The sequence below is a fragment of the Amycolatopsis sp. WAC 04169 genome, from assembly GCF_003947535.1.
GTDB classification, from domain to species: domain Bacteria; phylum Actinomycetota; class Actinomycetes; order Mycobacteriales; family Pseudonocardiaceae; genus Amycolatopsis; species Amycolatopsis keratiniphila.
In genome coordinates, this window is the sequence record NZ_QHJI01000002.1 from 226935 (window position 1) to 283872 (window position 56938).

Here is a 56938-nt window from a genome sequence, read left to right on the forward strand (position 1 = left end):
CGGCGCGCGCGTCGCGCAGGGCGAGGCCCCACCAGGCGAGTGCGTCGAGCAAGGTGGTCACGGCCTGCACCTGCCCGTCGGAGTCGAGGGTGCCGTCGAGGAGGTTGAAGGCCACGGTGTCGCGCATGGTCACCGTGTGCAGTTCGGTGAAGATCGTGCGCAGCTGCTCCACGGCGTAGAGACCCTGGGAGCGATAGCCGTAGGAGACGAAGCCGACCGGTTTCGCGCGCCACTCGTCGTAGGCGCAGTCGATCGCCTGTTTGAGCGACGCCGGGAAACTGCGGTTGTACTCGGGGGTGACGACGACGAACGCCTCCGCCTCGTCGACCAGCCGCGCGAACCGCTTCATGTCGGGCGTCGGATGCTCCGGCAGCCCGGCGGGCAGGTCGAAGTCGACCAGGTCGAGCACGTCGGTGACGAGGTCTTCCCGATGCTCCGCCCGGCCGGTGAACCATTTGCCGACGGAGTCCCCCACCCGCCCTTCGCGGGTACTGCCGACGATCACCGCGATCCGCAGCGGACTGACGTCCATGACCGACCTCCTCTCGCCTCACCCCTCAGGCGCGAGAAAGCCGCCGGACCTTCGCTAGATCGGATCTAGCGGAGGTCCGGCGGCTTCGGTCGGTGATCTCGCTACGCGTCCAGCGCGATCGCGATCGCGCCCAGCAGGGACGCGTCCTGGTCGAATTTCGCCGACACCAGTTCCGGCGGGAACGGCACGGCCCCCGCCAGCCGCTCGCGCAACGCGGGCAGCAGGATGTCGGCCGAGCGCACCAGTCCCCCGCCGACGGCGATGCGCTGCGGATCGAGCGCGATGGCGAGGTTCGCGACGTGCATCGACAGTTCGTCGAGCGCCGCGCCGACGAGTTCCTTCGCCTGCGCGTTCTCCCTGGCGAGGCCGAACAGCTCGCCCGCGGTTACCGGGCGGCCGAGCAGCACACTCGCCCGGCCGCCCAGCCCACGCCCACCGACGGCTTCTTCCAGCGGCGCCGCTCCGCTGGCGAACCCGTCGGTGTCCTGCGGCGAGAGGAGGTTGTACCCGATCTCTCCCGCAGCGCCGTTGGCGCCGGTCAGCAGCCGGCCGCCGACCAGGACCGCCGCGGCGATCCCGGTCCCCAGCGAGAGGAACACCGCCGGATCGGTGTCCGCCAGTGCCCCCCATCGCCATTCCGCGAGCGCCGCCGCCTTGGCGTCGGTGCCCACTTCGATCGGGACGCCCTCGAACTCGGCCGCGACGAGTTCGCGTAGCCGCAGTTCCTCCCAGCCCGGCACGTTCGGCGCGAGCAGGATCCGGTCCTCCAGCACGATGCCCGGGCTGACGACGCCGATCGCGACGAGCCGGTCGGCGGCGCCTTCGTCGGCGAGCAGTTTCCGCGCCGCGGCGAGCGCCCGGCTCACCACCTGCTCCGCGCCCGCTTGCGCGTCGGTGTCGAGCCTGCGGGTGACCAGCAGGCTCCCGGCTCTGTCCGCCAGCCCGATGGCGACCTTCGTCCCGCCGAAGTCGATCCCCAGGATCAGTTCTTCCCCCGTCACTTCCCGTTCCCCTCTGTCGCCCCCGCGAACGATTCCTGAATCCCCTTGGGCCCGAACGGCCACACGCGTTCCGCCTTCGCGTAGGCGAGGAACGCGGCCACGCCCAGCGCGATCCAGCCCACCGAAAGCCCGATCGAGAGCCAGGTCGCGGAGAAGTAGATGTAGACCCAGCCGAGCAGCGCGATGATCGTCGGGATCGGGTAGAGCCATTGGCGGTACGGCCGCTCCAGCTCCGGCCGTCGCCGCCGCAGCACCACGATCGCCGCGACCTGCGCGAGCGACTGGACGAGCACCAGCACCGTCACCGCCGCGTTGATCACCGCGGTCAGGGTGAACAGCGAGCCGATCGCGGCGATGGCGCCCATCGTCAGCACACCGGCGGTCGGCAGGTTCAGCTTCGGGTGCAGCCTGGCGAAGACCGGCAGGAACACCTTGTCGCGCGCGGCCTCGAACGGGACCCGCGATCCGCCGAGCAGGCCCGCGAACACCGAACCGATCGCGGCGATCACGATGAACACGGTGATGACCTTGGCCGCGCCCGTGCCCCACGCCTGTTCGAGCACGGTGGAGGCGACCGAAGTGGCGTTCTTCAGCTCTTCCAACGGGATCGAGCCGAGGACACCGAGCTGCAGCAGGAAATACAGGCTCATGATGCCGAGGATCGACAGGATGATCGAGCGCGGCAGCGTCCGGCCCGGGTCGCGCACCTCGCCGCCGAGGTAGGCGCTGGTGTTGTAGCCGAGGTAGTCGTAGATGGCGATGATCAGGCCCGCGCCGAGCCCGGCCCAGAACGCGCCGCCGTCGAACGAGAACGCGCCCGGCGTGAAGGCGAACGCTTGCGCGCCGTCGAAATGAGTGAAGGCCGCGACGATCACCGAGAGCGCGGCGAACAGCATGATCCCGAACAGGACGGTGGTCAGCTTCCCGATCTCGCCGATCTTGCGGAACAACGCCAGCACGATCAGGGCGATGATGCCGAGACCGATCACCTTGCCGAGCGTCGTCGTCCCGCCGTCGTCGGCGACCCCGGGCACCAGGTAGCCGAGGTACTGGACCAGTCCGATGATGCCGGTGGACATGATCAGCGGGATGAACAGCACCGCACTCCAGGCGAAGAGGAACGGCATGAGCCTGCCGGTGCGGACGCCGAACGCCTCGCGCAGGTAGACGTAGGTTCCCCCGGCGCCGGGGAGGGCGGCGCCGAGTTCGGCCCAGATGAGGCCGTCGGCCAGCGCGATGACCGCGCCGATGAGCCAGCCGAACATGGCCTGCGGGCCGCCGAGGGTCACCACCATCGCGGGGATGGTGACGAACGGGCCGATCCCGCACATCTGGGTCATGTTGATGGCGGTCGCCTGGAGCGGCCCGATCTTCCGCTCGAGCCCCGGCCGCGGGGATGAACTCAAAACGCGCCTCCCTGTTAGTTAGTAAAGTTTCTTAACATAATTTCGGGCGTGTCGGAAGGCCACGCGGCGAAGTTGTCGCGCACCGGTCCACCCGGAATTGCCCGAAGGGGCGGAATCCCGGGGAATACGCCCGAACGGACCAAGCCGGGACGTATCAGGGGCCGCTCGTTCCGCGTCCTTACCCAGAAGGGCGTCTTCCCCAAGGACGGTGAGGTCCATGAAACGGCTGTTCAGCGCGGCGATGGCGATCGTCGCTCTCGGGTTCGCGGCGGCCTGCGGCGGGACGTCCACGCCCCGCGACACGGCACCGGGCGATCTGACGACCGACAGCGGGATCACCACGGAGACCGCCCCGACGGCGTCTTCCGAGGCGACCCCGACGAAGGACTCCCCTCCGCCCGGACTCGTGCCCGGGAGCCCGATCAGATACAACAGCGACCTGCTCGGCACCGACCCCGAGACCGCCAAAGGCGCGATCGAGCAGAACCTCGAGCGCCTCTGCAAGAGTTCGCGGCGGTGCGGGGTAACGGTCGAGGTCGTGGGCGAGGGTGCCTGCATCCGCAGCATCGGGCCGAATCCGGTGTACCCCGGCAAGACGATCAAGATCCGCGCCAAGGCCTGCGAAACCGGGACCACGGAGGAAAGCTCGGCGCCGCCGAAGTCGGAAAGCACGCCACCGAGCGAAACCACGGGCGGATGAGCACCCGGCGGCCACTACGCCGGGGCCTTCGCGCCCCCACTCCCCCGAAGCCCGAACCCGAAGCGGGCCCGTCGCACGCGCTCAGGCTGGCCGGAGCCGTGCTGGCCAACACGACCCTGCTCACCGCGTTGCTCTACTACTTCGGGCTCGTCTACACGCAGACGTACTTCATCTACTTCCGCGTGCACTACACCCTGCTCGGGCAGACCCCGGACGAGATCTTCGGGCGGGGCGTCGACGGAGTGCTCCCGCCCCTGACCGCCGTCGCGGGCGCCGCGCTGGCCTTCCTCGTCCTGACGCGGTTCCTGAAGATCCGCCTCGGCGAGGACTCGTGGGCCCGGCTGCTACGGATCTGCTCCCCCGTCGCGGGCGTTCTCGGCCTCGCGCTGCTCGCCCTCACGACCGCGATCGCCCTCGACCCGGAACCCTTCCGCGAACGGCCCGGCGCGCCGGGGGCCGGCTTCGCGATCGGGGTCCTCATGGTGCTCTTCTCCTGGCGTCACTGGACCTCGCGCAGAACAGGGAGCACCCGGTCGAGCGTCGCCGAACTGGTGACCGGCTACGCCCTGGTGAGCATCGGCCTCTTCTGGGCGGTCGGCGAATACTCGGCGGCCGTCGGCACGAGCCGCGCCTACGAGGCTTCCGGGGTGATCTCGACCAGACCGGCCGCGACCCTGTACAGCGCGGAAAGCCTCAACCTCACCGCGAGCGGGGTCCAGCAGGTGAAGTGCGCCGACCCCGGATCGGCCTACAAATACCGGTACACCGGGCTGAAGCTGCTGCTGCAGTCCAGCGGCCAGTACGTCTTCCTCCCGGCGAACTGGCGGGCCTCGACCGGCGTCGCGTTCGTGATCCCGAAAACCGACAAGCTGCGCCTCGAATTCGGCCCGCCCCGCTCGGCGCCGCCGCCCGGCTGCTGACGTGCGTCAACCCAGGTGGCGCACCAGCCACTCGGCGACCTGATCGTCCACCAGTTTCGCGATCGGCAGCTGCGGCGCGGGCTCGATACCCGGATCTTCGGCCAGCGGATGGGCGAGACCGGGCACCTTGGCCAGGCGGACGTCGTCGGCCACGGAGTACCGGGCACGCACCGCGCCGACGAGTTCGTCGGCGTCCGCGCGGAACGTCGGGAAATCCTCTTCTCCGCTGACGACCAGCAGCGGAACCTGCGTGTCCCTGGCCGAGATTTCACCCGATCGTGCGACGAAGTCGAGCTGATCCGCCGCTTGGTTCGCTTCGTCCGTCCACGAATAGGGCTTTTCCAGCATGGTTTCCACCACGCCGACCAGCGACCGCGCCCGGACGGCGGGGTTGACCAGCGCGGCGGCCCGCACCGGGATCTCCCGCGTGGCAAGGATCGTGAGCGCCACCGCCCCGCCGAGGGAACCGCCGACGACGGCCATCCGCGAGGTGTCGAACCCGAAGCGTTCCCGCAGCTCAGCCAGCGCGGCGGGGAATTCCAGGGCCGCCTGGCGGACGAACGGGTCGGCGTAGGCGAGCACCGAGTCCCGGACGGCCCGTTCCACCACCGCGTCCATGCTGCCGTCGACCATTCTCGCGCCGCACAACGGCATTCCGAGATACACCCGCCACGCCGGCACCCCCGCCAGCGGCAACGCGGCCGCGAACGCCGCGTCGGAGCGGGGCGCGTCGATCATGTGCCAGGCGACGACCACCGGCGCGGGTCCGCCGACCTCGGCAGATGGTGGCAAGACGGTGAACGGCACTCCCGCGGCCGTGCCCGTGACCGGTTCTCCCACCGCGATCCTTCCTCGTGTGCTGTCGATCTCCACGATATCCAGGACGCGCCGGAGGCGGACCTCGTTCCGCCACAAGCGAAACAGTATGCCCGCGACGTCACCCCGACGCGCCGCGGAGGTGGTTGCGACCCGGCGGCGGCGGCCGAATAGTGTTGCGGCCCGGCCCTTTGGAGGTGAACCGCCCGTGCCCGACGTCGACTATTACGAGGTGCTCGGCGTGGGCAAGGCCGCCTCGGTCAACGAGATCAAGACCGCGTACCGGCGGCTGGCGAAATCGCATCACCCGGACACCGGCGGGTCCGCCCTCACGTTCCAGCTGGTCCGCGAGGCCTACGACACGCTCAGCGATCCGATGCGGCGCGCGGGCTACGACGCCGGCGGGCGCTCGGTGCGCGCCCCGATCCGGCCGCGGCCGCGGCGTCGCTTCGGCGAAGAACCGGGCTACGAACCCGAGCCGGTCGTCATCGATCCGGACGACCTCGAATGGTGGGAGTTCGCCGCACAGGACGAGCGCGTGCGCCACGGCCGCCGTCGCGGCCCCGGGCACACCCCCGTGGTGGCGGCGGTCGGCGGGATGGTGCTGGTCCTGCTGCCGGTGCTGACCGGCGTCGGGTTCTCCGCCCCCACGCTGATCGTCTGGCTGCTCCTGACCGCCGGAACCGCCCTGCTGGTGCAACGGCTCGCGCGCGGCTATCTGGCCGCTTCCCGCGCCAAGAACCGGTTCGCCGCCGAATTCGGCGGAAAACGCGTGTTCGGCACCCCCGGCGTCGAGACCGACGAACTCGCCGAGCGCCTCACCGCCGACATGCTCGAGCGCTACCTGACCCGGCTGCCCGGCGCGCGGATCTTCCACGGCCTCTCGTGGCCGGACTCGGTGTTCGCCGACGTCGACCACGCGGTGCTGTGCGGGAAGCGGCTGGTGCTCATCGAATCGAAGCTGTGGCTGCCGGGTCACTACGAGACCGATGACGACGACCGTCTGCTGCGTAACGGCCGGGCCTTCCGCGGCGGTGGGAGCAGGCTGACCGAAAGCCTTGCCGAGTTCCGGCGGGTCCTTCCCGGCGTCACGCTGCGCGGGGCGATGGTCGTGTACCCGAGCCGGACCGGTGAGATCACCACGGATCTCGACGATCCCTCCCCCGCGCCTCCGATGACACCGGAGCAGTTCCTGCACGAGATCGGCGGCTGGCTGGCGGCGGAGCCGTCCACTGTGGACGCGGCGACCATGCGGGTGGTGCGGGACCGGGTGGTCGGCACCGTCTAGGGCCCCGCATTTCGTCCTCTGAATGCGTAGGCGCGTGAAGGCCCCCTTCCCTCGGCTCAGCCGAGGGAAGGGGGCCTTCACGCGCAAAGCGAGGAACTACCGGACCGAGCGCTCCTTCTTGGCCCGCGCCGACCGGGTGCAGACCTCACCGACGTCGACCGTCTGGCCGCGGTCGATGTACACGTCCGTCAGCCCGACGAGCTTGCCCTTCGGCGACGTACAGGTCAGCTGGTACGCCTCCTTCGGACCGTAGGTCGGCGGGATCGGCGACTGGAACGACACACCGCCGGTCCAATCGTCCACAGTGGACGGGTTCGCCTGCGAGTAGTTGACCAGCACGGCCCGGTATTCCCCGGCGGGCGGGTCGTACAGGATCGCGTGCTCTTCCGTGGTCGAACCGTTCGCCGACGACGACACCATGTTGCCCGCGGCGTCGAAGACGTAGAGGTCCCAGTCGGTGTCCTGGCTGGCCCACTTGACGTCGACGCTGAACTTCCCGTTGTCGACCTTGGGGAGCCCGTCCACGCGGAAGGTGAAGCTCTCCGAGGTCGGGTCCGTCGGGTAGTTCTGGTTGATCGCCGGGACCCCGGCCGGGTTCACGGCCTGAATCGCGGGCTGCGCCGGACCCTGCGGCTCGCGGCCGTAGCGGCCCGCGACGTAGGGGCGGGTCGACGGGTTGACCGACCACGCGAACCGGCCACCGGTCGACGACAGCGACGAGTTCAGTTCGTCGGTCACGTAGATCGGCGGCTTGGTCGAGCCGTCCGGCTGCACCACCGGGGAGGTCGGCGTCTGGAAGGTCTTGTGCAGCTTCAGCTGGTAGCCCTTCGGCGCCGTGCCGATCAGCGTCGAGTGCGCCGCCGGGTCGGCGGTGTTGGCCAGCATGTCGATGAACGCGGCACGGTTTCCGCCCTTGCCCGCGCCTGCCGCGGGGGCGACACCGGTGTACTCGGCGACGACGCCCTCGGCGAACGGCGGGTGGAACTCGTTCGGGCCGACCTCGAAGGTGAAGCCCCAGCCACCGGTGGCCCAGTACGACCAGTCCTCGGTCGAGCCGGTCGTGTCGTAGAGCGCCCACGACGGCTGGCTGGTGTATCCGTTGCGCGAGGCCATCTTGTCGCCGAGCGCCTTGTACGCCGGCTCGTCGAGCGGCGGGCGGACGGCGGCGACACCCGGGACACGCAGCACCAGGTTCGAGAAGGTGTGCAGCGTGATCAGGTTGGTCACCTGGCGGTTCGACACGATCGAGCGGACGTTCTGCGTCTCGGGCTCGGAGAACGGGCCCGCGCCGCGGAACGTGTCGCTGCGCCACACGGTCGACGCGCCGGCGCCGCCCCAGAAGCCCGCGTAGTTGCGGTTCGGGTCGGTGCCGCGTTCACGGCCGGCGGGGTTGGCCTTGCAGACGCCCGTCGCGAACTCCTTGGGCGAGTCGTTGACGTTGCAGTTCTTGCGCTTCATCTCGTAGTCGAAACGCGAGAAGTCGCCCCTGGGCTCGGCCTCACGGGAGATTTCGAAGCCGTCGGGGTTGACGATCGGCACGATGATGTTGCGCGTCCGGCCGACCAGGCCGCGGATCGCGGCGTTGTTGCCGGTGTAGCCCTTGACCAGTTCGTGGGCCCATTCCATGGCGTGTTCGCCCGCCGGCCACTCACGGGCGTGGTGCACGCCCATGGTGAAGTTGACGGGTTTGCCGTCGGCGATGTTCTTGACGTCGGTCGCGATCTCGAGGCCGAGGACGTCGCGGCCTTCCCAGGTCGGCTGCGGCAGCGTGAACGCAGTGACCAGGCCGGGGTTCTTGCGGGCCAGTTCCTTGACCTCGAACTGGTAGTCGTAGAGGTGCCGGTAGCTCGTGCGCCCGGACGGCAGGGTGGAGCCCGGCGTCTTCGCGGCGTACTCGCGGTCGGTCTTGGCGTTCTGGATCGACCGCGCCGAAAGGTCGCCGTCGACCACCTTCGCCTTGAAGCCGTTGTCCGCCAGCGTCTTGCGGTCGGCGTCGTTGGCGAGGACGACCTGCACACCGGTGGCGTCGGCCTTCTCCGTGACGTCCAGCCCGAGCCGGAGGAGCTTGTCCTTGTCCTGCTTGGCGGGCGTCTCGACCCGGACCAGTTCGGCGCGCTGCGGCGCGGGCGCGGCGCCGGTCGGGGTTCCCTGAGGCGTGAGCGAGAGGAAGTCGACCCCCAGTACCGCGTCGCGCGTCCGGCCGTCGTACCGGCAGGTCTGCACGACCAGTTTCTGGTCCTTCTTCACGAAGCCTTCGGCGAGCTCGTGGCTGCGCAACGCGGCGGACGCGGCGACCACGGCACCGGTGGTCTTGTCGAAGACCGCGAGGTCCCAGTCGCCCTCGGTGCCGCCGCGCGGCGCCAGGCGCGCCTGCAGCAGACCGTCTACTGTGGACGTGAACTCACGCCGATCGGTGCCGGACGTACCCGGCTTCTGCAGCGCGGCGAAACAGGAACGCGGCACGGCCTTGTCGGCTCGCACCACGTTGTCCGCGGCCCCCGCCGTCGTGGCCGACGGAAGTGCCACGAAGGCCCCGGCGAGTACCAGGGTCGCCGCGGTCCATCCCGCTCTTCGCCGGTTTGGTGAATACCCCACAGACTGACCTCCTTGGACAGTCCGGTGACCGGGTGAGGTCACCGGTAGCGAGACCCTAGACCCGCGACCCCGCCGGAGGGACCCGCCACAAGTCGCCTACACCTCTTTCGGCCCAACGATCTCACCGTCCGTGCCGGAACGATCACCGCCACGCGCGCCGTACAATCGGACTTTCCTGTCGATTCCGACAGGTCGGCCTAAGAAAACCTTCAGGATGGGCGGTTACCTTTCAACCATGACGACGCCCCAGGTCACCGCCAGGTCACCGCTGGCCCTGCTGGCCGCCGTGGTCTCCGTCGCCGGCGGAGCGCTGCTGATCCTGTTGCTGCAGGTCCTCCCCGCCACCAGCGACATCAGCCCGGTCCGCCGCACCATCAGCGAGTACGCGCTCAGCGAGAACAAGTGGATCTTCGACGTCGCGGTGCTGCTGGTCGCGTTCGGCTCGGCGATCGGCTTCGGCGCGCTGATCCGCCGCAAACACCTTCCCGCCCTGTCCGCGGCATCGGTCTTCTGCGCGCTCTGGACGGTGAGCCTGGTGGTGATCGTGGCGTTCCCCAAGAACAACTGGGCGATCGGGCCGAGCACCGGCGGCACGGTGCACCGGATCGCGAGCGTCGTCGCCTTCGTCTGCCTGCCGCTGGCCGTGTGGTTCGCGGCGAAAGCCGTGTTCCCCTCCTCCCCCGCGCGCCGCGCCGTGACCCGGGTGCTCGCGGTGGCGGCCCTGGCCTGGTTCGGCGTGATCCTCGGGGCGATCGTGGTCTCGATGAACGGCGGCGAGCCCTGGTGGCGGGCGATCCCGCTCGGGCTGGTCGAACGCGCGATGGCGCTGACCGGGCTGATCGCGCTGGCGTCACTGCTCATCCCCGCACGTGTGGTCACCGCACCGGTGACCGAGCAGGCCGAAGCCCTGGAGATCGCGTCCTGACCGCCGAACGCCTCGCCCGCGCCTGGGACGAAGCCGCCGAAGGTTACGAGGCGTACTACGTCCCCCGTTTCGCGCCTTGGGTCTCCGAAGCGGTGCGGGCCCTCCCCTCGGACCTGCCCGACGGCCCCGTCTTCGTTCCTTGTTGCGGCACCTTCCCGGAGCTCGACGTGCTCACCGGGCACCTGCCCGGCCGCGAGATCGTCGGCATCGATCTGTCCGCGGGGATGGCCGCGAGGGCCAGGAATCGAGCCTCGGGCAACGCGCTCGTCCGCGTCGTCGAGGGCGACGCCTCGGAACTCGACGCGGGCTCGGCCGCCGCGATCGTCTCGGTCTTCGGCCTCCAGCAACTGCCCGAACCCGACGCCGCGCTCCGGTCCTGGGCCGAAGCGCTACGCCCCGGCGGAGTGCTTTCGGTCGTCTACTGGCCGCACAGCACCGAAGCGGGCGGGGCCTTCACGGTGCTGTCCGACGTGCTCCGGGAGCACGTCCCGGCAGGCGACCGCTCGTGGGAAGAACGGCTCGTCCCCGCACTGGCGGGCGCCACGATCGAACGGGACGAGCCCTTGTCGTTCCCGATGGTCCACCCCGACGCGGATACGTTCTTCACCGCGCACACCCGTTCGGGGCCGATGCGGCCGCTGGCGGACGCGCGCGGTGAAGAGTTCATCGCCGTGCTGCGCGAGGAATTCCTGCGAAGGGCGCCGGAAGGGCAATGGCGGCACCGTCCGTCTGCCCGGCATATCGTGGCGCGGGCGTGAGCTCGGCGACGTCGTCGGCGTCCTTGCGCAATCTCGCGGTGCACACCGAAAGATGCACCACGTTGGCACGCTTGTGGTGACGGTAAACGTGGACGTCGGTGGCGAAGCACGCCGCGGCCAGCAGCGCCCGCCGCTGCTCGATGCGCTCGTAGCCCACCCCCGCCGGGCAGAACACGGTCACCTCGATCTCGTCGCCGCGCGGCTTGGTCCACAGGATCACCGGCAGCTTGCCGTCGAGGGTGCACACCCGGGCGCGGGCGAATCCGGTCCGCAGCCGGTGCTGCACGACGACCGAGCGCAGCCGGTCGCGGAGGAATCGCCGCGCCGATTTCCAGTAGAACAGCCAATTCGCGACGCCGAACAGCACGACCGCGCCCCAGATCGGGCCGGCCGCCTGGAAGAGCGAGAACAGCGCGTACGGGAGGACGAGAAGTACGCCGATCTCGTAGCGCCAGTGATAAAGGGCGGTGACCGGGTTGGGCCTCCTGACCACCGTGATCTCCCTGGCCAGCTCGGCGATCGCCTGGGGTTCCTGCCAACGGCTCATGACCTTCCTCCTGTCCGTCCGGCGGTTTTCTCGGCGACCGCGGCCGCCGCGGGAATGGAGCGGACGACACCGGCACCGGCGCAGTCCGGGCAAACGGCGTCCTCGTAGGGCCACCACCCCGTGCCTCCGCACGGTTCGCACGCGTGCACGGTGTCCCAGCGGGGATCGCGGTAGACGCGGCGCCTGCTGTCCGGCACCCGGGTCACCTGCCAGCCACGAGCGGCGGCTCTCGCGTCCTCGCCGGACGCGAAAAGCCATTCGTGGAAGCGTTCGAGAAGTCGATCGAACCAAGATCGGGGCGCTGCCGTGTGGTTCTCGTGGTGGGACATGAGGTTCACCCCCGATGCGGCGAAGCACTGATTCGGGTCGGCACACACGACGCCTACTCCGGCATTCGTGTGGCCCGCAGGCGACGCGAACCGAAACGGATGCACAGCGTCACTTTCAGATGGCTGACAGCATCCGCTCTCCGGTCGTGCCCTGTTCGGCCCCTGCCTCGCGGCCGGGCGGATCGCGTACCCTCGGACCAGGTAGAACAGGCCCGGACGCGGCCACCTGCTTCTCGTGACAAGACATTGACCAACGCGCCAGCGCGGTCCGATTCGCTTGCTGTACTCTCCCCGTTGTGTGCACGTTCAGTCACCGCCCTACTTTGCCTACTAGAGGTAGGTAAGCCTGTGTCTAGTGCCTACATGAAGCCTACATCGGCTGGACGGCGGCCGGTAAGCCCCGATGCGGAAACCGTTACCGCGTCGGGTGTCGGCCGTGAGCTGCGGCGGCTGCGCAAGGCCGCGGGCGAAACCCAGGCGGAAACGGCCCGGATCATCGGGGTGACCAGGGCGAACCTGACCCAGTGGGAGACCGGGAAATACCTCCCGTCGACCCACAACGCCCGCCAGCTCGACGACCACTTCCGCGCCGCGAACGCGCTGTTCACCCTGGTCGAGACGGCCCGTTCGCCGCAGGAACACACCGCCCCACCTCTCGTCGGCGACGCCGGCGTCGTCGACACTTCGCGGTCACTGCTGCAGGTGTTCCACACCGTCGGCGCCAAACTCGCCGAGCGCCTGATCCGCGACGAGCACGGGAAACCGCTGGGGTGGCGGCACAACCTGCAGAAGAGCACCGGGGCGAAGGCACTCAGCACCGCCTACGGGATCAACACCATGCTGGTGGTAGGCGATCCCTACATCGACCTACATACGCTCGCCGAAGATCTCTACCGGCTCCAGTCGGCGCACGGCTGGCGGGGCCGCGCGGGCGGCAGGCGACCGGAAACCACCGCGTCGGTGGTGGACGCGCTTTTCCGCACCAGCACCATGTCCGCCGACGACGGACTGAAACAACTCGAAGGGTCGCTCCTGATCGGGGAGGAAATCGACCCGTACAGCCGGACCCGTCCGTACCTGTTGTCCGCCGTGCTGCACACGGCGGTCCGGCTTCGGCCGGACGCCCCGCTGACCGACCGGCTGATCGACGCCCTCCTGGCGGCCCGGCTCGACTTCGACGGCTCACTCCTGTGGCCGGAGAAGAACGAGGCCGGGCTCGTCGCCCCGGAGGCGTCGGTCGTGCACACCGCGCGGTCGGTCGTCGCCCTGCGGGACGTCCTGCGCAGCCGTGAAGATCGCAACGACGTCCGTGAGGCGGCCGACGAAGCCACACAATGGCTCATCGACCGGTCGCATTCGGACGACGGCGTGGCAGAGGATCTAGAGAGGCCTCGCCCCGACGGTGAAGGAACGACCCGGATCATCATCCGGCACTTCACCTCCGCCTGGGTCGTCCAAGCGCTCGCCACCGCCCCCTTCCTGCCACTCCCCCGGCTCAACCGGGCGCTCGGAACCCTTTGGGAGCGCTACGACGCCGACCAGGGGCTCTGGGCTTGGGAGAGCGGAGATCTACCGATTTGGCAGACCTTGGACGCAGTCACCGCGCTCCGCGCGGCCGCCTTCGCCGCCGCGGCGCCCCCGCTCAGCCCACCAGGAACTCCAGGTACAACTCCATGATCGACACCCCGCCATCGACCCTCGCCGCCGTTCCGGCGGACGGTGACGCCGACCTTCCCTGGCTGCGCGCGGTCGCGCACCGGGTCCAGGACTCCCCCGGCGTCTTCCTTTCGTGGCTCGAAGAAATCCTCGGTGACGAAGAAGCCGTCCGCGCCGCGGCGAAGCGTTCCTACTGGCATCCCAACGGATTCGCCAAAATGGTGCTCCACGCCTCGCCCGATTTCCGGATCCGGCTCCACGTCTGGCCGGAATCCGAGGAACCGTCCCGCGGCGAGTCCAATCCGCACAGCCACCGGTGGGAATTCGCCTCGACCATCGTCGCGGGCGAAGGCCTGCACATGGTCGAGTTCCACGAAACGGCCGACGGTGGGAAGCCGTACGACCGGTACCGCTACGGCGCCGACCCGGCGAACCCGGCCGCGTTGCTCGCGGACGGCGAAGCCCGGCTCGAAGTGGAGAAAACCCCGCACGTCCGGCTCGGCGAGGTCTACTCGTGCGACACCGCCGTCGTGCACACCGTCCGGCCGATCGCGGCGGGATTGACCGCGACGGTGGTGATCCAGGGACCGCATCGCACCGGCACCACCGTCGTCTACTGCGAGCCCGGCGAGTCCGACGACCAGCCCAACGGCGAGCTGACCGAGACCGATTTCCGGGACCTGGTCGGCGCCGTCGCGGATGCGGTGGCCTCATGCCGCTGAGCTGGCCCGCGCCACGCCGCGGCATCCTGACCGACCGGGCCATCAGGCGCGCGCACCGCAGCGGGGAGCTCACGATCACCCCGTTCGAACCTGCCCTCGTCCGCCCCGCCGCGATCAGCCTGCGGCTCGGGCACGAGGCGTTCGCGCTGAAGTCGACCGGGACGGTGGACATCGCCGACCGGAGCACCTATCCGGAACTCGTGCCGAAGGAACTCGACGCCGAGGGCCGGCTGTGCGTCGAGCCCGGCGAAGTCGTCCTCGCGCCGACGTTGGAGAAGATCGGGCTTTCGGAGAAGCTCGCCGGGCTCGTCGACGGCACGAGCGACTACGCGCGGCTCGGCATCAGCGTCGTCCTTTGTGGACAGGTCAGCCCCGGTTTCGGCAACGAGAAAGGCGCCGTGCTGACCCTGGAGATCGTGAACCATCTGCGGCATCCGGTGCTCCTGCACCCGGGAGCGCGAATCTGCAACCTGATGCTGTTCGCCTCCACCGGAAGCGAGCAGCCCTATGGCATGCTGCCGCACAACTATTCCAGCGACCACAACGTGGCCCCGTCCCGATTGGCGGATCATGTCGGCCGTAACTGAACTCTCGCCGGTCGGCGACGACGGCCGGCTCGGCGACCTCGGCGAGCACGCGATCCTGGAGCACATCCTGCGGCCGCGTTACGGCGGTGTCCGCGGGTTCGGTGACGACTGCGCCGTCCTCGACGCCGAAGACGGGCTTCGCGGTGATCTGGTCGCCACGACCGACAGCTGTCCCACACCGCTGGTCACCATCCTGGGTGAAACGGATCCGTATCACGCCGGATGGCTGCTGGCGACGATCAATCTGTCCGATCTGGCGGCGGCCGGCGCCACGCCACTCGGCCTGGTCGTCAACTACACCCTGCCGAAGACGACCACGGCGGGTGAATTCCGGCGGCTTCTCGACGGCGTGGACGACTGCACCGGGAAGCACGGGACCAAGGTCGTCGGCGGCGATCTCCGGGACGGCCCGGTCCGGCAGCTCACCGCCACGGCCATCGGCCGCTGCGTCCCCGGCGGACGGCTCGGACGCGTCGGCGCCGAGGCCGGTGACCGGCTGTTGCTGGTCGGTTCGCCCGGTTACCTGTGGTCGTACGCGTTGCTCGTCGAAAAGCAGGCGCGGCTCTCCGATGCGCTCGTCGCCGGGATCCGCGAGCGTGCCTGCCAGCCGATGGCCCAGGTGGCCGCCGGAAGCGTGCTCGCCACGGCGGGGCTGGCACGCGCCGCGATGGATGTCTCGGACGGTCTCTTCCCGACCGTGCGGACGCTCTGCGGGGCCAACGGCCTCGGCGCGCGGATCACGACGGCCATCCAGTTGGACGAGCCGCTCGCCGACGTCTGCGCGCAGTCGGGGCTCGGCCGGTTCGAGCTCGCGCAGGCATGGGGCGACTGGACGCTCGTGGTCGCCGTGCGGCCGGAGGACGTCGACCTCGCCAAGAAGACCCTCGCCGGCGAAGGCGTGGCGGCGCAGGAGATCGGCGTGCTCGTTCCCCGCGAGGAAGGCATTTCGCTGGACGACGGCGAACCTTGGGACGGGATCGCGCAGGAACGCTTCTCGCCCAGTTCGTGGCATGGTGGCGAGCTGCCGCGACTGATCACCGAGGTGCTGGGCAAGCGGGCGAGCTGACCCGCGCCTCGTGAGTGGCGATTCGGGTTAGGGCCAAGGCTGTCTCAGTTGCCTACTGAATGTGGGTGTCAGTTGGCAGAAGGTCCGTGAAGGCCTCCTTCCCTACCCTCAAGGTAGGCAAGGAGGCCTTCACGTACTTGGAGTGAGCAAGTGCGGCGGCGTGGTGGTGGGGCGCGGACAGCCGCTGGGAGACGAACCGCGCGGAACCGAAGGGCGGCACGGGCAGGCCGGTCAGGACATGGGCTCTTCGGCTCATGTGGCACCTCCGTGTGCTTGCGGAAGTGCAGGTGGGGGCGCCAGACATCGGGACGATCAGCTCGCCGGGAGTGGCCGTTCGGGCACCCGTGATTACGATCACAGCGAGACTCCTGGCCTGACATCTCTACAAACCGACCGCTCAGTACGGCAGACTCGACGGCACTTCCACTCGACGACGAGGAGAACACCCGTGACCGAACACCCCTCCCGTGTAGCGATCGTCACCGGCGCCGGCCGCGGCATCGGGGCGGCCGTGGCCAAGCGGCTCGCTTCCGACGGATTCGCCGTCGGCCTGCTGGACCTCGACGAGGCCGGTGTCAAGCAAGGGGCGGAAGCGATCGTCGCCGAGGGCGGCAAGGCCGTCGGTGTCGCGCTGGACGTCAACGACGCCGCGCAGGTCGAAGCCGCGGTGACCCGGGTGGCCGAGGAACTCGGCGCGCCGACCGTGCTGATCAACAACGCCGGCATCACCCGCGACAACCTGCTGTTCAAGATGACCGAACAGGACTGGGACTCGGTGCTGGGCGTGCACCTCAAGGGCTCGTTCCTGATGACCCGCGAGGTGCAGAAGTACCAGACGCAGGAGAAGTGGGGCCGCATCGTCAACCTGTCCAGCACCTCGGCGCTGGGCAACCGCGGCCAGGTCAACTACTCCGCCGCCAAGGCCGGCATGCAGGGCTTCACCAAGACCCTCGCGATCGAACTGGGCAAGTTCAACGTCACCGCGAACGCCATCGCCCCCGGGTTCATCGCCACCGACATGACCGCGGCGACCGCCGAGCGGCTCGGCATGTCGTTCGAGGACTTCAAGGCGGCGGCCGCGTCGCAGATCCCGGTGCAGCGGGTCGGCACCCCCGAAGACATCGCCAACCTCGCGTCGTTCCTGGTGAGCGACGGCGCCGGGTTCATCTCCGGCCAGGTCATCTACGTCGCCGGCGGACCGAAGGACTGAGCCATGCGCGAATTCGCCTCCCTGCAGGAGTTCGAGAACGCCGTCGGCGAGCACTTCGGCTACAGCGACTGGCTGACGCTCACCCAGGACCGGGTGAACCTGTTCGCCGACGCCACTGATGACCACCAGTGGATCCACGTCGACGTCGAGAAGGCCGCCGAAGGCCCCTTCGGCGGCCCGATCGCCCATGGCTTCCTGACGCTGTCGCTCATTTCGGGCTTCGTCGGCAAGCTCTACCGGGTCAACGGGCTCAAGATGGGCATCAACTACGGCCTGAACAAGGTTCGGTTCCCCCAGCCGGTCAAGGTCGGCGCGAAGATCCGGGCGGGTGCCGAACTGGTCGAGGTCACCGACGTCGCCGGCGGCAAGCAGGCCGTGGTGCGGTGGACGATCGAGATCGACGGCGAGCCCAAACCGGCGTGCGTCGCGGAAATGGTCGTCCGGCTGATCGCCTGAGAGAGTGACCTCCGGCACCTCGCCGGACCAGCCCTACCTGACATACCGACTGGTCGGTACTGTTACCGGAAAGCGAGACGCTGGAGGCACCATGAACCAGTCCGACCTGCCGGGCCTCGACCTGGCCAGGCTCAAGGCCCACCTCGACGAGCACCGGCCGGGTCTCGTCCAGGGCGACCTGAGCGGCCAGGTCGTGGAAGGGGGCCGGTCGAACCTCACCTACATCGTGGGTGACGGCCGGTCCCGCTGGGTGGTCCGCCGCCCGCCGCTGGGCCACGTCCTGCCGACCGCGCACGACATGGGCCGCGAGTACCGGGTGATCTCCGGCCTGCACGGCACGCCCGTCCCGGTGCCGGAAACCGTGCTGCTGTGCGAAGACACCGACGTCATCGGCTCGCGGTTCTACGTGATGGAGTTCGTGGAGGGCACGCCCTTCCGTTCGGACACCGAACTGGCCGCGCTGGGACCCGCCCGCACCAAGGCGATCGCGGACGAGCTGGTGGACACCTTGGTCGCCCTGCACGCCGTGGAACCGGAAACGGTGGGGCTGGGCGATTTCGGCCGTCCCGAGGGCTTCCTCGAACGCCAGTTGCGGCGCTGGAAGAAGCAGCTCGACGGCAACCGCAGCCGCGACCTCCCGGGCGTCGACGAACTGCACGACCGCCTGGCCTCGTCGGTGCCGGAATCGGGGAAGCCGTCGATCGTCCACGGCGACTACCGGCTGGACAACGTGCTGGTGAACGCCGACGACCGGATCACCGCGGTGCTGGACTGGGAGATGTCCACTCTCGGCGACCCGCTGACCGACCTCGCGCTCCTGGTGGCCTACGCCGAACGCGACAAGGTCTCCTTGCAGTTCGTGTCCAACGCCAGTTCGGCGCCAGGCTACCCGCGCAACGACGAGGTCATCGCGCGGTACGCCGAGCGCTCCGGCCGCGATGTCTCCCGGCTCAACTGGTACGTGAGCTTCGCGTTCTTCAAGCTCGCGGTGATCCTGGAAGGCATCCACCTCCGCTACAGCAAGGGGCAGACCGTCGGCGCCGGATTCGACGGCATCGGCTCGGGCGTCGTCCCGTTGATCGCGCACGGCAATGAGACTCTCAAGGAAGAGGGATAGAGATGGACTTCGCCTTCGACGCGAAAACCGAGGAACTGCGGGGAAAGCTCCTCGAGTTCATGGATTCGCACATCTATCCGGCCGAGGCCGTCTTCGAGCGGCAGCTGGCCGAGCGTGACAGCGAGTGGTCGCAGCCGCCGATCGTCGAAGAACTCAAGGCCGAGGCCCGCAAACGCGGGCTGTGGAACTTCTTCCTCCCCGGTGACCACGGCGCGGGCCTGACGAACCTCCAGTACGCGCCGCTGGCCGAGATCACCGGCCGCAGCCTCCGGCTCGCGCCGACCGCGGTGAACTGCGCGGCACCGGACACCGGGAACATGGAAGTGCTCACCATGTTCGGCACCGACCAGCAGAAGAAACAGTGGCTGCAACCGTTGCTGGACGGCGAGATCCGGTCCGCGTTCGCGATGACCGAACCCGACGTCGCTTCTTCCGACGCGCGCAACATCGCCACCAGCATCCGGCGTGACGGCGACGAGTACGTCATCAACGGCCGCAAGTGGTACATCTCCGGCGCGATGAACCCGAACTGCAAGATCTTCATCGTGATGGGCAAGACCGATCCGGACGCGCCCGCGCACAAGCAGCAGAGCATGATCCTGGTCCCCCGCGACACCCCCGGCATGACCGTGAAACGCGGTATGCACGTGTTCGGCTACACCGACGGGGACCACGGCGGCCACGCCGAAGTCCTCTTCGAGGACGTCCGTGTGCCGGCGGAGAACCTCATCGCCGGCGAGGGCGACGGGTTCGCCATCGCGCAGGCGCGCCTCGGGCCGGGGCGGATCCACCACTGCATGCGCGCCATCGGCATGGCCGAACGCGCACTGGAACTGATGTGCCGCCGGGCGCTCTCGCGCGAGACCTTCGGCAAGCCGATCGCCGAACAGGGCGTGGTGCAGGACTGGATCGCCGAAGCACGGGTGAAGATCGAGCAGCAGCGGCTGCTGGTGCTCAAGACCGCCTGGCTGATGGACACCGTCGGCAACCAGGGCGCGCACACCGAGATCCAGGCGATCAAGATCTCCACCCCGATCACCGTCGAGTGGATCCTCGACAAGGCCGTGCAGTTGTTCGGCGCGGGCGGGGTGAGCCAGGACTTCCCGGTCGCCGAGATGTGGGCGCAGGTGCGGACGCTGCGCCTGGCCGACGGCCCGGACGAGGTGCACAAGCGCTCGCTGGCGCACCGTGAGCTGAAGAAGTACCGCACGGAGGCATCGAAGTGACCACTGTGGACGATCTCAAACGGCGCGTGGCCGAGCTGCTGGCCGCGTATCCGCCGGAAAGCACGCCGCGCCAGGACTTCCTCGACGCGCGGTTCGACGCCGGACTGGCCTGGATCCACTTCCCCGAAGGCCTGGGCGGCCTGAACGCGCCTCGCTCCCTGCAGTCCGTTGTCGACAAAGAGCTCGCCGCGGCGGGCGCGCCGGACAACGACAAGCGACGGATCGGAATCGGCCTCGGCATGGCCGCGCCGACGATCCTCGCCTTCGGCACACCCGAACAGCACCAGCGCTTCCTGCGTCCACTGTGGACCGAACGCGAGGTGTGGTGCCAGCTGTTCAGTGAGCCCGGCGCCGGATCCGACCTGGCCGCACTGGGCACCCGCGCGGTCCGCGACGGCGACGACTGGGTGGTCACCGGCCAGAAGGTCTGGACGTCGGGCGCGCACAAGTCGCAGTGGGCCATCCTGGTCACCCGCACCGACCCCGACGTGCCGAAACACCGTGGTATGACGTACTTCCTGTGCGACATGACCGCGCCGGGCGTCGAGGTCCGGCCGCTGCGGCAGATCACCGGGGAAGCCGAATTCAACGAGGTCTTCCTCAGCGAGGTCCGCATTCCCGACGCGCACCGCCTCGGCGCGGTCGGTGAGGGCTGGAAGGTCGCGCAGACCACGCTGATGAACGAACGGGTCGCGATCGGCGGGACCGAGTTCCCGCGTGACGGCGGCATGGTCGGCGTCGTCGCCGAAGTCTGGCGGGAGCGCCCGGAGCTGCGCACGTCCGAACTGCACGACAGGCTGCTGAAGTTGTGGGTGGAAGGCGAAAGCCTGCGCCTGGTGAGTTCGCGGCTGCGGCAGCAGCCGGCCGCGGGCGCGCCGGGGCCGGAGGGGTCGGCGGTCAAGGTCGCGTTCTCCGAGCTGAACCAGGCCGCGTCCGGGCTGGAGATCGAGCTGCTCGGCGAAGACGGTCTTCGCTACGACGACTGGACGATGCGCCGTCCCGACGGCGTGAACTTCCTCGGCCGCGAAGCCGGCTATCGCTATCTGCGCGCGAAGGGGAACTCCATCGAGGGCGGCACCTCGGAGGTCCTGCGCAACATCATCGCCGAACGCGTGCTGGGGCTGCCGTCCGAGCCGCGGATCGACAAGGACGTCGCCTGGAAGGACCTGCCCCGATGAGCGACCTGCTGTACTCCGAGGTCGAAGAGGACCTTCGCGCCAGCGTCCGCGACCTGTTCAGGGACCGCGCGGAACCGGCGGCCCTGATCACCAGGACCGAGACGGCGGAGCCGTACGACCTGAAGCTGTGGCGCACGCTCGCCGCCGACCTCGGCACGGCGGGTCTCGCCGTCCCGGAGGCGCTGGGCGGACACGGCGCTTCGGCGCGGGAAGTCGCCGTCGTGATGGAGGAGCTCGGGCGCAGTGTCGCCCCGGTCCCCTATCTCGGCAGCGCCGTCCTGGCGACGTCGGCCCTGCTGGCGACCGACACGTCGCAGGCGGAAGTGTCCGAACGGCTCGGGAAACTGGCCGCGGGCACGCTCATCGGCGCGCTGGCCGTACCGCTGTCGACCGCACCCGGCGCCGAGTTCCCCTCGGCGGTCACCCCGGCGGCCGACGGCACGCTCAGCGGCGAAGTCCGCAGCGTCGTCGACGCTTCGGTGGCCGAACTGCTCGTCGTCCCTGCGGCAGGGCCCGACGGTCCCGGCCTGTACACGGTCGACGCGGCGTCGGCGGGTGTGACGGTCACCGAGGCGATCTCCCTCGACCTCACCCGGCGCATCGCCGACGTGACCTTGGAGAACGTGGCCGCGAAACGCGTCGCCGACGCCTCGACGGCGGCGTCCGCGCTGGACACGGCACTCGTCACCGCGGCGGGGCTGCTCGCCTCGGAACAGCTCGGGATCGCCGAGTGGGCGCTGACCGAAACGGTGCGCTATCTCAAGGAGCGCTACCAGTTCGGCCGTCAGGTCGGCTCCTTCCAGTCGCTGAAGCACCGGCTGGCGAACCTGTACACGGATCTGGTCAACGCCAGGGCGACCGCGCGGTACGCCGCCGACTGCCTGGCCTCCGGTGACGACATCGCGATCGCGGTCGCGGTGGCGCAGGCCCGCAACTCCCCCATCGCCGTCCACGCGGCCGAAGAGGCGATCCAGCTGCACGGCGGGATCGGCATGACCTGGGAGCACCCCGCGCACCTGTACCTGAAGCGCGCGAAGAGCGACGAGATCGCCTTGGGCACTCCTGGGCGGCATCGCGCGGCTCTCGCGCCGCTGATCGACCTGCCCGCCTGAGCCACCCGGCGGGGTCCGTCCGAAAGTGCCGGACCCCGCCGAGCGGCTCTACTCGGGTCGCAGCGCGGCCAGCAGGAGATCGGCGAAGTGGTCGCCGATCTGGCGGGCCGAGAGCGCGCCGCCACGCCGGTACCACGAACCGAGGTGGTGCACCGAGCCGAAGAAGAAGTCGACGATCACGTCGGCCGGTTTGTCGCCGCGGAATTCGCCGGACTCCTGGCCTTCCTCGATCAGCGTGCGGAACCGCTCGTGGTACTTGCGGCGTTCCGCGCGGACGGCCTTCTGCTTCTCCACGCTGAGCTGATGCATGGACTGCATGAAGATCGTGTTGTCGTCGAGGTTGTCGATCGTGCTGACGATGACGTCGGAGGCGGCGGAGCGCAGGCGCTCCCGCAGCGGCGCCTCGCTCGATGCCACCTTTTCGAGCTGCTCGGTCTGCGAGCGCAGCACCCGGGCGTAGATCTCGTAAAGGAGGTCGTCCTTGGAGCCGAAGTAGTGGTACATCGCGCCCTTGGTGACCCCGGCCGCCTCGACGATCTCCTGCACGGAGGTGCGGTCGAACCCCTTCTTGGCGAAGAGCTTCGTGGCGTGCGACAGCAGACGGCGCGGGACGGCGGCCTGGTCTTCGCCGCCTGCCTCGGCCTTCCGGGTGGTCGCTCGTGTCATGACCGGCTCCTTCTCGTGCGGACACTCAGCATACCGGCCGGTTTGTCGACGCACGGGGAACGGGGACTCAATGCCGGCCAAGGCCACCGGAAACACGCACCGTCCCTCACGCACGCACAACCGCCGAAGGGGAGCCGGAAGCTCTCCGTGGCACGGTCGAGTGGGGAAGATTTGGGACGTTGAACGTCCCAAATCTTCCCCGCTCGAATCACCTGTCTGGTACGAGGTCGGCTGCTCGGCGCGCCTGGTCTCGACCAAGGGCGCGCGCCCTTCAGCTCAGCCCCTCTCCCGGAGTTCGCGGCGGAGGATCTTGCCGCTCACCGTCTTCGGCAGTTCGTCGAGCACCTCGATCACGCGCGGGTATTTGTACGCGGCCAGGCGTTCCTTGCAGTACGCGACGAGATCCTGGGGATCAGGCGAGGTGCCCGGAGCCGGGCTGATGTAGGCCTTCACCGTCTCGCCGCGGTACTCGTCCGGAACGCCGACGACGGCCGCTTCACGCACCGCCGGATGCGTGTACAGGACGTCCTCGACCTCACGCGGCCAGACCTTGAACCCGGAGGCGTTGATCATGTCCTTCTTGCGGTCGACGACGTAGACCCAGCCGCTCGGCTCCATGAAGCCGATGTCGCCGGTCAGGAGCCTGCCGCCGGGCAGCGCGGCTTCGGTCGCCTCGGGCCGGTTCCAGTAGCCGGGGATCACCATCGGACCTTCGACGGCGATCTCGCCCGCCGTCCCGAACGGCAGTTCCTCGCCGTTCTCGCCGAGGATGCGCACGATCGCCCCCGGCACCGGCAGGCCGATCGAGATCGTGCCGGACGCCTCGTCGATGGGCGCTTCGAGACTGCTCGGGACGACGATGCAACCCGCGGTCGTCTCGGTGAGCCCGTAGCCGTTGTGGATGTAGTGGCCGAACCGTTCCCGGAACGTGCCGACCACGGCGGGCGGCAGCGCGGCACCGCCGGAGTACAGCAACTCGAAGGACTCGAAATGTTCGCGGCCGACGCCGGGGTGGGCCATCAGCGCCATGTACGCCGTCGACGGGCCCACCGTGTACACGGGCTTGTGCTCCAGGAAGGCGTCGAGCACCACGCCGGGCTCGAACCGGTACGCGAGCGCGAGCGTGCCGCCGATGTCGATCGCGGAGGCGATCTCGCAGACCATGCCGGTGATGTGGAACAGCGGGGCGAGACCGAACAGCGTGGCGCCCTCGCCGAGACCGCTGAACGCGCTCAGCACGGCCGCGTTCGCGCCGAGGTTGCCGTGGGTGGTCATCGCCCCCTTCGACGTCCCGCTGGTGCCCGACGTGTAGCTGATCAGCGCGACGTCGTCGGGGCCGAGGCTGGGGTCCGGGGGCGGATCTCCCGCCGCCCGCGCCACCGTCAGCAGGTCGGCGGCGCCGGGGGTCGGCTCCCGCACGATCCCGCCGAACACCCGCGTATCGTCGCGGCCCTGCAGGTCCAGTTCGCTGGTGGTCAGCGCGATGGTCACGCCGCTGCCGGGCACGAGCGGGCCGATCCGGCGGTTCCAGCCGCTCTGCGAGCACACGACCGCGCGCACCCCCGCGTCCTCGAAGACGTGCCGGAGTTCCCGCTCGCGGTACATCGGGTTGACCGGGACGACGATCCCGCCCGCCTTCCACGCTCCGAGCAACGCCAGCACGAACTGCGGGATGTTCTGCAGGACCAGGGCGAGCCGGTCGCCCGGGGCGAAACCGGAGGCCAGCAGATGACGCGCGACGCCGTCGGAAAGCTCGTCGACCTCGCGGTAGCTCATCGTGGCGTCGAAGTAGGCGATCGCCGTGGCCTGCGGAGAGCGCTGCACCGCCCGCCGGAAGGACGCGGGGACCGTGGTCGCTTTCGGTGTCTCCGCCGCCTTCATCCGATCTTCGTAGGCGGCCAGCCACGGCTTCGCTTCGTACCGGCTCATGCAGGTTTCCTCCCTGACAAGACTCGACGATCCCGTAAGCATCCGCTTAGTATGTCGATGACGCAAGGAGGTCGACGTGACCGATCAGCTCTCACCGTCCGAAGTGGACACTGCGGACACGGTCCGGTACGCCGTGGACGGCGCCGTCGCCACGATCACCTTCGACAAACCCGAACGTGGCAACGCGATGGACCAGCCGATGCAGATCCGCTACGGCCGGCTGATGGGCGCGGCGTCGGCCGATCCCGGGGTCCGCGCCGTCGTCGTCACCGGCGGCGGGCGCTCCTTCTGCCCCGGCGCGGACCTGGGGCTGCTGGAGAACATCTCCGCCCACGGCACGGGCACGCCGGAACGGGAAGGTTTCCGCGACGTCCTCGCCGCCGCGTATGCCGACGCGCCGGTGGTCGCGGCGATCAACGGCGGCTGCGCCGGGCTCGGTTTCGTGATCGCCTGCGCCGCCGACGTCCGGTTCGCCGCGGCGGGCGCGAAGTTCACCACCGCCTTCGCGCGGCGGGGTCTCATCGCCGAATACGGTGTGGCGAAACTGCTGCCCGAACTCGTCGGCCGCGGGCGGGCGCTCGACCTGCTGCTCTCCGGGCGGACCTTCACCGCCGAACAGGCGTACGAGTACGGCCTGGTGCAGGAAGTCGTGCCGCCGGAAGAGCTTTCGGCCCGGGCGATGGCCTACGCCACCGAACTCGCGACGTACAGCGCGCCACGCTCCATGGCGCTCATGAAGCGGCAGGTCCTTCGAGAAGCCGGGCTCTCCCTGGAGGATTCCGCCCGGGAAGCCACCGCCCTGATGCTCGAATCCTTCGGCCACCCGGAACTTCCCGAAGGCCTGGCCAGCTGGAACGAACGCCGCCCGCCGGCTTTCCCGCCGTACCAAGGCGATTAAGCCGCGCCGGTCCCGCGGTGCTCACTCCCCGATGGCCTGCTCCACCTTGCGCTGCAGCTTGTTCATCCCGCCGAGCCAGCGGTCGGTCTGCGTGGCCCGCGCGGCGTAGTAGTCCGCGACCTCGGGATGCGGCAGCACCAGGAACCGGTCCTCGGCGATGGCCTCGAACAGCGCGTCCGCGACCTGTTCCGGCTGGATCGCCGACGCGCCCATCAGCAGTTCGCCCGCGGGGCCGGTGTTCTCCAGCATCGCCGTCCGCACGCCCTGCGGGCAGATGGCCTGCACGGTGAGCCCGCGGTGCCGGTACGTCGCCGACAGCCATTCGGAGAACGCGAGCGCCCCGTGTTTGGTCACCGAGTACGACGCCGAACCGAGACTGGTCAGCAATCCCGCCGCCGACACCGTCGAAATGAAGTGCCCGCGCCCGCGTTCGAGCCACGGCGGCAGGAGCAGCCGCGCCGCGCGCACGTGCGCCATGACGTTGACGTCCCAGATCCGCGCCCAGTCCTCCTCGGGCGCGTCGACGCCGCCCATCGGCGCGATCCCGGCGTTGGCACAGAAGACGTCGATCTCGCCGAGGGTTTCGCGGGCCGCCGCGATCAGCGACGCGACACCCGCTTCGCTCGCGGCGTCACCCGCGACGGCGGTTCCGCCGATCTCCTTCGCGACCTCGGCCGCGGCGTCCCCGTTCAGGTCGCCGACGACCACGCGCGCGCCCTCGGCGGCGAACCGGCGGGCGAGTACGGCACCGATCCCGCCGCCCCCGCCGGTGACGACGACACCGGATCCGGTGAAGGACGGCGTCACAGGCCACCGGCCAGTGTCACGCCGCCGTCGAGGACCATCGTCTGCCCGGTGATCCAGCCCGCCTCTTCGGAAAGCAGGAACGACACGGCGCTCGCGATGTCCGCCGGGACCCCGAGGCGCTTCATCGGGTACGGCTCCGAGACCTCTTCCTCGCGGCCTTCGTACAGCGCGGTCGCGAACTTGGTCTTGACCACGGCCGGCGCGACGGCGTTCACGCGGATCTTCGGGCCCAGCTCGAAACCGAGTTCCTTGGTGAGCCGGATCAGCGCGGCCTTGCTGACGCCGTACATCCCGATCCCGGGCGACGCGCCGAGCCCGGCGATGGACGCGACGTTCACCACCGCGCCGCCGTGCTCCCCCATCCACGCGTCCCGCGCCCGGCGGGTCCACGAAAGCGGGGCGAGCACGTTGACGGCGAAGATCTTCGCGGCGGCACCGGGGTCGACGTCCAGGGTGGGCCCGAACACCGGGTTGATGCCGGTGTTGTTGACCAGCATGTCGAGCCGCCCGAAGGTCTCGATGGTCTTGGCGACGGCCTCGGCCTGGTGTTCGTCGTCGTCGGCCTTACCCGGAACGGCGATGGCGACGGCCTCGCCGCCCAGTTCGGCCACCGCCTCGGCGAGCGGCTCCGGCTTGCGCGCGGTGATGCACACCTTCGCGCCGCGCTCGACGAGGTCCTTGGCGATCCCGAGGCCGATGCCCCGGCTGGCCCCGGTGACGATCGCGACGCGATCCTTGAAGGAGTGGTTCACTCTGTCGATCTCCTCTGTGTTCACTAGCGAGCGCATTCACTAAGCGAGCGCTCACTTACAATGGGAAGGTCCGGAGACGCTGTCAAGCCCACACTCCGGTTCGAGCGTCTGGGAGGATCTGCGGATGACCATGTCGCTGTCGGCCGAACTGTGGCCCGACGTCCAGCCGGAGACGGCACGGCGGCTGATGCTGGCCGGGGTCGAATCCTTCGCTCGGCGCGGCTATCACGCGACCACCACCAGGGACATCGCCTCGGCGGCGGGGATGAGCCCCGCGGCGCTGTACGTGCACTTCCCGTCCAAGGCCGCGCTGCTGTTCGCGATCTCGAAGTACGGCCACGAGCAGACACTGTCCCTGGTCGAGAGCGTCGTGGCGCGGGAGACCGATCCGGTCGAGCGGATCCGGCTGCTGGTCGAGGACTTCGTGGCCTGGCACGCCCGGCGGCACACCGTGGCCCGCGTGGTGCAGTACGAACTGCAGGCACTGCCCGACGAGGAGTTCGAGATCGTCGCGAAACTGCGCCGCCGCATCGAGCAGGTCGTGCGCGAGGTCATCACCGAAGGCGCCCAGGCGGGGGTGTTCACCGTCGGCGACCCGCACACCGCGGCCCGCGCCGTGCTCTCGCTCGGCGTCGATGTCTCCCGCTGGTACAGCGAGCGAGCGCGCCAGACCCCCAAGAAGCTGGGCCAGGAGTACAGCGAGCTGGTGCTGCGCATGCTCGGCACGAAACTCTCCTGACCAGTACTGATCGACCTTCCCGGGCGATACCGCCACCAGAGTGACATACCAACTGGTCGGTATCCAGAATTACCCGTTGAGACGTTGACCACATACTAAGCGGTTGTTAACTTGCCCGGACTGCATCGCCGCAGCAGCGCCGAGCGAAGGGCATCCAGATGGCCGACACCGCACCGAACGCCCCCGGAACCGCCGCCGAACCGACGATCACCGTCTCCCAGCGCAGGAGGGCCGCGACCGCGGCGGCACTCGCCTCATCAGTCGAGTGGTACGACTACTTCGTCTTCGGGATCGCCGCCGCCCTGGTGTTCGGGAAGACCTTCTTCCCCACCACCAACGCCGCGGCCGGCGTCCTCGCCTCGTTCGCCACGTTCGCGGTCGGCTTCCTCGCCAGGCCGCTCGGCGGGATCATCGCGGGCAGCCTCGGCGACAAACGCGGCCGGAAACCCGTGCTGGTGCTGGCGATCGCGCTGATGGGCGCGGCGACCACGCTGATCGGCCTGCTGCCGACCTACGATTCGATCGGCATCGCCGCGCCGATCCTCCTGGTGCTGCTCCGGCTCGTGCAGGGGGTCGCCGTCGGCGCCCAGTGGGGTGGCGCGATGCTGCTCGCCACCGAGTACGCACCGCCCGGGAAACGCGGTCTCTACGGCAGCCTGGTCCAGCTCGGCGTCCCGATCGGGGTCGTGCTGGCGAACACGGTGTTCCTGATCGCCGCGCAGGTCGCGCCGCCGTCCGACTTCCTCGTGTGGGCGTGGCGGATCCCGTTCCTGGTCGGCGTCCTCGTGCTCGGGCTGGCCTGGTACATGCACGTCAAGATCGACGAAACGCCCGAATACCGCCGCGCGGAGGCGAAACTCGCCGCCGAGGAACGCGGCCGGGCCAAGTCACCGCTGCGTGACGTCCTGCGCCACCACAAGGGCACGGTGCTGCTGGCCGGCGGCTCGTTCATGGTCAACACCGCCACGTTCTACATCCTGCTGAACGGCGTCCTCGACTACGCCACCCGTCATCTGGGCATGTCGCGGACCACCGTGCTCGTCGCGACGCTGCTGATCAGCACGCTGCAGCTGGCGATCATCCCGCTGGCGGCGAAACTGTCCGACCGGATCGGCAGGCTCAAGATCTACACCTTCGGCGCGGCGGGGGTCGCGCTCTGGGCGATCCCGATGTTCCTGCTGATCGACACGGCGTCGCTGCCGCTGTTCGTGGTCGCCTCGTTCGTGGGCTCGCTGTTCCTCGGCATCATGTACGGCCCGCAGGCGGCGCTGTTCGCCGAACTGTTCACCGCCGAGATGCGCTACACCGGCGCCTCGCTCGGCTACCAGATCAGCGCGGTCGTCGGCGGCGGGCTCGCGCCGTTCATCATGGTGCTGCTGCTGGAATCCACCGGCACCTCGATGTCGGTTTCGCTCTACATCATCGTGCTGGCCCTGATCTCGCTCGGTTCGATCGGCCTGCTCGCCAAACGCGCACGGTCCACTTCGGACTCACACGACCGCGCGCGCGAACCGGTCGGCGACCAGTCGTAGCCGCTCCTTGACCTCGTCCGGGGCCTCCTCGACGACGAAGTCGACGTCCCAGTGGGCGAGGTAGTAGGGCATCACCGAGAGGTCGTTGGAACCGACCCTGACCCGGCAGGTGCGCTCGTCGATGGCCTCGATCGTCCCGGCGGTCGGGGACACGTACTCGGCGAGCGCCTCCGCCGAGGCGTTGACCCGCAGCACCATCTGGTGCGGATACGGCGACGACGTGATCCCGCGGGAGACGTAGGCCGCGAGGTCCTCGGCGGGCGGTTCCCTCGGCGTGAACCGGAAACTCGTGTCCGGGACGCCGTCGATGCGGTCGACGCGGAAGGTCCGCCAGTCGTCACGATCGAGATCGAACGCGACCAGGTACCACCGGCGCCCGGTGTGCACCAGGCGCAACGGCTCGATGTAGCGCTCGGTGACGTCGCCGCTGTGGCTGCGATAGCCGAACCGGAGCCGCTGATGGTCGCGGCACGCGGACGCGATGACCGTCAGCGCGGCCGCGTCGATGACCGGGACGACGCCGCCGAGCGGGATCATCGCGGCGTTCAGCGCGGTCACCCGGTGCCGGAGCCGGGCGGGCAGCACCTGCTCCAGCTTCGTGAGCGCGCGCACCGAGGTCTCCTCGATCCCCGAGACCGTCCCGTTCGCGGCCGTGCGGAGCCCGACGGCGACCGCGACCGCCTCGTCGTCGTCCAGCAGCAAGGGCGGCAGCGCGGCCCCAGCGCCGAGCCGGTAGCCGCCCGCGACCCCGGGCGTGGCGTGCACCGGGTAGCCCAGTTCGCGCAGCCGCTCGACGTCGCGCCGGACCGTGCGGACGTCGACCTGCAGCCGGTCGGCCAGGTCGGCGCCCGGCCAGTCGCGCCGCGCCTGCAGCAGGGAGAGGAGCCTCAGCAGCCGTGCCGACGTGCCGGTGGTCATCGGTTCGCTCGCTTCATGGGAGGGAGTCTGGCAGACATTCAGGACAGGTCCGGTCCGCATTGGCTCGCGGCTCGGGTTGGGCAGCCTGAGGTACATGAAGGCCCCCTTCCTTGCGCCTGGCGCAAGGAAGGGGGCCTTCATGTACTTGGGAGGTGCGAAGGTCGAGTTTCCTCGGCTGAGCCGAGGGAAGGGGTCCTTCACGCGCCACCAGTGTGACTGCTGAGGCTGCCGGTGCACCTGGGGCTGATGTCGCGAGCCGGGAGTCCGTGAAGGCCTCCTTCACTACCTTCAGAGTAGGCAAGGAGGCCTTCACGGAGCGGGCATGCGATCAAGCCGCGCCCAAAAGCCAGCAGGCACCTAAGACACACCCTTGGCTCTAACGACCCAAATCACTCACGCCCCTTGGCCACGGTGGCGTGGTGGGCACGAGCCGTAAGGTGGGCCAGGTGATCGATCCCGCGCAGCTGCTGTCCGTCGCCCGCGAAGAGGCCGAACTCGGCAAGGCCGAGGGCGGGGTCCCGATCGGTGCCGCTCTCTTCGACACCGCCGGTGTCCTGCTCGGCCGCGGCCACAACCGCCGGGTCCAGGACGGCGACCCGTCGATGCACGCCGAGACCTCCGCGTTCCGGAACGCGGGCAGGCGGCCGCACTACCGCGACACGATCATGGTCACCACCCTCTCCCCCTGCTGGTACTGCAGCGGGCTGGTGCGCCAGTTCGGCATCGGCCGGGTGATCATCGGCGAGGCCACCACGTTCGAGGGCGGGCACGGCTGGCTCGAGGAGAACGGCGTCGAGATCACCCTGCTCGACGACCCCGCGTGCACCGCGCTGATGACCGAGTTCATCCGGGACCACCCGGAGTTGTGGTTCGAGGACATCGGCGTCCCCGCCGAGGACTAGCTTTCGGCCTCGAAGACGACGGTCCGGTTGCGCCCGGCCCCCTTCGCCGCGCGCATCGCCTGATCCGCCGCGCCGACGAGCCGGTCGAGTGTCTCGCCGCCGGCGGGATGCGACGACACCCCGATCGAGACGGTCGCCCCCGCGAACGTCCCACCCAGTGAGACGAACGTCGAGGAGATCCGCATCCGGATGCGTTCGGCGATCGCGTGCGCGTCGAATCGGGTGGTGCCGGGCAGCAGGACGACGAATTCCTCGCCGCCGAACCGGCCGACCAGGTCCGCCGCCCGGACCTCCGCGCGCAAAGTGTCCGCGACCGCACGGAGGACGTCGTCACCGACATGCCTCCCGTGCCGGTCGTTGAGCCGGGCGAAGTGGTCCAGATCGAGCATCAGCAGCGAAAGATCCGCGCCACGGCTCCGAAGCAATTCGAACTGGGTGCGCGCACCGTCCAACCAGGACGACGCGGTGAGCAATCCGGTGCCGGCGTCCGTACCCGCGTGGCCGCGCAGGGCGCGCATCGTCCCGGCTCGGTGAAGTACCACGAGCGCCCCCGCGAGTACCACGGCGACGTACGGCCAGTCCGCGGCCGACCACGCGAGCAGCAATCCGAACGCGACCATCGCCGCGTCGAAGGCGAACCCCGACGGTTCGGCCCCGAATTCGGCGGCGGGCGCGGCCAAAGCGGCGTCGACGGACAGGAAAATCAGGCCGGTGGCGAAAACCAGGGCGAAACTCTCGAAATCCCTTGGCGCGTCGGCGAACGGCGGGGCCCCCAGCAGTACCGGGATGATCGAGGCACCGAGCGCCGAAAGCATGGTGGCGGAGGCCGCGAACACCTGGCGGTGCGGGATCCCGCGCCGGATCCGGCACCAGCGGTAGCCCGCCGAAGCGACGACGAGTACCGCGGCGAGCGCGGGCGGCAACAGCAAAGCGCCCGCGAAAATCCACGCCGCGTCCAGTCCGGCCCCGAGCCGCGTGTCGGCGCGGGACCGCTCGACCGGCCGCGAAAGCTCCGAACTGAGGATCATTCCCCCCAGCAGAGCCGAAAACGGAAGCAAGGACGACGGCGCGGGCGGCCTCAACACGAAGAGGTAGGCGGTGGCGGCGAAAGCGGCGAAGTCGACGAGGAGGAGGTATCCGATCAGGCCCCGTCTGGGTAGTTCCCACAGGCTCCAGGACCCCAGGATCCGGCGCGGCGCGGCGAGCCGGTCTCTCCGGCCGCGGCTTCCGGTCGCCATCAGGGAGTCCCCCACCATTTCGGCAAACTAGCCGGTTATCGCGGTGGTGTCGATCCGCTTTCCGGGTCATGACCCCCTACTAAGGTCGGTCGTCTCCCCCGGGAATTCCGGTGAATTCTTGACAGTCCTCAATGGTCTAGTCCACCGTGAGTGAGCACACAGTGACCTCCCGGTTGATACGCCGCGTCAAGACGGAGGTGCTCCACACCTGCGCGCCTCGCCGCGCGCGTACCAGTTGGAGGACCTATGAAATCCCTACGACGCTGGGCAACACTGGCCACCGCCGCCGGCGCCGCTCTCGCCACGGCCGTCGGCCTCGCCCCCGTCGCCTCGGCGGCCCCGGACCCGGTGCTCGCCTCGCCCTATCTGTACCAGTGGTCGGGACAGACGGACCCGATCGCCGCGATGAACGCCACCGGGGTCAAGGCCTTCACCCTCGCGTTCATCCTCTCCGACGGCGGCTGCAACCCGAAATGGGACGGCAGCCGTTCCCTCACCGGCTCCGACGCCACGATGATCAACAACATCCGCGCCAAGGGCGGCGACGTCATCCCGTCGTTCGGTGGCTGGTCCGGGACGAAGCTCGGGCCGAAATGCGGTACCCCCGCGGCACTCGCCGGCGCGTATCAGAAGGTCATCGACGCCTACAAGCTCAAGGCGATCGACCTCGACATCGAGAACACCGACGAATTCGAGAACTACACCGTCCAGGACCGGATCCTGAACGCCATCAAGATCACGAAGCAGAAGAACCCCGGCCTGCGCGTGGTCATCACCATCCCGACCGAGGTGAGCGGCCCCAACGCGCACGGGAAGCGGTTGATCAACCAGTCGAAGGCGCTCGGCGCGGGCGTCGACGCGTGGTCGGTCATGCCGTTCGACTTCTCCAGCGGCGGTGACATGGCGGGCAAGACCCGCAGTGCCGTGGACGGGCTGAAGAACGTCGTGAAGTCCACCTTCGGCCTGAGCGACGACGCGGCCTACCGGCGCAGCGGGCTTTCGTCGATGAACGGGAAGACCGACGTGGCGGGCGAGACCGTCAGCGTCGCCGACTTCCGCGCGATCCGCGACTACGCGGCGAGCAAACATCTCGCCCGGCTGTCGTTCTGGGCGGTGAACCGCGACTGCAACAACTGCGCGGGAATCTCGCAGGGCAAGTACGACTACACCAAGATCGTCGCGGGTTACACCGGCTGACTTCCGTTCCCCACCGGTGTCAGTCCCAGGGTGAGCCCTCGGTACAGATGGTCGTGAGTGGCGATTCGGGTTCTAACCCGAATCGCCACTCACAACCGCATCACCGGCCGCAGTCCGCCTTCGTGTTCAGCGGCCTCCCCCGCGACCACACCAGATCGACCGGATGCACCGAACCGTCCGGATCGATCGACAGGATCGGCAGCGCCTTGTCGAGCTGATTCCCCGTCGCCTGGTCGAAAGCGATGAAACCCGTCGCGCCGGGCACCGGGGAGTTGCAGTCGATGCTGCGCAACACGTCCGGCACCGAGACCGGATCCGAAGACACGTTCTGCACCGCGGCTTCGACGGCCGCCGCGACGGCGTCGTGTTCGATCATCGCGGCGCCGTCCCACAGTTCCGCCTTGGGGAAACCGTGGGTACCGGTGAATTCGGCGACGAAGTTGTCGTAATTCTTCTTGTACGTCGGATGCGCCGGATCGGCGGTGAACATATCCCACTGGTCGGGATACGCGAGAGCCGTGTAGCGGAGCCGGACACTGATGTCCTTGTTCAACGGCAAGGGTTTCCCGGCGAGCGTGCTCGCGTCGTCCCCGGTCATCACGGTCACCGTGTCGAGCCCCTCGCAGGCGCCGTCGCCGGCCAGCGCCGTCACGAGGGCACCGAGGTCCAGTCCACGGCCGGCGAAGTAGATCAGGTTGGGTCTCGCGCCACAGATGTCGTTGTGCCACCTGCTGAACAGCCCTCGCAGATACGCCTCACGCGAGGTGTCGGTGAGCGGCTTGACGTCGTAGGTCTTCGTGAAGATCACCGGCACCTTCGAGGAGCTCTGGAAGGCTTCGGCGAGCGTGGTCGCGTAGGTGTCCTCTTTGCTGACCCCCTGGATCATCATCACGCGCTGGAAACCGTGTGCGGCGATGTATCCGGCCGCGGCGCGGGCCTCGTCGGTGTTGGTCGGGCCGACGCGGAAGAAGTTGTCGATCCGCACGCCCTTGGGGTCGGTGTTCATGTTGTCCGCGGTGACGGTCGCGCCGATCGTGGCGATCCCGTGCCGCGACAGTTCGGCCACCAGCGCCCGGCTGCTCTCCGTGCTGATGCCGATGTCGGTGACCGCCACGATGCGCTGGGCGGCGGCCGCGGCGACGATCTCCTCCGCGACGACCTGCCAGTGTTCGGCGTTGCTCCCGTAGTTGGCCAGCAGGAGCTTGATCCCCGGCGGCCCGTTCTTCGGCCACGCGGCGGTGATCGCGCCCTGGACCTCCCGCCGGACGAACGGGAACGGCTGGCTGTCGACCTTCGGATCGGGCGCGAGGTTCTCCAGTACCACGATGGTCTTGAAGTTCTCGCCCGCCTTCTCGTTGCGGCTCTTGATGAGCTTCTCCAACGGATCGAGCGGATCGTCGGCCCGCATCGGACCGGAGTCGAGGTTCAGCCCGACGCAGACGTACGACGAGCCGATCGACTCCTCGTCCGCGTCCACCGCGCGCAGCCCCCGGCCGCAGGATTCCCACGGACTGATCGACACCAGCGCGGCACCCAGCAGCACGACGACGATCACGATCAGCAGCACCCGATGGCGGTGCGCCCAGCCGCGTGGCCGCACCGGTGGCCCCGTCGCCGCGCGTTCACGGGCCTCGGACATACGTGTTCTCAACGAATCGAGCCAGGACATGACGGAGTTCCGTTCCGGGTCAGGGGAATTCGCCGCGACGGGCGGCTTCCTTGGCCGACACGAGCGCGCCGACGTCGGGCTGGTGCGAAGTGGTGGCCAGCGCGGCGAAGGCGTTCGCGATCACCTGGTGCTGGGCCTGCCCGCGGACCGCGAAGGGGTTGGCGGTCAGCCAGCCCGCCGCGATGAGCCGGGCGACGTTGTTCCGGATCTCGGACCGGCCGGCCGGGCACTGCGCGTTGTCGAGGTTGACGAGTTCTTCGTACAGTTCCGCGTGATCCCGCTCGGGCGGCAGGGCGTCCGGCGCGTTCAGCACCAGCTCGAGCTTCGCGATCCACTCAGCGTGCGGGATCCGGTTGAACTCGCGCTCGAAGAACGTGACCACTTCGCCGATGTCGCCCAGCGCGAGATTGCAGTAGGCCAGGCGCACCGGATCCTGTGCGGTGTCCGGATCGTCGCGCAGTGCCTTGAACTGGCCGGTGTAGGTCGGCCCGTCCCCGTCCCCGCGCCGGGCCAGCGCGGACACCAGGTTCGCCGCGATCCACGGATGCAGGGCGGCCTGGTCGTCGGTCGAACCGGGCGAGTTCCTGGCCGTCACCCACAACGACGTGCGCAGTTCGGTCAGGATCCGCCCGACGTGCGGCTGGTCGATCCGGCTCTGCGCGGCGTCCGGGATCAGCCAGGGCGCGGTCGCGAACGGGGCCGCGGTCACGAAGTCGTCGACGTGGACGTCGTCGAGGTGGTCGGTCAGGGCGAGCTTGGTCAGCCTGGTGTAGCAGGGATCGTCCCCGCCACGCGGATCGGTGGTGAGCAGGTCTCGATCGCCCTCGCGCGCGTCGCTCGCCCGCAGGCGCCCGGTGAGCTGCTCGACCGCCGACGGAAGTCCGCCGGTCGCCCGGTGCGCGAGCGTCACCTTCGGCGTCCGCGCGCCGGAATCGAGGATCCGCGCGATCCGCCCGATCGACTGGGGTGAGATCCGGACCGGGTAGTAGGCCGAGTCGAGCGCGCCGTTGGCCGGGTTCGCCCAGTCGTCGTACGAGGCCTCCTCGCAGTCCACCATCGGCCGGGCCGCGGACCCGGTGGCGGGCACGGGTTTCCACGGCGCCAGCCAGGCGGTGTTCCAGTCGTCGTGCCACCGTCCGCTGGTGGCGATGACCAGCAGCGCGTCGTGTGCGTCGCGGTCGTTCGGATGCTGGACGGCATGCCGTTCCCTGGCGGCGATCAGGTCGGAGAGGAACTCGGTCCCGCCGGGGTGGTCGACGTCGTCGAGCACCACCACCCAGTTGTGCCAGTGCCGGCGCTGCTGGGAGATGTCGCAGGTACAGGGACTCTTCTCCTCCGGCCTGGCCAGCCGCGGATGGTTCTCCCGGACGTCGCCGAGGAACGCCGCCATCAGCCATTCGGTGACCGCCTTGGCGTCACGGGCGCTGCCGTGCGCGAGCCGGTTGAGTTCGAGCAGCGCGTCGAACGGGGATCTCCCCTCGGCGTGAGGGAAGTCCGCCAGCGACCGCAGCGCCTTCCCGAGCCGGGGCCGGATGTTCCGCACCAGATGCGGGAACGTCTGGCGGAACAGATCCGCGTACGGGGGCTCGACGAGACCGGTCGCCTTCGCCGTCTCGGTCAGCGTGTCGAGCGTGCTGTCCATCGCCGGTGTCCAGATTATCCGGTCGAGACTGCCGAGCAACGACTTCAGTTGCGCCAGGTCTTCGTCGCGATTTCGGCCGGAAAGTTCCGCCTGGACTGCGATCAGCGCGATCGTGAAACGAATGAACTGCGGTTTCGCTCGATTTCGCCATTTTCTCGAAAACGAGTAGGCCAGTTTCGCGAGCACGTCGATCGTGCCCGCCCGGCCGCCCTGCCCGAAATCGAATCCGGCGTGGACGACGCCCCAGCCCAGGTCGCGGCGGATCGCTTCCAGTGCGGTGGTCTTCCCCGAACCGACCGGTCCGAGCAGCAACGTCACCGGCTGCGGGCGTGACGGATTCCCCGCCTCGCGGTTGATCAGCATTCTCCGGGCGAACTGCACCGCGGGAGAATGTCGGTCCACACTCATTTTCCTGTTTCAGCCCCTAGCCGTGCTCCGGGAGGAATGGAGAGTGCGAACCATCGTAGGTATCCGGCCGAAGGCGGGGCACAGGAAAAATGACAAGCAGACACGAACGGACGAAACCGGAGATGAATCGTGATTCTTCTTCGACGGTGAGCGACGCCGTCGATCACCCGATCGGCGCTACCGGCCCCATTGCGGCCAGCGACCGCCTTGATGGCCGCCGCCGTAGTACCACTCGTAATACTGCTCGAAGTCGTGATGGCCGGTGCGCGGCTCCGGACGTTCTCCGGGTTCCGGCGTCGGCGTCGGGGACGGCGTCTCCGAGCCGTGCAGCGACGCGGTCATCGGCGGCGGGGGTGCGACACTGCCGCCCGGGGGTCCCGACGGGACGGGCGAGGAGACCGGGACGTCGATCGCCTGCGGGGCGATGGTCAGCGACGGAGGCAGGAGCGGGGTGCCCGGGACGACGTCGGCCGGGTCGGCCGGGACGAGCACGACGGCCAGCAGCCCGCCGACGAGCACGCCGCCCGCCGAAAGCGCCGAGATCCGCCGGATCCGGCCGGTGCCGGAAGCGGTTTCCGGAGCCCGGTGCTTCGGCCCGCCCGGTCCCCGGCGACGGGGCGCCGCACCGGCTTCCCGCATCAACTCGCTCAGTGTCCGTTGATGAACCCGCTGGCGAGTTCGACACAGCGGGTTCAGGGCGTCCTCACCGGCATCGCGGCGAGCCGTGCGTGCCATCGGCACCTCCCAACCCAGGCCCGTCGCTCGGCGACGGCCTCATCCCGGGGTGGATCCTAGGAACGCGGGAGGTGCTTGTAAACGGTCGTCGTCCACTGCGGACAGACGATGCGGTGAAAGGTCAGGCCGCTGCGGTGACCGCGATCGCAGCTTCGCCCGCCTCGGTCAGCTCGGCGGGCACCCGGCCGGTGACCGCGGAGGGTCCGGTGGACTCGGCGGGGCGGATGTAGCCGTCGCGGGCCAGCGCGTGCGCGGTCATCTGATCGCAGCAGGCGAACCCGTCGATGAAGAGATCCGGCTCGCAGCTGCACGACATCTGGGCACGGCGCGCCGCGACCGCTCGCAGCATCGCCATCGCGCGATGGGACAGTTCGACCTCTGAACCGGACACCGGACTGGACCTCTCTCGATCAGCCACCTGAATCAGCAGCACTCACACCGTGTTATCGGCCGCTGCTCCATCAGTGTTAACAAGATCTCAGACGTTGTCGGTGACTTGTCGGTTCCGTCAGATCTTCGCCGACGCCAAGGTGGGTTCCAGCACCCGCGCCCACTGCGCGACGATCTGCTTGCGCCGCTTCGTGTCGTCGGTCAGCAGGTTCGCCAGGCCCAGGCCGCGGGCGAGATCGAGAGTGGCCTGGACCAGCTCGCGAACGCCCTGGTGGGACTCGTCGACACCGAGCAGTTCGACGGTCACCCGGTGTGCTTCGCGGCCGACGCGGGCCTCCAGCGGCACCAGGGTCGCCCGCAGCGAGTCGTCGGTCGAAGCCGCGACCCACAGGTGGAGCGCGGCACGGAACAGCGGCCCGCTGTAGAGGTTGAGCACCATGTCGACAGCCCGCTCGATCCGCGAGCGGCCCGACGGCAGTTCCGCCGCGCGGGCGCGTAGTTCCACGATCTGGATCTCGCCGACGTGCTCGACCGCGGCCGCGACCAGGTCCTCCCTGGTCGGGAAGTGGTGCTGGGCGGCACCACGCGAGACCCCGGCGCGCTCGGCGATCAGCGCGACGGTGGTCCCGTTCCAGCCCAGTTCCCCGATCGTCTCGACGGCGGCCTCGACCAGCCGCCGCCGGGTCGTGCGGCTGCGCTCCTGCTGTGGTTCGCGGATCATGGTCCTGATTCTGGGGTACGCGCCTCGACCCAGAAATCGAGCTGCAGGTCTTCCTCCCGCTCGCCGATGCGGTACTTCGAGAAGTCGGTGACGCCCTCGGCGGCCAGCACCTCGTCGTCGAGGTAGAAGTTCCCCGTCGCCTCGGTGCTCGGTTTGGTGAGGATCGCGTGCGCGGCGTCGGCCATGATCTCCGGCGTCCGCGATTTGGCCGCCAGCTCCGCGCCGACGACGTTGCGGATCGCCGCGGTGTCGATCGTCGTGCGCGGCCACAGCGAGTTCGCCGCGATGCCGTACTGCCGCAGTTCCGCCGCGAGCCCGACGGTCACCAGGCTCATCGAGTACTTCGCGATGCTGTACGCGAGATGCCCGGCCTGGAACCACTTCTCGTCGAGGCTGATCGGCGGTGACAGCGTCAGGATGTGCGCGTTTTCCGCGAGCTTCAGATACGGGATGGCGAGCTTCGACAGCAGGAACGATCCGCGCGCGTTGATGTCCTGCATCAGGTCGTAGCGCTTCATGCTGACGGACTCGGTCGGGGTCAGATCGATCGCGCTCGCGTTGTTGAGCACGATGTCGATGCCGCCGAACTGCTCCGCGGTCCGCGCGATCGCGGCCTCGACCGAGGTGTCGTCGCGGACGTCGCCGACGATCGGCAACGCCTGCCCGCCGGCGTCCTCGATCGCCTTGGCCGCGGTGTAGAGCGTGCCCGGCAGCTTCGGATGCGGCTCGGCGGTCTTCGCGAGCAGGGCGATGTTCGCCCCGTCACGCGCGGCGCGGACCGCGATGGCCTCGCCGATCCCGCGGCTGCCGCCGGAGATGATGATCGTCTTGCCGTGGAGCGTGCTCATGCCGCCGCCTCTCAGTACGACCGGGGCAGGCCGAGGCTGTGCTGGCCGACGAAGTTGAGCACCATCTCGCGGCTCACCGGTGCGATCCGGCCCAGCCGGACGGCCGTGACCAGCGTGCCCAGCCCGTATTCGCTGGCCAGGCCGTTGCCGCCGTGGGTCTGCACGGCCTGGTCGACGGCCCGGATGGCGACCTCGGCGGCGGCGTACTTCGCCATGTTCGCGGACTCGCCCGCGCCGAAGTCGTCGCCGGAGTCGTAGAGCGACGCCGCCTTCTGCGTCATGAGCTTGGCCAGTTCCAGCTCGATCTTGATCTCGGCCAGCGGATGCGCGAGCCCCTGGTGGGTACCGATCGGCGCACCCCACACCTTGCGTTCGTTGGCGTAGCCGACGGCCTTTCCCAGCGCGTAGCGCGCGATGCCGAGCGAGAACGACGCGCCCATGATGCGCTCGGGGTTGAGCCCGGCGAACAGCTGCGCGATCGCCGCGTCCTCCTCACCGACCAGCGCGTCGGCGGGCAGGTGGACGTCGTCGAGGAACAGGCCGAACTGCTTCTCCGGCGAGACGATGTCCATGTCGATTTGCTTGTACTCGAAGCCGGGCGTGTCGGTCGGGACGGTGAACAGCGCGGGCTTGAGCTTGCCGGTCTTGGCGTCCTCGGTGCGGCCGACGACCAGGACGGCGTCCGCCTCGTCGACGCCGGAGATGTAGACCTTCCGTCCACTGAGGACCCAACCGTCGGCGTCCCGCTTCGCGGTGGTGGTGATCTTGTGCGAGTTCGACCCGGCGTCCGGTTCGGTGATCGCGAAGACCATCCGCCTGCTGCCGTCGGCGATACCCGGCAGCCAGCGCTTCTTCTGCTCGTCGGTGCCGAAGCGCGAGATGACCGTGCCGCAGATCGCCGGCGAGACGACCATGAGCAGCAGCGGGGAGCCCGCCGCGGCGAGTTCTTCGAGCACCGCGGCGAGATCCGCGATACCCGCTCCCCCGCCGCCGTACTCCTCGGGCAGGTTCACGCCGAGGTAGCCCAACCGTCCGGCTTCGGCCCAGAGTTCCTCGGTCTTGAGTCCGGCGCGCGCCTGCTTGGCGTAGTACTCGTACCCGTACTTCTTGCCCAGTTCGGCGACCGCGGCCCGCAGCGCGACGCGCTCCTCGGGCTCGGTGAAGTTCATCGCGTTCATTCGTCGTCTCCTACCACCGCGAGGATCGTGCCCACTTCGACCTGTTGTCCGACCACCACCGGGAGTTCCGTCACGACGCCGTCGGCGGGCGCCGCGATCCGGTGTTCCATCTTCATCGCTTCGAGCCACAGCAACGGATCACCGGTCTTGACGGTGTCGCCCGCCTCGACCGCGAGCCGGACGACCGTGCCCGGCATCGGCGCCACGAGCGAACCGGCGGCGAGCGCCGCGTCGGGGTCGGTGTACCGCGGCACCACGCCCAGTTCGACGGAGCCGTCCGGCGAATCGACGTACACCGTGTCGCCGTACCGCGCGACGGCGAACTTCCGCCGCACCCCGGAAACCTCCAGGACCACGCCACCGTTCTCGGCGGAAACCAGTTCGACGCCTTCGAATCCGTCGGCGCGCAGACCGTCCCGGCCGAGGCTGTAGCCGACCTCGATCTCGTCGTCGCCATGACGAAAACGTTTGCGCTGCCCTTGGGAACGGACGTTGCGCCAGCCACTCGGAAGCCTGCTCTGCACCCGGGCCTCCGACCGATTCGCGGCCGCACCGGACAACGCCGCAGCGAGCGCGGAAATCCGTACAGTGTCCACAGTGGCCAGTGGGGCCGCCAGGGTTTCGAGACCGTGCCGGTCGAAGAACGCCGTGTCGGTCTCCCCGGCGAGGAAAGCCTCGTGGCGCAACACGTTCACCAGCAGGTCGCGGTTGGTCACCACCCCGTGGATCTCCGCACCGGCCAAGGCACCGGCCAGTGCCCGCGCCGCGCTCCGGCGATCCGGGGCGTACGCGATGACCTTGGCGAGCATCGGGTCGTAATGCACGCCGACGGTCTGCCCGCCGACGAAACCCGAGTCGAGCCGGACACCCGGGCCGACCTCGAATTCCCGCTGTGCCGCGGGAAGCTCGAAACGGTGCAACGTGCCGCTCTGCGGCTGCCAGCCCGCGGCGGGGTCTTCGGCGTAGAGCCGGACCTCGATCGCGTGGCCGGTCGTCGCCGGCTCGTCGACCGGGAGGTGCTCGCCCTCCGCGATCCGCAGCTGCAGCGAGACGAGGTCGAGCCCCGTCGTGGCCTCGGTGACCGGATGCTCGACCTGGAGCCGCGTGTTCATCTCCAGGAAGTAGAACCGCCCGTCCGGCCCGGCGAGGAACTCGACCGTCCCGGCGCCGACGTAGTCGATCGCCTGCGCGGCCTTGCGGGCGGCGTCGAACAGCGCGTCCCGCATCGTCTCGTCGACGAACGGCGACGGCGCTTCTTCGACGACCTTCTGGTGGCGGCGCTGGATCGAGCACTCGCGCTCCCCCACCGCCCACACCGTGCCGTGGGTGTCGGCGAGCACCTGCACCTCGATGTGCCGGCCGGTCTCCAGGTACCGCTCGCAGAACACGGTCGGGTCGCCGAACGCCGACGCGGCCTCCGCGCTCGCGCCTTCGACGGCCTCGGCGAGTTCGCCGAGCGTGCGCACGACCCGCATACCGCGTCCGCCACCACCGGCGGACGCCTTGACCAGCAACGGAAGGTCGGCTTCGGTGACCTCAGCCGGGTCCAATTCGGACAGGATCGGCACACCGGCCTCGGCCATCATCCGCTTGGACTCGACCTTGGAGCCCATGCTCTCGATGGCTTCCGGCGGCGGGCCGACCCAGGTGAGCCCGGCGTCGATCACGGCGCGGGCGAAGGCTGCGTTCTCGGACAGGAACCCGTAGCCGGGGAGCATCGCGTCGGCACCGGTCTCCACGGCCGCCTTGATCAGCAACTCGGCCCGCAGGTACGTGTCGGCGGGCGCGTTGCCCGGCAGGCGGACGGCGATATCCGCCTCGGCGGTGTGCGGCGCGTCGGCGTCCGCGTCGGAGAACACCGCGACCGTGCCGATCCCGGCGTCGCGGCAGGTGCGGAACACGCGACGGGCGATCTCACCGCGGTTGGCGACCAGAAGTTTCTCGATCATGCCGCTCACATCCTGAAGACGCCGAAGCCTTCGGCGCCCTTCACTGGTCCATTGTGGATCACGGACAGGCTGAGCCCGAGCACCGTGCGGGTGTCGCGGGGATCGATGATCCCGTCGTCGTAGAGCATCCCGGACAGGAACATCGGCATCGACTCGGCTTCGATCTGGCCCTCCACCATGGCGCGCATGGCGGCGTCGTGCTCCTCGTTGTATTCCTGTCCCCGCGACGCGGCCGCGGCACGGGCCACGATGGACAGCACACCAGCCAGCTGCTGCGGCCCCATGACCGCGGATTTCGCACTGGGCCAGGCGAACAGGAACCGGGGATCGTAGGCCCGGCCGCACATGCCGTAGTGCCCGGCGCCGTAGGAGGCGCCCATGAGCACCGAAAGATGCGGCACCTTCGAGTTCGACACCGCGTTGATCATCATCGCGCCGTGTTTGATGATGCCGCTCTGCTCGTACTCCTTGCCGACCATGTAGCCGGTGGTGTTGTGCAGGAACACCAGCGGTGTGTCGATCTGGTTGGCCAGCTGGATGAACTGCGCGGCCTTCTGCGATTCCTCGCCGAACAGCACGCCCTGGGCGTTGGCGAGGATGCCGACCGGGTAGCCGTGGATACTCGCCCAGCCGGTGGCGAGGCTGCTGCCGTACAAGGGTTTGAACTCGTCGAAGTCCGAGCCGTCGGCGACCCTGGCGATCACCTCACGCGGATCGAACGGCACCTTGAGGTCGGTGGGCACGATGCCGAGCAGGTCTTCGGCGGAGTACAGCGGCTCCGCGTAATCAGGCTTCGGCGTCGGGCCCTGTTTGGTCCAGTTGAGCCGTTTGACGATGCTGCGGCCGAGGCGGATCGCGTCCTCTTCGTCCGCCGCGAGATAGTCGGCGAGGCCCGAAGTGCGGGCGTGCATTTCGGCGCCGCCGAGCGATTCGTCGTCGGACTCCTCGCCGGTCGCCATCTTGACCAGCGGCGGGCCGCCGAGGAACACCTTCGCCCGTTCCTTGACCATCACGACGTAGTCCGACATGCCGGGCAGGTACGCGCCGCCCGCGGTCGAGTTGCCGAACACCAGCGCGATCGTGGGCACCTTCGCCGCCGAAGACCGCGTGAGGTCACGGAAGATCCGGCCGCCGGGGATGAAGATCTCCTTCTGCGTCGGCAGATCCGCCCCGCCGGACTCGACGAGGTTGATCACCGGCAGCCGGTTCTGCGCGGCGATGTCCGCGGCGCGGTAGCTCTTCTTGGCCGTCCACGGGTTGCTTGCCCCGCCTTTGACCGTCGGGTCGCTCGCGGAGATCATGCACTCGACGCCTTCGACCACGCCGATGCCGGTGATCACGCTGGCGCCGACCTGGTAGTCCGAACCCCAGGCCGCCAACGGCGACAGCTCCAGGAACGGCGAGTCCTCGTCCAGGAGAAGCTCGATCCGCTCGCGGGCCAGCAGCTTGCCGCGTTTGCGATGCCGGGCGACGTACTTCTCGCCGCCGCCCGCGATCGCCTTGGCGTGCTCGCTGTCGATCTCGGCGAGTTTGCCGAGCATGGATTCGCGGTTCTCCGCGAACTCCTCGCTCCGCGTATCCACAGTGGACCGTATCGTGCTCATGCGGTGTATCCCAATCGCTTCGCGGCCAAGCCGGTGAGGATCTCGTTGGTCCCGCCGCCGATGCCGAGGATGCGCACGTCACGGTAGTGACGCTCCACTTCGGACTCCCGCATGTAGCCGAGTCCGCCGTGCAGCTGCACGGCCTCGTTGACCACCCATTCGGCGGTCTCGACGGCGGTGTTCTTCGCGAAACAGGCTTCGGCGATGACCTCTTCGCCCGCGACGTGCCGCTGGGCGACCTGCCGGGTGTAGGTCCGGGCGACGTCGATCTTGCGGGCCATCTCGGTGAGCTTGTGCTGCACCAGCTGGCGGGAGATCAGCGGACGGCCGAAGGTCTCGCGCAGGCGGCACCAGTCCAGCGTCAGGTCCAGAGCTCGCTGCGCGTGCGCGTAGCCCTGCACCGCCAACGAAACCCGCTCGGTGACAAACTGGGTGGCGACCTGCGCGAAGCCGCTGTTCTCGGCGCCGATCAGGTTTTCGGCGGGTACGCGCACGTCCACGTAGGACAGCTCGGCGGTGTCCGAGCAGAGCCAGCCCATCTTCTCCAGCTTGCGGGAGACGGTGAAGCCCGGCGTGCCGCGTTCGACCACGATGAGCGAGATCCCGTGGGCGCCGGCTTCACCGGTGCGGACCACGGTGGTGACGAAGTCGGCGCGGCAGCCCGAGGTGATGAAGGTCTTGGCGCCGTTGATGACGTACTCGTCGCCCTCGCGCACCGCCGTCGTGCGGATCCCGGCGACGTCGGAGCCGCCGTCGGGTTCGGTGACCGCGAGCGAGCCGATCTTGGCGCCTTCCAGCGTCGGCCGGACCCAGCGTTCGATCTGCACCGGATCCCCGGCCGCCGCGATATGCGGGACGGCGATGCCGCAGGTGAACAGCGACGCGAACAGGCCACCGGATCCGCCCGCGTAGTGCAGTTCCTCGGCGATGACCACCGCGTCGAGATAGTCGCCGCCTCCGCCGCCGACCTCTTCCGGGAAGCCGACGCCGAGCAGCCCGAGTTCCCCGGCCTTGCGGTGCAGATCGCGGGGCAGCTCGCCCTCGCGTTCCCAGTCATCGAGATGCGGCAGGATCTCGGTTTCGGCGAACCGCCGGACGGTCTTGCGCAGTTCGGCGCGTTCCGGCGTGGCGAAGGGGTCGGTCACAGGAGGGCCTCCGGGATGTCGATCTCGCGGGAGCGCAGCCATTCCCCGAGTGCCTTCGCCTGCGGGTCGAACCGCGCCTGCGACGCGACGCCCTCGCCGAGGATGCCTTCGACGACGAAGTTGATCGCCCGCAGGTTCGGCAGGAGATGCCGCCGGACTTCGAGGTCCGCGGTCTCCGGGAGCAGCAGTTTGAACTCGGTGACGGTGAGCCGGTGCGCGAGCCAGCGCCACGCCTCGTCGGAGCGCGCCCAGACGCCGACGTTCGCGTTGCCGCCCTTGTCGCCGCTGCGCGCGCCGGCCACTTTGCCGAGCGGCGCCCTGCGGACTTCGGCCTGCGTGAACGGCGCGGGCAGGGCGGATTCGTCCACTTCGGACAGAGGGAGGGTTTCGGCGGCGGGCGCGATGTCTCGGCGCGTTCCGTCCGGCAGGACGGCGACGTGCGGCACCTCTTGCGCGTCAACGAAAGCTGCACGGTAAACGCCGTAGGGCGAGGCGGCCGCGGGCGGCGCGGTGACGTGGAACCCTGGGTAGCTCGCCAGCGCGAGCTCGATCGCCGCGCCGCTGAACGCGCGCCCCGCGACCTCCGGATCGGCGTCCTTCACCGCGACGTGCAGCAGCGCGCTCGCCTGCTGCTCGGTTTCGGCGTCGGGCCGGTCGGTGCGGGCCAGGGTCCACCGGACGTCGGCGGGCGGCCGGGCCTTGAGCGCGCCCTCGAGTTGCTCCTTGACCAGTGCGGCTTTCGCCTCGATGTCCAGTCCGGTGAGGACGAACGTCGTCTCGTTGCGGAAACCGCCGAGCCCGTTCAGGCAGACCTTCAGGGTCGGAGGCGGCGGTTCTCCGGTGACGCCGCTGATCCGGACGCGGTCGGGGCCGTCCTCGGTGAGCGTCAGCGTGTCGAACCGCGCCGTGACGTCCGGCCCGGCGTACCGGGCGCCGGTGATCTCGTAGAGCAGTTGTGCGGTAACGGTTCCGGCGTTCACCACACCGCCGGTGCCGGGGTGTTTGGTGATCACGCTGGAGCCGTCGGCGGAGATCTCGGCGATCGGGAACCCCGGGACGCCGATCCCGTGCTCGGTGAAGAAGGCGTAGTTGCCGCCGGTGGCCTGCGTCCCGCATTCGATCACGTGCCCGGCCGCGACCGCGCCCGCCAGCGCGTCGTAGTCGTCGCGCGCCCAGCCGAAGTGCGCGGCGGCCGGGCCGACGATCACCGACGCGTCGGTGACGCGGCCGGTCACCACGATGTCGGCGCCCGCGTTCAGGCATTCCGCGATCCCCCACGCGCCGAGATAGGCGTTGGCGGTCAAGGTCTTGCCGAAGCCGAGCTCCTCGGCGCGCTGGATGAGGTCGTCGCCTTCGACGTGCGCGATCGCGACGTCGACGCCGAGCTTCGCGGCGAGTTCGCGAAGGGCGTCCGCGAGCCCGGCGGGGTTGAGCCCACCGGCGTTGGCGACGATCTTGACGCCCTTTTCCTTCGCCAGCCCGAGATTCTGTTCCATTTGACGCAGGAACGTCTTGGCGTAGCCGCGGTTCGGGTCCTTCATCCGGTCGCGGCCGAGGATGAGCATGGTCAGCTCGGCCAGGTAGTCGCCGGTCAGCACGTCGAGCGGGCCGCCGGTGAGCATCTCGTGGACCGCGGAGAACCGGTCGCCGTAGAACCCGGACGCGTTGCCGATCCTGATCGGAGCCGGGGTCACGCGAACTGCCCCGGCTTCCGCCCGGCGCCGGGAGGCCCGGCGAAGGCCTGCGCGATCCCGAGCCATTCCTCGACGTCCTTGCCCGTGGCGACCAGGTCGGTGTCGGCAGGGTGACGGCGCTGGGTGATCACGAGACAGAAGTCGACCGCGCTGCCGGTGAGCCGCTGTCCGGCGTCCTCGGGACCGAAAGCCCAGGTGGTGCCGTCGGGCGCGGTCAGCTCGACGCGGAACTCCTCGGCGGGCGGGGCGAGCGAGTTGAGCTTGTAGGCGAAGTCGCGCGTGCGGGTGCCGAACCGGGCGATGTGCCAGATCCGGGCGGTGTTCTCCCGCGCGACGCCGAGCGCGTCGAAGATGTCCTGGCCGTGGGCCCAGGTCTCCATGAGGCGTGCCGTCACCATGGACGCGGCGCTCATCGGCGGGCCGTACCAAGGGATCTTCTGCCCGTCGGGCACCGCGGCGAGCGCTTCGGCGAGCTGCGCGCGACCGGCGCGCCACTCCTCCAGCAGTTCGCGGGGCGGCGTCTTCGCCCCCTCTGCGGCGCCGTCGTCGACGTAGGACTCGCCCGTCGCGAGGAGCCCTTCGATCTCGGCCTGCCACTCGGCCTCGGATCCGCGCGCCGCGATCAGCGCCTTCTTGTCCGTCCAGGCCAGATGGGCGATCTGATGGGCGATCGTCCAGCCTTCGGCCGGGGTCTGCCGCGCCCAGTCCGACGCGGGCAGAGCCGCCACCACGTCGTCGATGGCCTGCGATTCCGCCGCGAGATCCCCAAGGATCACGCCCAGGTCAGCCATGCCCGCCTCCTCGCGTCTTCCTCAGGCTGGCACCCCGCACCGGAAAAATCAAGCGTGCCTGATTGTTTTGTGGAGACGAGGTCAGCCGGAGATGATGCCCAGCGCGACGGCACGTCCGCCCTCCAGCGCGCGGATCCCCTCTTCCGCCGCCAGCTTCACCTGCTCCGGCGTGGCCCGCTCCGGGCCGAGAAGCGCGGTGATCGACGCGGCGAACACCCGGGCGGGATCGTCGACCGGCAGCCTGCTCCCGATCGAAGGGGCCGCCGTCAGGAAACCCGCGAGGAGGGCCTGCAACGCGAAGGCCTGATCGGCTATCTCCCAATCGGTTCTGGCGAGGTCGTGCCGCCGCCAGATGGGCAGGATGTGATGCAGGAACGCGCCCGCGCCCAGCGTTTCGAGCAGGGTCGCCGACCGGGGGTCGTCGGCGAGGACGCCGAGCAAAACGTCGTCGCCGGTCTGCAGCGCGTTGACGTACGGATGCCGGGCCGCGACCTCCAGCATGTTCGGGCCGAGCCGCGACGGCCGGGCCAGCTCGGGGTCCGCGGTGACCGCCGCGACGACCTCGTCGGCGAGCGCGACGAAATCGCGGCTGATCAGCCCGAGCAGCAAGTCTTCCTTGGTCTTCCAGTAGAGGTAGACGGTGCCCTTGCCGACGTGGGCCTTGGTGGCGACCTCCGCGATGGTGACGCCCTTGCTGCCCCGGCTCAGCAGCAGTTCGCCCGCCGCCGCCAGGATGCGTGCCGCTTTGGGCGAGCCGTGTTCAGGCAGTTCCGCCAACAGTGGTCCTCTCCGGTATCGCGCCGACGATATCCGCATTCTTGTACAACGCGATCTCGTCGAGCCGCATGATCCGGTCGGTCAGTCGTTTGCCGAGCTTGAAGCGGCTCAGCACCGGCACCGCGCGCCGCAGCAGGAGCTGCATCCGGTTGTCCACGACGAAGATCTTCCGGTCGGCGAACGCGCCGTCCTGATAGTGGTCGACGTAAGGCCGCAGTGCCCGTTCCCATTCGGAGAGGGCGGCGGCGAGGTCGCCGGGGTGCCGCTCCAGCATGCCGCCGAGCAGATCGGCTCCGGTGAGCCCGGACGAGACACCCATGCCGGCGTAGAGCGTGACGCACCAGGCGGCATCACCCATCAGGACGACACGCCCCTTGTGCCAACGGTCCAGGCGCACCTGCTCCACGGAGTCGAACAGGACGTCGTCGGCGGACTCCAGCGCGCCGACGACGTCACCGAGCACCTTTCCCAGCGGCCGCGGGCCGAACGCCGCGCGCACGCGTTCCGCGGGCGGCCGGGTGAACTCGGCGTCGACGTCGTCGGTGCGGTAGGTCAGCATGACCGTCGGATCGTGGTCGGAGAACGCGAAGACCCACATCGAGCGGTCCGGTTCGAGCAGCGTCGCCCCCTGTCCGGGGGCGAGACCGGCGGGCGTGCCGGTGTACTGGAAGGCCGCGACCATGTAGCCCATCCGCCGCAGATACCTCTCGTGCGGGCCGAACACCAGCGACCGCACCGTGGACCGCAGCCCGTCCGCACCGACGACGAGGTCGAAGCGTTCGGTCGTCGCGGTGTCCGAAGCGGTGTCGAGCAAGGTGACGTCGACCCCGCCGGCGTCCTGCTCGATGGCAGTGGGGACGGTCGAGTACCGGATCTCCACATCGTCGGGGAGAACGGCGAAGGCGGCCTTCTCGACGTCACTCCGCAACATCATCCAGGGCTTGCCGGGCAGGTCGGCGTACGACATCCCCGGACGGCTGGAGCCGTCACGGGCGAGGTCGAGGCCCTGCGCCAGCGAGGCCCGGTCATGGATGGCGCCGGCCATGCCCAGCCTGGTCGCGGCGGCCTGGCCCGCCCCGAACAGCGCGACGAAGTACCCGCCGGACCGCCTTTCCGGCGCTTTCTCGATCAGCACCGGCCGCCATCCGGCCTTGCGCAACCGCGCCGCCGTCGCGATCCCGCTGACACCCATTCCGACTACGAGTACCCGTCCCGCTTCGCTCCCGGTCATACTTCCGAACATACTGACCAAAATGTTCAGTTGGTCAGTATGTTGTCCGAGTCACAGCCTTGCCGTCCGCTCAAACACGGGTGTCGTCCATCCAGTCACGCGTGTCGTCCGCCTGATCACACCTGCCGTCCGCCCAGTCACGTGAAGCCCCCGGTTCGCTCCACGGGAGTAAGGCAACGGGGCCCGGTGGACGGGCACTCCGCTCGTGGTCTCGTCGGGCTCATGTCGCGAAAGCCACTTTCAGGACATCACGCGTCTTGAAAGTGGCTTTCGCGGCACGCGCCCAACCACCCGGGCAAGCCGCAGGCGTTGCGAAAGCCACTTTCGCAACGTTGAAGGTTGCGAAAGTGGCTTTCGCAACGCCCTTTCGTCGTTCCCGCCCCACGGACCCGAACGGACGGCACGCGTGTCCCGGAAGCACTCAAGACACGCGCGACCTGCTCCGCTTCACTCCCCCGGCCGCTCGAATTCCCGGATCAGCACCGGATACTGCTCACCCCCGTGCCCGGCGGCGATCGCGCGATCCGCCATCGCCTTGATCAGCTTCGGCAGTTCGGCGTTCACGCCCAGCGCCTCGCTCTCCTCGACCATGTGCGTCATCGCCCGCGCGTCGGTCTCCAGCGCCGACACCTCGGCGGGGAAGGAACCCTGGTCGATCTGCTCCGCGTAGCCGGGCAGCCAGTCCGCCACCCCGGCGGCGATCTGCCGCGCGAACGGCGCGTACGTCGCGGCGTCGACACCGGCCGTCTTGAGCATCGCGGTGCCCTGGAGCCACGCGTTCAGCACGCTCCACATCATCGTCAGCCCGGCGACGTCGTACAGGGACGCGAGGCCGGGATCCTCGCCGAGATGGCTGACCGTGCCGAGCGCGCCGAGGTCGAAGTCCGGGGCAGGTCCGCTCAGCAGGATCACCGCCTCGTCGGTCCCGATCGACGACGGGATGGCCATGATCGCGCCGTCCAGGTAGCGGGCGCCCTGTTTTTCGGCCCAGGCGGCGGTTTCCCGTGCCTGCGCGGAGTCGCCCGAGGTGAGATTGACCAGTGTCGTGCCGTCGAGGCGGGCGTCGCCGAGCAGTGCGCGCACGGCGGAATAGTCGGTGAGGCACACGATCGTCACACCGCCGAGCGCGTCACCGATGGCAGGCGCGAGCCGCGCACCTTCGGCGACCAAAGAGTCCGCCTTGGCGGCGGTCCGGTTCCACACGGTCGTGGGATGCCCCGCCTTCAGGAACGCGCGAGCGAGCGCGGTGCCCATCAGGCCGAGGCCGACGACCGAAATCGGGGTGTTCGTTTTGTCTGTCATGGCACGATCGTCAACGTTGATACCGGTATGAAGGTCAAGTGAGGAAAGCGATGAAGATCGGTGAACTGAGTCACCGGGCGGGCGTCAACGCCCACCAGCTGCGCTACTACGAGGCACAAGGCCTGCTGGAGGCGAGCCGCGGCAGCAACGGTTATCGCGAGTACGACGAGACGGCGTTGCTGCGGGTGAGGCAGATCCGCCACCTGCTCGCCGCCGGCCTGTCGTCCGAGGACATCGCGTATCTGCTGCCCTGCGCGATCGGCGAGGAGCCCGAGCTGATCGGCTGCCCCGAGCTGCTGGCCGCGATGCGCGAGCGGCTCGGCCGCCTGGACGAGCAGCTGGCCAAGCTGACGCGATCGCGTGACGCGCTGGCCGAGTACATCGTCGTGGCCGAACGGGTCGGCGCCGAGACCTACCCGCCGTTCGACGGCACCGCCGCGTGAACGAGGCGATCCGGCTACGGGAGCAAGGCACCGACGAGGCACGCCTGCGGCTGATCGAGCTGGCCGAGAAGAATCCGCGGGACGCCGTGATCGCCTACCAGACCGCGTGGGCGCACGATTCAGCCGGACTGGAAGCCGAAGCCGCCCCGTTCTACGAGCAGGCGCTCGCGGGCGACGGTCTGTCCACAGAGGACAGACACGGCGTGTTCGTCGGGCTCGGCAGCACGTATCGCGTCCTCGGCCGGTACGACGAGTCGCTCGCGACCTTGCGGCGCGGCCTCGGCGAGTTCCCGGACGACGCCGCGCTGCGGACCTTCCTCGCGATGGCGCTCTACAACGCCGGGGAGGCGCGCGAGGCGGCGGGCACCCTGTTGAAGGTGCTCGCGGCGACCAGTGCGGACGACGGCGTCCGGCGATACCGGCGAGCGGTCGAGTACTACGCGGACCATCTGGACGACGTCGAATGAGTCTTGTTGACACCTTGTCAACACTGGCTTACTTTCACGTCATGAGCGCGTACGCCGAAATCACCTACGAGGTCGAAGACCGCATCGCGACGGTCACGCTCAACCGGCCCGAGGCCCGCAACGGCTACACCATCCGCATGGCCGACGAACTCGGCGACGCGATGGACCGCGCCGACCGCGACGAGGACGTCCGCGTGGTGATCCTGACCGGCAACGGCAAGGACTTCTCGGTGGGCGCCGACCTCACGCAGGGCGGTTTCGACTTCGATCCGGAGACCGGGCCGGACGCGGCGTGGCAGGAACCGGCGGGCCGCTGCTCGAAACGGATCTTCACGATGAACAAGCCGGTGATCGCGGCCCTGCGGGGCGCGGCCGTCGGCGGCGGCGTCACGATCACGCTGTCGTGCGACTACCGCCTCGCGTCCACGGACTCCCGGTTCGGCTTCGTGTTCGTCCGCCGCGGGATCTACCCCGAAGGCGCGTCCGCGTGGTTCCTCCCCCGGCTAGTCGGGATGGGCACGGCACTCGACTGGATGATCAGCGGCCGCGTCTTCGGCGCCGAGGAGGCGAAAACGGCCGGACTGGTCCACAGTGTCCACGAGCCCGAAGAAGTGCTCGGCAAGGCCCGCGAGCTGGCTCGCGAGATCGCCGCGACCACGTCGCCGGTCTCGGTCGCCGTGACCCGCCAGCTGCTGTACCGGATGGCGAGCGCGGAATCGCCGTTCCCCGTGCACGAGCTCGACTCCCGGCTGATCGGCGGCCTGGGCTCCAGCCCGGACGCGGTCGAAGGCGTCGTCTCCTTCCTGCAGAAACGACCACCGGAGTTCTCCATGCGCGTCGACACCGACCAGCCCGACTACCTGCCGTGGCTGAACCAGTGACCGCCTATCCCCCGGAACCCTGGAACCTGGCGGGTCAGGCGTACCTGTCGATCTGGCGTGTCCCGGTGAGCGGACTGCCCGCACTGCCCGGCGGTGTCGAGCCGATCGTGGTCGGCGGCCGCGCCCAGTTGTTCACCGCCTGGATCGACTACCAGGAGCCCGGGCAGCTCCAGTACCACGAGCTGCTGGCGACGGTCGCGGTCCGCGGCGAGCGCCTCTCCAGCTCCATCACCGACATCTGGGTCGACAGCGAGGTCTCGCTCGCCGGCGGGCGGGCGTTGTGGGGCATCCCCAAGGATCTCGCGGCGCTCGACTTCGCCCACGGGCGGACCTTCACCGCCTCGGCGGCCACCCAGGAAGACTGGATCGCGACGGCGGCCTTCACGCCTCGCCCGAGCCTCCCGGTGCGGATGCCCGCGGCCTTCGACGTCGTCCAAATACTGGACGGCCGTCTCAAAAGAAGCCCCGTCCGGGCGAAGGCGCGGCCTTGTCCGGCGGCCGCGGACTGGCGGATCAACGAGTCCGGGCCGTTCGGCTTCCTTGCCGGTCAGCGGCCCGTCCTGAGCGCCTGCCTGCGCGATTTCAAGATCGTCTTCGGCGGTTGACCAGCCGCTCAGCGTGATCGTCTAACCCGCCAGGGTGAGCCGACGACACGCCACCCATTGGGGCACGTGCAGCCTCCGACCCCTACATGTAGTCTCTGGGAACCGGCACCGCCCAGCGACGGGGAGACCGCTCGGGAGCGGTGGTCGGGCAGCTTTGTGAACCTGCAGCGCACGGCCTTGTGAGGCCTTGTGGTGCTTCGACGCGCCCTTTTGGAGTGACGCATGTCAGTGGAAACCGGTCAGCGGCCGCCCTCGTCTTCGGACACCACGCCCGCGACCGTGCGAGTCATCCGGCGGGACGGCAGCGTGTCCCCCTTCGACGCGAACAAGATCTCGGTCGCCGTGACCAAGGCCTTCCTCGCCGTCGAGGGCGGTGACGCGGCCGCCTCGTCGCGGATCCACCACCTGGTCAAGGAACTGACCGAGCAGATCGAGACCACCCTGCTCCGCCACGCCGGTCCCGAGACCGCGCTGCACATCGAGCAGATCCAGGACATCGTCGAGCTCGCGCTCATGCGCGGCGAGCACCACAAGGTCGCCCGCGCGTACGTCCTGTACCGCGAGGAGCGCGCGAAGGCCCGTGAGGCCGAGAAGCCCGCGTCGTCCGACGTCGCCATCAGCGTCAAGGCGGCCGACGGCTCGCTCCGCCCGCTCGACTGGGCCCGCGTCGCGCACGTCGTCGGCGAGGCCGTCGCCGGTCTCGACGACGTCTCGGCCGAGCCGGTGCTGGCCGAGGCCAAGCGCAACCTCTACGACGGCATCAGCGCCGACGAGCTCGCCCTCGCGCAGATCATGGCCGCGCGCGTGCTCGTCGAGCAGGAGCCGAACTACTCCTACGTCAGCGCCCGGCTGCTCGCGGACAAGCTCCGCGGCGAGGCGCTCAGCTACCTCGCGGGCTTGCCGCAGCAGGCCAGCCAGGACGAGATGACCACCCGGTACCCGCAGTACTTCCGGGACTACCTCAAGCGCGCCGTCGAGCTGGAGCTGGTCAACCCCGAGTTGCAGGCCTTCGACCTCGACAAGATCACCGCGGCCATCCGCGCCGAGCGCGACCTCGACTTCGGCTTCCTCGGCCTGCAGACCCTGTACGACCGGTACTTCCAGCACCACGACGGGGTCCGTTTCGAGCTGCCGCAGGCGTTCTTCATGCGCGTCGCGATGGGTCTGGCGATCCGCGAGGACGACCGTGAGGCTCGCGCCATCGAGTTCTACGAGCTGCTCTCGACGTTCCACTTCATGGCGTCCACCCCGACGCTGTTCAACTCGGGCACCACGCGCCCGCAGCTGTCGTCCTGCTTCCTGACCACGGTCGACGACGACCTGGACTCGATCTTCCAGGCGTACAAGAACAACGCGCTGCTGGCGAAGTACTCGGGCGGTCTCGGCAACGACTGGACCCCGGTCCGCGGCCTCGGCGCGCACATCAAGGGCACCAACGGCCAGTCGCAGGGTGTCGTGCCGTTCCTCAAGATCGCCAACGACACCGCGGTCGCGGTGAACCAGGGCGGCAAGCGCAAGGGCGCGGCGTGCGCGTACCTCGAGACCTGGCACGTGGACATCGAGGAATTCCTCGACCTGCGCAAGAACACCGGTGACGACCGTCGTCGTACGCACGACATGAACACCGCGAACTGGGTGCCGGACGAGTTCCTGCGCCGCGTCGAGGCCGACGCGCAGTGGACGCTGTTCTCGCCGAACGAGACCCCGGACCTGCACGACCTCTACGGCAACGCGTTCGCCGAGCGCTACCGCGAGTACGAGGCCGCCGCCGAACGCGGTGAGCTCAAGGTGTTCCGCAAGGTCCGCGCGGTCGACCTGTGGCGCCGCATGCTGACCATGCTGTTCGAGACCGGCCACCCGTGGATCACCTTCAAGGACCCGTGCAACCTGCGTTCGCCGCAGCAGCACGTGGGTGTCGTGCACTCGTCCAACCTGTGCACCGAGATCACCCTGAACACCACCACCGACGAGGTCGCGGTCTGCAACCTCGGCTCGGTGAACCTGCTCAAGCACGTCACCCCCGAGGGCCTGGACACCAAGCGCCTCGAGAAGACCGTGCGCACCGCGGTCCGCATGCTCGACAACGTGATCGACATCAACTTCTACACGATCCCGGAGGCGCGCCGCTCCAACCTGCGCCACCGCCCGATCGGCCTCGGCCTGATGGGCTTCCAGGACGCGCTGTTCGAGATCGGTGTCCCGCTGTCCTCGGACGAGGCCGTGCAGTTCGCGGACACCAGCATGGAGCACATCAGCTACTACGCGATCTCGGCCTCGACCGACCTCGCGGAGGAGCGCGGCCAGTACCAGACGTTCGAGGGTTCCTTGTGGAGCAAGGGAATCCTGCCGATCGACTCGATGCAGCTCTTGATCGACGCCCGCCAGGGCGACGCGCTCGACGTCGACACCTCGTCCACTTTGGACTGGGCGCCGCTGCGCGAGCGGGTCAAGACCGTCGGTATGCGCAACTCCAACGTGATGGCGATCGCGCCGACCGCGACGATCTCCAACATCTGCGGCGTCGGGCAGTCGATCGAGCCGCTGTTCCAGAACCTGTTCGTCAAGTCGAACATGTCCGGTGACTTCACCGTGGTGAACCCGCACCTGGTCCGCTCGCTCAAGGAGCGCGGGCTGTGGGACGAGGTCATGGTGTCGGACCTGAAGTACTTCGACGGCAGCCTCGGCCAGATCGACCGCGTGCCGGACGACCTGAAGGCGCTGTACGCGACCGCG

General features: G+C 69.2%; 53 protein-coding genes (2 of these 53 only partly in view). 25 read left to right on the top strand and 28 right to left on the bottom strand.

The annotated features are described in order from the left end of the window. The 3 genes from DMC61_RS05915 to DMC61_RS05925 all read right to left on the bottom strand — a co-directional run. Positions 1-532: the 5' portion of an NADPH-dependent FMN reductase gene (locus DMC61_RS05915; RefSeq protein ID WP_125687470.1), read on the bottom strand. 20 nt of this gene lie to the left of the window's left edge; only the first 532 of its 552 coding nucleotides appear in the window; it begins with the start codon at positions 530-532; the stop codon falls past the left edge of the window. Positions 533-633: 101 nt separating this feature from the next. Continuing rightward, the gene (locus DMC61_RS05920; RefSeq protein ID WP_125687472.1) at positions 634-1533 is read right to left on the bottom strand and encodes an ROK family protein; all 900 of its coding nucleotides are present in this window, start codon (positions 1531-1533) and stop codon (positions 634-636) included. Further along, positions 1530-2939, bottom strand: a complete 1410-nt coding sequence (locus DMC61_RS05925) for an APC family permease (protein ID WP_125687474.1) — start codon at positions 2937-2939, stop codon at positions 1530-1532. The genes DMC61_RS05920 and DMC61_RS05925 overlap by 4 nt, the downstream gene beginning before the upstream one ends. Positions 2940-3156: 217 nt before the next feature. Here DMC61_RS05925 and DMC61_RS05930 point away from each other — a divergent pair, with 217 nt between their 5' ends. Both DMC61_RS05930 and DMC61_RS05935 read left to right on the top strand, forming a co-directional pair. Beyond that, positions 3157-3639: a hypothetical protein gene (locus DMC61_RS05930; RefSeq protein WP_125687476.1), complete on the top strand. Its 483-nt coding sequence runs from the start codon at positions 3157-3159 to the stop codon at positions 3637-3639. Further along, a complete protein-coding gene (locus DMC61_RS05935) occupies positions 3636-4559 on the top strand; it encodes a hypothetical protein (protein ID WP_125687478.1) in 924 nt (307 codons plus the stop codon). Before DMC61_RS05930 ends, DMC61_RS05935 begins: the two co-directional genes overlap by 4 nt. A gap of 6 nt (positions 4560-4565) precedes the next feature. On the opposite strand, the gene DMC61_RS05940 is transcribed toward DMC61_RS05935, so the two are convergent. Then, positions 4566-5399: a S9 family peptidase gene (locus DMC61_RS05940; protein WP_233594716.1), complete on the bottom strand. Its 834-nt coding sequence runs from the start codon at positions 5397-5399 to the stop codon at positions 4566-4568. A gap of 184 nt (positions 5400-5583) precedes the next feature. Here DMC61_RS05940 and DMC61_RS05945 point away from each other — a divergent pair, with 184 nt between their 5' ends. Beyond that, positions 5584-6663, top strand: a complete 1080-nt coding sequence (locus tag DMC61_RS05945) for a DnaJ domain-containing protein (RefSeq protein WP_016333254.1) — start codon at positions 5584-5586, stop codon at positions 6661-6663. Positions 6664-6759: 96 nt separating this feature from the next. On the opposite strand, the gene DMC61_RS05950 is transcribed toward DMC61_RS05945, so the two are convergent. After that, positions 6760-9258, bottom strand: a complete 2499-nt coding sequence (locus DMC61_RS05950; protein ID WP_125687481.1) for a M14 family zinc carboxypeptidase — start codon at positions 9256-9258, stop codon at positions 6760-6762. 235 nt (positions 9259-9493) lie between these two features. Here DMC61_RS05950 and DMC61_RS05955 point away from each other — a divergent pair, with 235 nt between their 5' ends. Further along, positions 9494-10183 carry a DUF998 domain-containing protein gene (locus DMC61_RS05955; RefSeq protein ID WP_043848032.1) on the top strand — a complete coding sequence of 230 codons (690 nt, stop codon included), beginning with the start codon at positions 9494-9496 and terminating at the stop codon, positions 10181-10183. Between the two features lie 92 nt (positions 10184-10275). Beyond that, a complete protein-coding gene (locus tag DMC61_RS05960) occupies positions 10276-10941 on the top strand; it encodes a trans-aconitate 2-methyltransferase (protein WP_199749911.1) in 666 nt (221 codons plus the stop codon). Here the strand turns inward: DMC61_RS05960 and DMC61_RS05965 are convergent. Then, positions 10847-11488, bottom strand: coding sequence for a hypothetical protein (locus DMC61_RS05965; RefSeq protein ID WP_125687483.1), 642 nt, complete (start codon positions 11486-11488; stop codon positions 10847-10849). The genes DMC61_RS05960 and DMC61_RS05965 overlap by 95 nt on opposite strands. Next, positions 11485-11817 (bottom strand): hypothetical protein, encoded by a 333-nt coding sequence (locus DMC61_RS05970; RefSeq protein WP_076153599.1) that lies wholly within the window; start codon positions 11815-11817, stop codon positions 11485-11487. Before DMC61_RS05970 ends, DMC61_RS05965 begins: the two co-directional genes overlap by 4 nt. A gap of 363 nt (positions 11818-12180) precedes the next feature. Between DMC61_RS05970 and DMC61_RS05975 the strand changes: the two genes are divergently transcribed. The 10 genes from DMC61_RS05975 (at position 12181) to DMC61_RS06020 (ending at position 22147) form a co-directional block, all read left to right on the top strand. Continuing rightward, a complete protein-coding gene (locus DMC61_RS05975) occupies positions 12181-13494 on the top strand; it encodes a helix-turn-helix transcriptional regulator (protein WP_125687485.1) in 1314 nt (437 codons plus the stop codon). Next, positions 13491-14195 (top strand): hypothetical protein, encoded by a 705-nt coding sequence (locus DMC61_RS05980; RefSeq protein WP_125687487.1) that lies wholly within the window; start codon positions 13491-13493, stop codon positions 14193-14195. The genes DMC61_RS05975 and DMC61_RS05980 overlap by 4 nt, the downstream gene beginning before the upstream one ends. Beyond that, complete coding sequence (gene dcd, locus DMC61_RS05985; protein WP_125687488.1) at positions 14186-14782, top strand: dCTP deaminase; 597 nt, start codon at positions 14186-14188, stop codon at positions 14780-14782. Before DMC61_RS05980 ends, dcd begins: the two co-directional genes overlap by 10 nt. Continuing rightward, on the top strand, positions 14766-15848 hold the full coding sequence (locus DMC61_RS05990; protein ID WP_125687490.1) for a thiamine-monophosphate kinase: 1083 nt from the start codon (positions 14766-14768) through the stop codon (positions 15846-15848). The genes dcd and DMC61_RS05990 overlap by 17 nt, the downstream gene beginning before the upstream one ends. A gap of 448 nt (positions 15849-16296) precedes the next feature. After that, positions 16297-17058, top strand: coding sequence for a 3-oxoacyl-ACP reductase FabG (fabG, locus tag DMC61_RS05995; protein ID WP_125687492.1), 762 nt, complete (start codon positions 16297-16299; stop codon positions 17056-17058). A 3-nt stretch (positions 17059-17061) separates the two neighbouring features. Continuing rightward, a complete protein-coding gene (locus DMC61_RS06000; RefSeq protein ID WP_016333242.1) occupies positions 17062-17514 on the top strand; it encodes a MaoC family dehydratase in 453 nt (150 codons plus the stop codon). Between the two features lie 91 nt (positions 17515-17605). Then, positions 17606-18631, top strand: coding sequence for a phosphotransferase family protein (locus DMC61_RS06005; RefSeq protein WP_125687494.1), 1026 nt, complete (start codon positions 17606-17608; stop codon positions 18629-18631). Positions 18632-18633: 2 nt separating this feature from the next. Next, the gene (locus DMC61_RS06010) at positions 18634-19857 is read left to right on the top strand and encodes an acyl-CoA dehydrogenase family protein (protein WP_125687496.1); all 1224 of its coding nucleotides are present in this window, start codon (positions 18634-18636) and stop codon (positions 19855-19857) included. Continuing rightward, a complete protein-coding gene (locus DMC61_RS06015) occupies positions 19854-21035 on the top strand; it encodes an acyl-CoA dehydrogenase family protein (protein WP_125687498.1) in 1182 nt (393 codons plus the stop codon). The genes DMC61_RS06010 and DMC61_RS06015 overlap by 4 nt, the downstream gene beginning before the upstream one ends. Then, positions 21032-22147: an acyl-CoA dehydrogenase family protein gene (locus DMC61_RS06020; protein ID WP_125687500.1), complete on the top strand. Its 1116-nt coding sequence runs from the start codon at positions 21032-21034 to the stop codon at positions 22145-22147. Before DMC61_RS06015 ends, DMC61_RS06020 begins: the two co-directional genes overlap by 4 nt. Positions 22148-22195: 48 nt before the next feature. On the opposite strand, the gene DMC61_RS06025 is transcribed toward DMC61_RS06020, so the two are convergent. Both DMC61_RS06025 and DMC61_RS06030 read right to left on the bottom strand, forming a co-directional pair. Beyond that, the gene (locus DMC61_RS06025; RefSeq protein WP_016333237.1) at positions 22196-22813 is read right to left on the bottom strand and encodes a TetR/AcrR family transcriptional regulator; all 618 of its coding nucleotides are present in this window, start codon (positions 22811-22813) and stop codon (positions 22196-22198) included. Positions 22814-23089: 276 nt separating this feature from the next. Further along, positions 23090-24742 carry an AMP-binding protein gene (locus DMC61_RS06030; RefSeq protein WP_125687502.1) on the bottom strand — a complete coding sequence of 551 codons (1653 nt, stop codon included), beginning with the start codon at positions 24740-24742 and terminating at the stop codon, positions 23090-23092. A 76-nt stretch (positions 24743-24818) separates the two neighbouring features. Here DMC61_RS06030 and DMC61_RS06035 point away from each other — a divergent pair, with 76 nt between their 5' ends. Continuing rightward, on the top strand, positions 24819-25640 hold the full coding sequence (locus DMC61_RS06035; protein WP_233594717.1) for an enoyl-CoA hydratase-related protein: 822 nt from the start codon (positions 24819-24821) through the stop codon (positions 25638-25640). A gap of 21 nt (positions 25641-25661) precedes the next feature. On the opposite strand, the gene DMC61_RS06040 is transcribed toward DMC61_RS06035, so the two are convergent. Both DMC61_RS06040 and DMC61_RS06045 read right to left on the bottom strand, forming a co-directional pair. Beyond that, a complete protein-coding gene (locus DMC61_RS06040) occupies positions 25662-26447 on the bottom strand; it encodes an SDR family oxidoreductase (protein ID WP_125687504.1) in 786 nt (261 codons plus the stop codon). Then, positions 26444-27199, bottom strand: a complete 756-nt coding sequence (locus tag DMC61_RS06045) for an SDR family oxidoreductase (RefSeq protein WP_016333231.1) — start codon at positions 27197-27199, stop codon at positions 26444-26446. Before DMC61_RS06045 ends, DMC61_RS06040 begins: the two co-directional genes overlap by 4 nt. Positions 27200-27323: 124 nt before the next feature. On the opposite strand from DMC61_RS06045, the gene DMC61_RS06050 reads away from it, so the two are divergent. Together DMC61_RS06050 and DMC61_RS06055 are read left to right on the top strand one after the other, a co-directional pair. Beyond that, entirely contained in the window at positions 27324-27938 is a 615-nt protein-coding gene (locus tag DMC61_RS06050; protein WP_016333230.1) for a TetR/AcrR family transcriptional regulator, read from the top strand. Between the two features lie 158 nt (positions 27939-28096). Beyond that, positions 28097-29470 (top strand): MFS transporter, encoded by a 1374-nt coding sequence (locus DMC61_RS06055; protein ID WP_125687506.1) that lies wholly within the window; start codon positions 28097-28099, stop codon positions 29468-29470. Here DMC61_RS06055 and DMC61_RS06060 read toward each other — a convergent pair. Next, entirely contained in the window at positions 29429-30388 is a 960-nt protein-coding gene (locus tag DMC61_RS06060) for a YafY family protein (RefSeq protein ID WP_072027782.1), read from the bottom strand. The genes DMC61_RS06055 and DMC61_RS06060 overlap by 42 nt on opposite strands. A 437-nt stretch (positions 30389-30825) precedes the next feature. Here DMC61_RS06060 and DMC61_RS06065 point away from each other — a divergent pair, with 437 nt between their 5' ends. Then, positions 30826-31290, top strand: a complete 465-nt coding sequence (locus DMC61_RS06065; RefSeq protein ID WP_199749931.1) for a nucleoside deaminase — start codon at positions 30826-30828, stop codon at positions 31288-31290. On the opposite strand, the gene DMC61_RS06070 is transcribed toward DMC61_RS06065, so the two are convergent. Then, positions 31287-32528, bottom strand: a complete 1242-nt coding sequence (locus DMC61_RS06070; RefSeq protein WP_125687510.1) for a GGDEF domain-containing protein — start codon at positions 32526-32528, stop codon at positions 31287-31289. The two genes, DMC61_RS06065 and DMC61_RS06070, sit on opposite strands and share 4 nt — an antisense overlap. A 246-nt stretch (positions 32529-32774) precedes the next feature. Here DMC61_RS06070 and DMC61_RS06075 point away from each other — a divergent pair, with 246 nt between their 5' ends. Beyond that, entirely contained in the window at positions 32775-33725 is a 951-nt protein-coding gene (locus tag DMC61_RS06075; protein ID WP_072027785.1) for a chitinase, read from the top strand. Between the two features lie 100 nt (positions 33726-33825). Here DMC61_RS06075 and DMC61_RS06080 read toward each other — a convergent pair whose 3' ends face one another. From DMC61_RS06080 to DMC61_RS06150, 15 genes are all read right to left on the bottom strand, one after another. Next, complete coding sequence (locus tag DMC61_RS06080) at positions 33826-35394, bottom strand: ABC transporter substrate-binding protein (protein ID WP_233594718.1); 1569 nt, start codon at positions 35392-35394, stop codon at positions 33826-33828. A 19-nt stretch (positions 35395-35413) separates the two neighbouring features. Then, positions 35414-37438, bottom strand: coding sequence for a hypothetical protein (locus tag DMC61_RS06085; RefSeq protein ID WP_125687512.1), 2025 nt, complete (start codon positions 37436-37438; stop codon positions 35414-35416). Positions 37439-37621: 183 nt separating this feature from the next. Then, on the bottom strand, positions 37622-38083 hold the full coding sequence (locus DMC61_RS06090; protein WP_125688093.1) for a hypothetical protein: 462 nt from the start codon (positions 38081-38083) through the stop codon (positions 37622-37624). Positions 38084-38300: 217 nt separating this feature from the next. Then, positions 38301-38570 carry a hypothetical protein gene (locus DMC61_RS06095; protein WP_125687514.1) on the bottom strand — a complete coding sequence of 90 codons (270 nt, stop codon included), beginning with the start codon at positions 38568-38570 and terminating at the stop codon, positions 38301-38303. Between the two features lie 117 nt (positions 38571-38687). Next, positions 38688-39290 carry a TetR/AcrR family transcriptional regulator gene (locus DMC61_RS06100; RefSeq protein ID WP_125687516.1) on the bottom strand — a complete coding sequence of 201 codons (603 nt, stop codon included), beginning with the start codon at positions 39288-39290 and terminating at the stop codon, positions 38688-38690. Then, the gene (locus DMC61_RS06105) at positions 39287-40138 is read right to left on the bottom strand and encodes an NAD(P)-dependent oxidoreductase (RefSeq protein ID WP_016333219.1); all 852 of its coding nucleotides are present in this window, start codon (positions 40136-40138) and stop codon (positions 39287-39289) included. The genes DMC61_RS06100 and DMC61_RS06105 overlap by 4 nt, the downstream gene beginning before the upstream one ends. Before the next feature lie 11 nt (positions 40139-40149). Beyond that, positions 40150-41316, bottom strand: a complete 1167-nt coding sequence (locus tag DMC61_RS06110) for an acyl-CoA dehydrogenase family protein (RefSeq protein WP_016333218.1) — start codon at positions 41314-41316, stop codon at positions 40150-40152. Beyond that, on the bottom strand, positions 41313-43265 hold the full coding sequence (locus DMC61_RS06115) for a biotin carboxylase N-terminal domain-containing protein (RefSeq protein ID WP_125687518.1): 1953 nt from the start codon (positions 43263-43265) through the stop codon (positions 41313-41315). The genes DMC61_RS06110 and DMC61_RS06115 overlap by 4 nt, the downstream gene beginning before the upstream one ends. 5 nt (positions 43266-43270) lie before the next feature. Next, entirely contained in the window at positions 43271-44869 is a 1599-nt protein-coding gene (locus DMC61_RS06120) for an acyl-CoA carboxylase subunit beta (RefSeq protein ID WP_199749912.1), read from the bottom strand. Continuing rightward, complete coding sequence (locus DMC61_RS06125) at positions 44866-46014, bottom strand: acyl-CoA dehydrogenase family protein (protein WP_125687520.1); 1149 nt, start codon at positions 46012-46014, stop codon at positions 44866-44868. Before DMC61_RS06125 ends, DMC61_RS06120 begins: the two co-directional genes overlap by 4 nt. Next, complete coding sequence (locus DMC61_RS06130) at positions 46011-47708, bottom strand: acyclic terpene utilization AtuA family protein (protein ID WP_199749913.1); 1698 nt, start codon at positions 47706-47708, stop codon at positions 46011-46013. The genes DMC61_RS06125 and DMC61_RS06130 overlap by 4 nt, the downstream gene beginning before the upstream one ends. Continuing rightward, complete coding sequence (locus tag DMC61_RS06135) at positions 47705-48499, bottom strand: TIGR03084 family metal-binding protein (protein WP_125687522.1); 795 nt, start codon at positions 48497-48499, stop codon at positions 47705-47707. Before DMC61_RS06135 ends, DMC61_RS06130 begins: the two co-directional genes overlap by 4 nt. An 81-nt stretch (positions 48500-48580) precedes the next feature. Continuing rightward, the gene (locus tag DMC61_RS06140; RefSeq protein WP_125687523.1) at positions 48581-49276 is read right to left on the bottom strand and encodes a TetR/AcrR family transcriptional regulator; all 696 of its coding nucleotides are present in this window, start codon (positions 49274-49276) and stop codon (positions 48581-48583) included. After that, positions 49260-50507, bottom strand: coding sequence for an FAD-dependent monooxygenase (locus DMC61_RS06145; RefSeq protein WP_233594719.1), 1248 nt, complete (start codon positions 50505-50507; stop codon positions 49260-49262). The genes DMC61_RS06140 and DMC61_RS06145 overlap by 17 nt, the downstream gene beginning before the upstream one ends. 447 nt (positions 50508-50954) lie before the next feature. After that, positions 50955-51809 carry an NAD(P)-dependent oxidoreductase gene (locus DMC61_RS06150; protein ID WP_125687525.1) on the bottom strand — a complete coding sequence of 285 codons (855 nt, stop codon included), beginning with the start codon at positions 51807-51809 and terminating at the stop codon, positions 50955-50957. Between the two features lie 50 nt (positions 51810-51859). Between DMC61_RS06150 and DMC61_RS06155 the strand changes: the two genes are divergently transcribed. From DMC61_RS06155 to DMC61_RS06175, 5 genes are all read left to right on the top strand, one after another. After that, positions 51860-52252 carry a MerR family transcriptional regulator gene (locus DMC61_RS06155; RefSeq protein ID WP_125687527.1) on the top strand — a complete coding sequence of 131 codons (393 nt, stop codon included), beginning with the start codon at positions 51860-51862 and terminating at the stop codon, positions 52250-52252. Beyond that, positions 52249-52719, top strand: coding sequence for a tetratricopeptide repeat protein (locus DMC61_RS06160; protein WP_125687529.1), 471 nt, complete (start codon positions 52249-52251; stop codon positions 52717-52719). The genes DMC61_RS06155 and DMC61_RS06160 overlap by 4 nt, the downstream gene beginning before the upstream one ends. Before the next feature lie 41 nt (positions 52720-52760). Next, on the top strand, positions 52761-53600 hold the full coding sequence (locus DMC61_RS06165; RefSeq protein WP_125687531.1) for an enoyl-CoA hydratase-related protein: 840 nt from the start codon (positions 52761-52763) through the stop codon (positions 53598-53600). Further along, a complete protein-coding gene (locus DMC61_RS06170) occupies positions 53597-54205 on the top strand; it encodes an acetoacetate decarboxylase family protein (protein WP_125688100.1) in 609 nt (202 codons plus the stop codon). Before DMC61_RS06165 ends, DMC61_RS06170 begins: the two co-directional genes overlap by 4 nt. Positions 54206-54427: 222 nt before the next feature. Next, on the top strand, positions 54428-56938 hold the 5' portion of the coding sequence (locus tag DMC61_RS06175; protein WP_125687533.1) for a ribonucleoside-diphosphate reductase subunit alpha. 471 nt of this gene lie beyond the right edge of the window; the window shows 2511 of its 2982 coding nt (coding positions 1-2511); its start codon is at positions 54428-54430; the stop codon falls past the right edge of the window.

Coding starts and splice junctions, on each gene's coding strand:
- DMC61_RS06155 (WP_125687527.1), top strand. CDS start 51,860: ATGAAGATCGGTGAACTGAGTCACCGGGCGGGCGTCAACGCCCACCAG.
- DMC61_RS06080 (WP_233594718.1), bottom strand. CDS start 35,394: ATGTCCTGGCTCGATTCGTTGAGAACACGTATGTCCGAGGCCCGTGAA.
- DMC61_RS06115 (WP_125687518.1), bottom strand. CDS start 43,265: ATGATCGAGAAACTTCTGGTCGCCAACCGCGGTGAGATCGCCCGTCGC.
- DMC61_RS05935 (WP_125687478.1), top strand. CDS start 3,636: ATGAGCACCCGGCGGCCACTACGCCGGGGCCTTCGCGCCCCCACTCCC.
- DMC61_RS05965 (WP_125687483.1), bottom strand. CDS start 11,488: ATGAGCCGTTGGCAGGAACCCCAGGCGATCGCCGAGCTGGCCAGGGAG.
- DMC61_RS06135 (WP_125687522.1), bottom strand. CDS start 48,499: ATGGCTGACCTGGGCGTGATCCTTGGGGATCTCGCGGCGGAATCGCAG.
- DMC61_RS06000 (WP_016333242.1), top strand. CDS start 17,062: ATGCGCGAATTCGCCTCCCTGCAGGAGTTCGAGAACGCCGTCGGCGAG.
- dcd (WP_125687488.1), top strand. CDS start 14,186: ATGCCGCTGAGCTGGCCCGCGCCACGCCGCGGCATCCTGACCGACCGG.
- DMC61_RS06070 (WP_125687510.1), bottom strand. CDS start 32,528: ATGGCGACCGGAAGCCGCGGCCGGAGAGACCGGCTCGCCGCGCCGCGC.
- DMC61_RS06020 (WP_125687500.1), top strand. CDS start 21,032: ATGAGCGACCTGCTGTACTCCGAGGTCGAAGAGGACCTTCGCGCCAGC.
- DMC61_RS06120 (WP_199749912.1), bottom strand. CDS start 44,869: ATGAGCACGATACGGTCCACTGTGGATACGCGGAGCGAGGAGTTCGCG.
- DMC61_RS05975 (WP_125687485.1), top strand. CDS start 12,181: ATGAAGCCTACATCGGCTGGACGGCGGCCGGTAAGCCCCGATGCGGAA.
- DMC61_RS06075 (WP_072027785.1), top strand. CDS start 32,775: ATGAAATCCCTACGACGCTGGGCAACACTGGCCACCGCCGCCGGCGCC.
- DMC61_RS06090 (WP_125688093.1), bottom strand. CDS start 38,083: ATGCGGGAAGCCGGTGCGGCGCCCCGTCGCCGGGGACCGGGCGGGCCG.
- DMC61_RS06010 (WP_125687496.1), top strand. CDS start 18,634: ATGGACTTCGCCTTCGACGCGAAAACCGAGGAACTGCGGGGAAAGCTC.
- DMC61_RS05990 (WP_125687490.1), top strand. CDS start 14,766: ATGTCGGCCGTAACTGAACTCTCGCCGGTCGGCGACGACGGCCGGCTC.
- DMC61_RS06050 (WP_016333230.1), top strand. CDS start 27,324: ATGACCATGTCGCTGTCGGCCGAACTGTGGCCCGACGTCCAGCCGGAG.
- DMC61_RS05955 (WP_043848032.1), top strand. CDS start 9,494: ATGACGACGCCCCAGGTCACCGCCAGGTCACCGCTGGCCCTGCTGGCC.
- DMC61_RS05930 (WP_125687476.1), top strand. CDS start 3,157: ATGAAACGGCTGTTCAGCGCGGCGATGGCGATCGTCGCTCTCGGGTTC.
- DMC61_RS06145 (WP_233594719.1), bottom strand. CDS start 50,507: ATGACCGGGAGCGAAGCGGGACGGGTACTCGTAGTCGGAATGGGTGTC.
- DMC61_RS06110 (WP_016333218.1), bottom strand. CDS start 41,316: ATGAACGCGATGAACTTCACCGAGCCCGAGGAGCGCGTCGCGCTGCGG.
- DMC61_RS06030 (WP_125687502.1), bottom strand. CDS start 24,742: ATGAGCCGGTACGAAGCGAAGCCGTGGCTGGCCGCCTACGAAGATCGG.
- DMC61_RS06005 (WP_125687494.1), top strand. CDS start 17,606: ATGAACCAGTCCGACCTGCCGGGCCTCGACCTGGCCAGGCTCAAGGCC.
- DMC61_RS05980 (WP_125687487.1), top strand. CDS start 13,491: ATGATCGACACCCCGCCATCGACCCTCGCCGCCGTTCCGGCGGACGGT.
- DMC61_RS06060 (WP_072027782.1), bottom strand. CDS start 30,388: ATGACCACCGGCACGTCGGCACGGCTGCTGAGGCTCCTCTCCCTGCTG.
- DMC61_RS06025 (WP_016333237.1), bottom strand. CDS start 22,813: ATGACACGAGCGACCACCCGGAAGGCCGAGGCAGGCGGCGAAGACCAG.
- DMC61_RS06055 (WP_125687506.1), top strand. CDS start 28,097: ATGGCCGACACCGCACCGAACGCCCCCGGAACCGCCGCCGAACCGACG.
- DMC61_RS05970 (WP_076153599.1), bottom strand. CDS start 11,817: ATGTCCCACCACGAGAACCACACGGCAGCGCCCCGATCTTGGTTCGAT.
- DMC61_RS06165 (WP_125687531.1), top strand. CDS start 52,761: ATGAGCGCGTACGCCGAAATCACCTACGAGGTCGAAGACCGCATCGCG.
- DMC61_RS06105 (WP_016333219.1), bottom strand. CDS start 40,138: ATGAGCACGCTCCACGGCAAGACGATCATCATCTCCGGCGGCAGCCGC.
- DMC61_RS06150 (WP_125687525.1), bottom strand. CDS start 51,809: ATGACAGACAAAACGAACACCCCGATTTCGGTCGTCGGCCTCGGCCTG.
- DMC61_RS06100 (WP_125687516.1), bottom strand. CDS start 39,290: ATGATCCGCGAACCACAGCAGGAGCGCAGCCGCACGACCCGGCGGCGG.